Origin of the sequence: Mesorhizobium sp. M0051, from assembly GCF_040323235.1 — a bacterium.
GTDB lineage: Bacteria > Pseudomonadota > Alphaproteobacteria > Rhizobiales > Rhizobiaceae > Mesorhizobium.
The window spans coordinates 1-54,800 of record NZ_JAMYUT010000036.1 but is presented as its reverse complement, the minus strand read 5'-3'; the positions used below and the strand labels follow the sequence as shown (position 1 = coordinate 54,800).

Genomic DNA, 54,800 nt, shown 5'->3' with positions numbered 1-54,800 from the left:
GGCAAGCTACGCTGGCGCCGGCATGGCACCGATTGTCCATCACCCCGACGTGCAGCGCAATCTCTTGACCATGAAGGCGCTGACGCAGATCGCACGCGCGATCAGCTATTCATGTGCCTATGCCATCGACCTGGCACGCGTCTCGGACGGCGACGAGGCGGCGCATTGGCGCGACCGGGCCAACCTGCTGACGCCGCTGGCCAAGGCTTTCTCGACCGACGTCGGTGTCGAAGTTGCCTCGCTCGGCGTCCAGGTGCATGGCGGCATGGGCTTCATCGAGGAAACGGGCGCGGCTGCCCTCTACCGCGATGCTCGCATCGCACCGATCTATGAGGGCACCAACGGCATCCAGGCGATCGATCTGGTGATGCGCAAGCTGCCGCTCGGCGGTGGCGACCATGTGCATGGCTTCATCGCCGAACTGGCTGCGGTGGCAGGAGCGGTGCGAACCTCGAACCTGCAGGGTTTCGGCCGCACCGCCGATGCTCTCGACGCAGCACTTGCCGATCTGACGCAAGCGACGCGCTTTCTGCAAAAACTGTCGGCCGATGGCCGACCGGAAGAGGCGCTGGCAGGTGCTACGCCCTATCTCAGGCTGATCTCGCTTGCCGCCGGCGGCGCCTATCTGGCGCAGGGCGCTCTTGCCGATCAGGGCCGCATCGCACTTTGCCGCTTCTTCGCCGAAAACCTGATCGGCGAGGTCGGTGCCTTGAAGGATCGCGTTGTCGAAGGCGCCGAGAGCCTTGCCGCCGCCGGCAAGACGCTGGTTTCTGCCTGACGTTCACAAGGAAAAGACCGTGACAGACCACATCCTCGTCGAGCGCCAGGGCGCCATCCAGATCATCCGCATGAACCGGCCTGACAAGAAGAACGCGCTGACGCGCGCCATGTATGCGAAAATGTCAAAAACCCTGGCCGAAGGCGACGCCGATCCTGCGGTCCGCGTCCATGTGTTCCTGGGCGTGCCCGGCGCCTTCTCCTCCGGCAACGATCTCGCCGATTTCATGGTCGTCGCCACCGGCGGCGATGGCGGCACCGAGGTCTGGGACTTCCTGATGGCGCTGGCCAGGGTCGAGAAGCCCATCGTCTCCGGCGTCGACGGCATCGCGGTCGGCATCGGCACGACGCTCAACCTGCATTGCGATCTGACTTTCGCCACACCGCGCACCGTGTTCAGGACGCCTTTCGTTGACCTTGGTCTGGTGCCCGAGGCGGGATCCAGCCTTTTGGTGCCGCGAATCCTGGGACAGCAAGGCGCGTTTGCGCTACTCGGCCTCGGCGAGGGCCTTTCGGCCGAACGGGCGAAGGTCGCCGGCTTGATCTACGAGGTGGTCGAGGAAGCAGCACTTGAAGCCGCGGTGCTGGCGGCGGCCGGCCAGATCGCGGCCAAGCCACCGCAGGCGCTGAAGATCGCGCGCGACCTGATGCGCGGCTCGCGCGACGATCTCGTCGCCCGCATCGGCGAGGAAAGCGAGCATTTTCGCGAGCGGCTGAAATCGGATGAGGCGCGCGCCGCGCTGACGGCATTCATGACCAGGAAGAAGGCCTGAGCCGCTCTTTCAGGGGTAAAGCCTCGTCTTGCCCCAGCCGCCTTTCGCGTCACGGCTGAAGACAACACGGTCGTGTAGCCGGAATGGCCTGTCGTGCCAGAATTCGATCGTCTGAGGGACAATGCGAAAGCCCGACCAGTGCTTTGGCCTAGGGATCTCGCCGATTGCATGGCGCGCCGTGTATTCGGCCACCGCCTTCTCCAGGGCGAAACGGCTTTCCAGCGGTCGCGACTGTTTCGAGGCCCAGGCGCCGATGCGGCTGCCGCGCGGCCGCGTTGCGTAATAGGCGTCGGCCTCGGCGTCGCTGACGATCTCCACCGGTCCGCGAATACGCACCTGCCGGCGCAGCGATTTCCAATGGAAGCACATCGCCGCCTTCATGCTGCCAAGAATTTCCTGGCCCTTGGCGCTCTCGAAATTCGTATAGAAGACAAACCCGCTCTCATCGAACCCCTTGAGCAGAACCATGCGCACATTCGGCATGCCGTCGGCATCGACGGTCGCCAGCGCCACGCCGTTGGGATCGTTCATTTCGCTCTTCGTGGCGTCCTCAAGCCATGCGGCAAAGAGGCGAAAGGGCTCCGCAGCCTCGGTAAAGTCACCGCTTGTTAACTCTGTGTCACTCATAGTTTTTCTCAATTTGTCACGTAGCCCAAATTATCACGAAGCCAGGGGGAGGTTGCCGATTGTCGCGTATTGCGCGAGCTTTTGACAGCAGGCAATGGGGCGTTATCGCTTCGGCCAGCGCGAAAGTCGCGATCGTGGCAGTCGCGTTGCCGCTTGCCGCCTGTGGCGCCGGTGGCTTCAGCCTGGAAAAGGCCGAAGTCGACCGCTCCATCCTGACCAACAGCACATCTGTCTCGGCCGTGCCTGCCAATTTGGATCGCGATTCCGACCAGACGACGATCGGCAACGCGGTGTCCTCGGCCGACATCGAACAGCTCGGCGGACAGGCAGTGCCGTGGGCCAATGCCGGCACCGGGTCACGCGGTTCCATCACCGGACTGGCGGAGTTGAAGGACAAGGGCCAGACATGCCGCCGTTTCAAGGTCTCACGCGAAAGCTTTGACGGCGTCGCCATGTTCGAAGGCGAACTGTGCCTGGCCAGCGCCGGCGGCTGGCGCATGCAGGACTTCAGGGCGCTCTGAGCGTGTTCTGAAAGTCGATTGGATCGGGCTCGGCGAATCTTTTTCGTCGCCCGGCGCGTTGCCAATCTTGCCGATATCCCGATATCGGCTGCGATCGGTTCCTTCCGGATCGACAAAAAACCCTCGCCAATCCTCAACCGCCGACTTTTGGAACAAGCTATGATCTTCCGCTTTTGATATGCTGCTCGAGCACTGGAATTTCTTCCTATGCGAGCGCATATAGGGAGCAACCAGAGACTCAACTCTTCTCCAGGGCAGTAAGCATGCGCGACCCCTATGAGGTGCTGGGCGTTGCCAAGAACGCATCGGCCAAGGACATAAAATCGGCGTATCGGAAACTCGCCAAGAAGTATCATCCGGATCAGAATCCGAATGATCCCAAGGCGAAGGACCGATTTGCCGCGGCCAACCAGGCCTACGAGATCGTCGGCGACGAGAAGAATCGTGTCGCTTTCGATCGCGGCGAGATCGACGCCGACGGCAAGCCGCGATTCCAGGGCTTCGAGGGCGCTGCCGGTGGTGGCGATCCCTTCGGCGGATTTCGCCGGCAGCAAGGGCCTGGCGGTTCGCGATTCGAATTCCGCTCCGGCCGCCCGGGCGGCGATCCGTTCGACGGCAACAGCGACATCTTCAGCCAGATTTTCGGCGATGCTTTTTCTGGCGTACGTGGCGCCGGGATGGGAGATCGCCGCCAGCCCGCGACCGCTGCCGATCTGAACGTGACGCTCGACGTTACCATCGAGGAGGCGGCGACCGCCGAAAAAGTGACGGCGATATTCCCCGACGGCCGCAAGGTGGCCGTCAAATTGCCGGCCTATGTCGAGGATGGCCAGACCATCCGGCTGAAGGGGCAGGGCGAGCAAGGGCCAGGCCTGCCGGGCGACGCGCTGGTCAAGATCCATCTTCGCCGGCATCCGCGCTACCGCATCGAGGGCCGCGACCTGCACGCCGATCTGCCGGTGACGCTGGCGGATGCCGTGCTCGGCGCCAAGGTTCCCGTCGATACACCGACCGGCCGGCTCGCGGTCAACATCCCCGCCTGGTCGAGCTCCGACAAGGTCCTGCGGCTGAAGGGCAGGGGCCTGCCGGAAAAGGCCGGCGGCCACGGCGATCTCTACGCCCATGTCCGGATCATGCTGCCGGAGGGCGGCGATAGCGCACTCGAAGCGCTGTTGCGCAGTCAAAAAGGCTGATCGGCGGCTCTTGTCCCCCGAACTGTCCAGTTTGAGCGCTTGAAGGGGCTCTGTGCCTGTGCGATAGGGCACTCCACAAAGCAGAAATCTTGCGGAGAGCGCTCACATGGCGGGTGGACAGGGCCTAATGGCCGGCAAGCGCGGCCTTATTCTTGGCGTCGCCAACAACAGGTCGATCGCCTATGGCATCGCCAAGGCCTGTGTCGACCACGGCGCCGAGATCGCGCTGACCTATCAGGGCGAGGCATTCAAAAAGCGTGTCGAGCCGCTGGCGGCGGAACTGGGCGCCTTTGTCGCCGGCCATTGCGACGTGACCGATCCGGCGAGCCTGGACGAGGTTTTCGCCAATGTCGCCAGGCACTGGGGCAAGCTTGATTTCCTCGTCCACGCCATTGCCTTCTCCGACAAGGACGAACTGACCGGCCGTTATGTCGAAACGACGCGCGACAATTTCCTGCGCACCATGGACATTTCGGTCTATTCCTTCACCACCATTGCCAAGCGCGCCGAGGCGCTGATGGCCAATGGCGGCTCGCTGCTGACCCTGACCTACTACGGCGCCGAAAAGGTGATGCCGCATTACAACGTCATGGGTGTCGCCAAGGCGGCGCTCGAGGCCAGCGTGCGCTACCTGGCCGTCGACCTCGGCGCAAAGAAGATCCGCGTCAACGCCATCTCGGCTGGCCCGATCAAGACGCTTGCCGCTTCCGGCATCGGCGATTTCCGCTACATTCTGAAGTGGAACGAGTATAATTCGCCGCTGAAGCAAACGGTGACGCAGGAGGAAGTCGGCGATTCCGGCGTTTATTTCCTGTCCGATCTGTCGCGCGGCGTCACCGGTGAAGTGCATCACGTCGATTCGGGCTACCACGTCGTCGGCATGAAGGCGGTCGATGCGCCTGATATCTCGACGGTCAAGGACTAACCCACCAACCGTCATCCGTCCCGATCCCGCACCGGAAGACTTGATGTACCCGCTGGTTTATATCGTGCGCCACGGCCAAACCGCGTGGAACGCCGAATTCCGGCTTCAGGGGCAGGCCGACACCGATCTCAATGCTCTTGGCCGCGAGCAGGCGACCCGAAACGGTCGTCGGCTAGCCGAACTGGTCCAAAATCCCGAAGATTTCGATTTCGTCGCCAGCCCCATGAAACGGACGCGCGAAACGATGCAGCGCATCCGCGTCGCGATGGAGCTTGATCCAGGCGCCTATCGAACGGATCCACGCCTCGTCGAAGTCAATTTCGGTGATTGGCAGGGATTTACCTTCCCCGAGCTCGAGGCGCGATATCCCGGAGCGGGCAGGACGCGCGCTCTGGACAAATGGAACTTTCGGCCACCCGGCGACGGCGCGGAGAGTTACCAGATGCTGCTCGAACGCGTGAGGCCATATTTCGACGCGATCGAACGCCAGACGATCTGCGTTACCCATGGCGGCGTCATGCGCGCCTTGTTTCGCTTCGTGCTCGATGTGGCAGAGGACGAGGCGGCGAACCTGGAAATACGGCACGATCGTTTGCTCAAGCTCGAAGGCAAGAGCCTGGAGTGGCTTTAGGGCACCAATTCCCTAGTTCGTGTCGCTGTCCGGTAACTGCATATCGGTGACGACATTCTCGCCATTGTTCACGTCATAAGCGATGACGATGTCCATGCCCGGCTTCAGCGCGTCGAGATCCGTCTCGGCATTAAGCTTGTAGGACTTGCCGTCATCCAACGTCAGCGTCAGCGCGTCCTTGTCGACCTTCTTGATCAAACCTTCGGTCTGGCCAGCGAAAGCAGCGGTTGAAAGCAGCAGTGTGGCGGCAATGGCGCCAATCAGGGTACGCATAGTCGTTCCTCTTTGTCATTGCACCGGCATGGCGGCGGGCGTTCAACGGCGGATGGAGCAGAGCAGAAACCAACCGAATGTGTCAAAACTAAATCCGCCAGATCACAGTTTGACCCCTGTGAAAAACGCCAATAGAAGCAGACTACAGCGCCGCGCGGCCTCATGGACGCGCAAAGGACGCTGTAGCACTTTTGATTGCGCATGATCCTTTCCGAACATCGCTTCGATTTCGGGGTCATGCGTCAAGCCGGCTCCGCTGCCGGGCAGGGTCATTCTATGTCTCACAACACGTTCGGTCACCTTTTCCGCGTCACCACCTGGGGTGAAAGCCATGGCCCGTCGCTCGGCTGCGTCGTCGATGGTTGTCCGCCCGGCATCCGCTTCACCCAAGCCGAGATTCAGGCTGAACTCGACAAGCGTCGGCCGGGACAGTCACGTTTCGTGACGCAACGTCGCGAACCAGATGAGGTGAAGGTGCTGTCCGGCTTCATCCTCGACGAGGACGGCGAGACCATGATCACCACCGGCACGCCGGTGTCGATGCTGATCGAGAATGTCGACCAGCGCTCGAAGGATTATGGCGAGATAGCCCGCCAATATCGGCCCGGCCATGCCGATTACACTTATGACGTCAAATACGGCGTGCGCGATTATCGTGGCGGCGGCCGCTCCTCGGCCCGCGAGACGGCCGCGCGGGTGGCAGCCGGTGCCTTGGCGCGCAAGGTTGTGCCCGGCGTGGTGGTGCGCGGCGCGCTGGTGTCGATGGGCGAAAAATCCATCGACCGCGCCAACTGGAACTGGAATTTCATCGGCGACGCGGAAAATCCGTTCTTCACCCCTGATCCGGCTTCCGTTTCGGTCTTCACTAGATATCTCGACGGCATCCGCAAGGCGGGGTCCTCGGTCGGCGCGGTGATCGAGATCGTCGCCGACGGCGTTCCGGCAGGCCTCGGCGCGCCGATCTACGCCAAGCTCGACCAGGACATCGCGTCTGGCCTGATGTCGATCAACGCCGTCAAGGGCGTCGAGATTGGCAACGGCTTTGAGGCCGCCCGCATCACCGGCGAGCAGAATGCCGACGAGATGCGCATGGGCAATGACGGCAAGCCGGTGTTCCTGTCCAACAATGCCGGCGGTATCCTCGGCGGCATCTCGACCGGCCAGGCGATCGTCGCCCGTTTCGCCGTCAAGCCGACCTCCTCGATCCTGACGCCGCGAAGATCGATCGACAAGGACGGCCACGACGTCGAGATCATGACCAAGGGCCGCCACGATCCATGCGTCGGCATCCGTGCCGTGCCGATCGGCGAGGCGATGGTTGCCTGCGCCCTTGCCGATCATTATCTGCGTCATCGAGGACAGACGGGAAGGGGAATAGGGGAATAGGGGACTATGTTGCGCTCTTAGCCCGGCCAGCCAAATCTTTTTGCATTTCCCTACTCCCGTACTGCCCTACTCCCTTATTCCCTGCGAGCGAAGCGAGCATTTATGCCTTACGACCAGAAGAAAATCGTCGAAGCCCTGCGCGCTTTCGAACGGGGCGAGATCGTCGTCGTCATGGACGATGACGGGCGCGAGAACGAGGGCGACCTGATCGTCGCCGCCGTCCACTGCACGCCTGAAAAGATGGCGTTCATCGTTCGCCACACCTCGGGCATCGTCTGCACGCCGATGCCGCGCGAGGAAGCCAAGCGGCTGAACCTTGCGCCGATGGTCGCCGACAATGATTCGGCCCACACCACCGCTTTCACGGTCAGCGTCGATTTCAAGCATGGCACCACCACGGGCATTTCGGCCGACGACCGCACGCTGACCGTGCGCAACCTCGCCAACGGCAATGTCGGCGCCTCCGATTTCGTCCGCCCAGGCCACATCTTTCCGCTGATCGCGCGCGAGGGCGGCGTGCTGATGCGTTCGGGTCATACCGAAGCGGCGGTCGATTTGTGCAAGCTCGCCGGCCTGCCGCCGATCGGTGTCATTTCCGAACTGGTCAATGACGACGGCACCGTCAAGCGCGGCCCGCAGGTCGCGGCCTTTGCCGAGGAGCATGGCCTGAAGCAGGTTTCGGTCGCCGACCTCATAGGATATCGGCAGCGCAAGGAAACGCTGGTCGAGCGCGTCGCCTGCTCGGAAATCGACACGCTCGGCGGCAAGGCGCAGGTCTTTACCTACACGCTGCCCTGGGACTCCATGCATCACGTTGCCATCGTCTTCGGCGACATCCGTGACGGCGAGGACGTGCCGGTGCGTCTGCATTCCGAGGATGTGGTGACGGATGTCTTCGGCACCAGCCATCGGCTCGACGCCATCATGAAGGCGATGGGCGAGCGCAGGCGCGGCGTTATCGTCTATCTGCGCGAAGGCTCTGTCGGCGTCGCCCATCAGGAGCGCAAGCGGCCGGCGAGCGGCGACCGCGAGGATCACGAAGAGGCCCGCCGCCGCGAAAACGAGTGGCGCGAGATCGGGCTCGGCGCGCAGATCCTTAAGGATCTCGGCATTTCCTCGATCAACCTGATCGCCTCGCGCGAACGCCACTATGTCGGCCTCGAAGGTTTTGGCATCCATATCGCCAAGACCGAGATTCTCTGAGCGCTGGCCGGTAGCTCCCGGCCTTAACCCAGGCCCGTCGATCATTCCGCAGGAATGGCGGCGGTTTCGCACCCGTCCATGTCACATTCTCGCGTAGCAAGGCTGCGCTGGCCAAGCAGCACCGTGGCCAGCGCGATTGTGCCTGAAGCAACCGAGACCCAGAACCCGTTCTGAGCGCCGAATGCGTCCACCACCGCACCGGCGGCGAAGGAACCAAGAGCCATGCCGATGCCGATCCCGGTCATCACCCAGGTGATGCCTTCGGTCAGCATTGCTTCCGGCACGTGTCGTTCAATCAGGCCGAAGGCGGTTATGAAGGTCGGCGAGATCGCCACGCCGCTGATGAACACGGTCAATGCCAGCAGAGGCACCGTGTCGGCGGTGAGCGGCAGCAGCGTGCCGAGCGCGACGAGGGCGACTGCGATGGCCAGCTGGCGTTGCAGCGGTGCTTGCAGGTTGAGTGCGCCGACGATGATGCCCAGCACGAACGACCCGAGCGCATAGACGCCGATGACCAAGCTCGCGGCCGCCAGTTGCCCAAGCTCTTTGGTGATCGCGACGGTGCTCACTTCCGTCGTCGCGAAGGTTGCGCCGACGAAGATCAGGGCGAAGGTGATGATCTGAACCGGTCGCAGGCGGATTGCGGAGCCGCCAGAGCCCTGTTCCACCGGTCGCACTTGCGGCTCGGTCGAGCGTTGCAGGATGAAGGCTATTGATCCGAATGCGAGAAATAACGTGCTCGCCACCATGCCCGCTTCCGGGAACAGCGCGGCACTCAGGCCCACCGACAGCGATGCACCCGCTATGTAGACCAGTTCGTCGGCCGCCGACTCGAAGGCGAACGCGGTGTTCATCTGAGGCCGCCCGCGAAAAATCTCGGTCCAGCGCGCGCGCACCATTGCCGGTATGCTGGGCATCGCCGCCGCCAGCAGTGCCGACACGAACAGCATCCACACCGGCCAGTCTTGATTGGCGGCCGCAACCAATACGACGAAAGCCAGCACCGAAATGATGGTGGTGGGCACTACGATCCGCGTCTGGCCAAGGCGATCCACCAGTCTCGATATCTGCGGCGCCAGGAAAGCGTTGGCGAGCGCGAATGTCGCGGCGACGGCGCCGGCCAGCCAATATTCTCCGCGCGTCTGCGACAGCATTGCCACGATGCCGATTGGCGCCATGGCGATCGGCAGGCGCGCTATGAAGCCCGCGGCGGCAAAGCCCTTGGTTCCGGGGGCACGAAAGATCTCCACATAGGGATTTTGCATGGGTTGGTTCCTCGACAAAGCACGATTCGACATTTACATACGGTGCGTATGAATATCAAATAGCGCATACGCGACGTATGTCAATTGGCATACGATGCGTATGTGAATAGGGCCGGTAGCCATGCACAAGCCTCGCAAGGAGATGATCGCCGAGACACGCGCCAAATTGATCGCGGCCGCCCGCCATGCCTTCGGCACGATCGGCTATTCGGAGGCCTCGATGGATGACTTCACCGCCTCAGCCGGACTGACGCGCGGCGCGCTTTATCATCACTTCGGCGACAAGAAGGGCCTGCTGCAGGCGGTTATCGCCGAAATCGATGGGGAGATGGCGGCGCGCATCAATGAGGTCGCGTCGAGAGCGCCGACCCGTTGGCAGCAGTTCGTCGACGAATGTTCGACCTATATCGAGATGGCGCTGGAGCCGGAAATCCAGCGCATCATGTTCCGGGATGGCCCGGCCGTTCTGGGCGATCCGGCACAATGGCCGAACGCCAATGCGTGCATCGCTTCAATGACCGGCCATCTGACGGCGCTTCAGGAGGAGGGGGTCGTCGTCTCCAGCCTCGACCCCGAAACTGCCTCGCGGCTGATCAACGGCGCGAGCAGTCAGGCGGCGCAGCGGATCGCCAATTCGAACGACCCCGAAGCGACCTCGAAGAAGGTGGTCACGGCGTTCAAGCAACTGCTCGAAGGCCTGCTCAAAAGGCCGGGTCAACCGAGTTGAAATCCCATTGGTGGCTTGGCGCCACGGTAGGGCTCCGAACTCAGGTTAGCAAAAGACCTGACGACAGCCAGTTCGGCAGTGTCGGCAGCTTTTGTGCCGGCAGCTTTTCACGATAGGAATTTTTTCTTGACTCCGTGACCTCAGCTATGGTACATATTCGCTCATGGTGCTGATTTGCGCCAGTGACCCGCCGCGCAGGCGGGTTTTTCGTTTCCGCCAGCCTACGCGCCGGCGAAGGCTCCCAAGGAACCTGTTAACCCGAGTTCGTTGCCCTGTGGGCGCCACGGCCGGCAATTGACAATCGCCGGGTTGGGTTCATCCTTTCTCACCATCTCTGAGGGGAGATTCGGGACATGTGGGATTTCGATATCGGCAGGTCGGTGTCCATCATGATGCGGACCTGGCCGTTCATTGTCTTTCGCATGATCGTCTATTTTGGCATCACGCTGGCCTACATCATGGCGACCGGCACGGGCGCCTCTGTCGGCTATGGCGTCGGTCATATCTCCACCGATCCCGACGGGCCGCTGTCGTTTGCCCTGTGGGGCGGCGTGGTCGGCTTCGGCATCGTCTCGATCGCCGTCTACTAGATTCGCGAATACATCCTCTATGTCGTCAAGGCCGGTCACATCGCCGTCATGGTCCATCTGATCGACGGTCGCGACATTCCGGGTGGCCAAGGCCAGGTCGCCTACGCCAAGGATATCGTTACCCAGCGTTTCGCGGAGGCCAACATCCTTTTCGTCGTCGACCAGCTGGTCAAGGGCGCCATCCGCGCCATCACCGGCCTGCTTGGCGGCATCGCCGCTTTCCTGCCGATCCCGGGCCTGAGCGGCCTCGTCTCCTTCATCAACACGGTGATCCGCCTGTCGCTGACCTATGTCGATGAGATCATCCTCGGCTACAACATTCGCATTAATTCATCCTCGCCGTTCGAGACGGCGCGCCAGGGCGTCGTGCTCTATGCCCAGAATGGCAAGGTCATGGTCAAGAATGCCGTCTGGCTGGCGGTCATCATGTGGGGCGTATCATTCCTCATTTTCTTGCTCATGCTGGCCCCGGCCGCCGCCATTCTTTTCCTGATGCCCGGCCAGCTCGCCGACTGGGCCTTCGTGCTCGCCATCGTCTTCGCCTGGGCCTTCAAGGCGGCGTTCATCGAGCCCTTCGCCATCGCTTGCCTGATGCAGGTCTATTTCAAGACCATCGCGGGCCAGGTGCCAGATCCGGCCTGGGACACCCGGCTGGCGGAGGCGTCGTCGAAGTTCAGGGAACTCAAGGACAAGGCGCTGGCCTCCTTTGGCGGCTCGCCCTGGGGACCGGCCGGCGCGACACCCTGATCAGCGAGGGCTCGACGGCGCGGCAGAAACGGTGTTGAGGCGCGCCACGGTCGATTTGAGCAGCACTTCACCTTGCCCGGAAAACGTCTCGCTCATGATCAGTTCCGGCAGCGGCAGCCGCCGTCCCCAGCCATGCGTTTCAAGGTCAGGTTTTGGCGCGAACTCCGAGACGCGGCCGACGCAGAGATAGGCGACCGGGGTCACATGCTCCGGAATAGAAAGCAGGCCTTTCAGCGCTTGCGCCTCGATGATGCTGACCCAGCCGACACCGACGCCTTCGGCGCGCGCCGCCAGCCAGAAATTCTGCACCGCGCAGACCGTGCTATAGAGGTCCATCTCCGGATTGTGCGAGCGTCCCAGTGGCGAACCCTTCGAACGCTCGCGATCGCAGGTGATGCAGATGTTGAGCGCGCTTTCGCAAATGCCTTCCAGCTTGAGTTTGCGGTAGAGCGCCTGCCGCTCTTCCGCAATGGCCGGCAGTTCCTGCTGGCGCGCCGCCAGGAACAGGTCGCGCACCTTTTCCCGTCGCTCGGCATCGCGAATGACGATGAAGTTCCAAGGCTGCATGAAGCCGACCGACGGCGCGTGATGGGCGGCAAGCAGCAGCCGCGCCAGCACCTCATCGTCGAGCCCGGTGGGCAGGAAATGGCTGCGGACGTCGCGCCGCGTGAACATGGCGCGATACACCGCATCGCGCGCATTCTGCTCAAATCCATCGCCAACAGCAGCGGTCATGTGTTCCGGCATCGCTTGTCCCCTTGCGATTGCAATCGATGCCAACCGCCTGACCATGCGGATGACGATGCCTGCCAGGCCGGTCTTCTGGCTCGGGATCAACCCGCGTCCGGTGCCTTCCCGTCATCGACAGTGGCATATACCGGCGCGGTCCCCCTTACAGCGTTGGGCACGCCACGGAATTCAACCGTGTTCCCGATTCTCCCGCTTGCGGCGGGCACCAGGCAGTGTCACGGACCTTACGCCGAAGCGCGGACGACGCCAATGCCTGCAGCGACGCGAATGGACGCAGGCGCGATTTTCCCCAGTCATCGGCCGCCGGTGCATGGCCTTTGCCGATCCGGGTCACTAGATTAGGACGATGGCTACCCGTCTCTATACCCATCCGATCTTCCTTGAGCACCTCACGCCGCCCGGCCATCCCGAGCGGCCGGACCGCTTGCGCGCCATCGAGCGCGTGCTGGACGACGAGGCTTTTGCCGCGCTCGATCGTATCCAGGCGCCGGAAGGCGACGAGGCCACCATCCTCTATGCTCATCCCGCCGATTTCGTCGCCCGCGTGCGCGCCGCCATTCCCGACGAGGGAATCGCCCGCATCGACGCTGACACCACCGCCAGCCCGAAGAGCTGGCAGGCGGCGATCACCGCAATCGGTGCGGCCAACGCCGCCGTCGACGACGTCTTTGCAGGCCGCGCCGACAATGTCTTCGTCGCGGCGCGGCCGCCCGGCCACCATGCCGAAAAAACCACGGCGATGGGTTTTTGTCTGTTCAATACGGCGGCGATCGCGGCGCGTTATGCGCAGAAGAAGCATGGTATCGAGCGTGTTGCCGTCGTCGACTGGGACGTGCATCACGGCAACGGCACGCAGGATATTTTCTGGGACGATCCGTCGGTGCTCTATTGTTCGACGCACCAGATGCCGCTCTACCCCGGCACCGGCGCGAGGAACGAAACCGGTGCCGGCAACATCGTCAACGTACCGCTGGCGCCGCAGACCGGCAGCGAGGTGTTTCGCGATGCCTTCCTGTCGCGCGTGCTGCCGGCGCTCGACAATTTCGCGCCCGACCTGATCATCATTTCGGCCGGGTTCGACGCACATCACCGCGATCCGCTGGCCGAGATCAACCTGACCGAGGACGATTTCGACTGGGCGACCGGCCAGCTGATGCAGCGCGCCGCGCGTCACAGCGGCGACCGGCTCGTCAGCCTGCTCGAGGGTGGCTACGATCTGCAGGGATTGGCATTTTCGGTCGCCGCCCATGTCGGGCGACTGATGAAAGGATGAATGATGGCTGGTGAGATCAACGAAGATGTCAAGGAGATGAGCTTCGAACAGGCCCTCGACGCGCTGGAAAAGATCGTCGATGATCTTGAGCGTGGCGACGTGCCGCTCGATCAGTCGATCAAGATCTATGAGCGCGGCGAAGCGCTGAAGGCGCATTGCGACCGGCTGCTAAAGGCAGCCGAGGACAAGGTCGAGAAGATCAGGCTGTCGCGTGACGGCAAGCCGGTTGGAACGGAGCCGCTCGACGCGGACTGAGGCACGCAGCCGTCTCACCGACTTTTGGACACGATCATGATTGAGCATAGAGTTCGTCTTGATTGAAACGGCTCAGGACAAGAGGAGATACGGAAACGATGTGCAGAAACATCAAGACCCTGTTCAATTTTGATCCGCCCGCGACCAACGACGAAGTCCGCGACGCGGCACTTCAGTTTGTCCGCAAGCTGAGCGGAACGACGCGGCCTTCGAAGCAGAATCAGCATGCCTTCGACCACGCGGTCGAAGCCATCGCGGCATCGGCGCGCGAACTGCTCGATTCACTCGAAACTCATCAGCATCCTCGCAATCGCGAGGAAGTGGCGGCCAAACTAAGGGCGAAATCGGCGATCCGGTTTGCCTGAAGCGTCCAGGCTGCCTCTGGCGCTGACAAGGAGAGTGCATGAGCTTCTTCCCGGGGAAAGACCCAGAGGCCGGCGACGCCTTCGCCAGCGACCAGATCGAACTGATGGTCATCCCCAACGCCAAGGATATTGGCGGTTTCCAGGTGCGCCGCGCCCTGCCGACCGCCAAGAGGCGGTTGGTCGGCCCGTTCATCTTCTTCGACCGCATGGGCCCGGCTATCCTGCGCGCCGGCCAGGCGCTCGACGTACGCCCGCATCCGCATATCGGTCTGTCGACGGTCACCTATCTGTTCGACGGCAATATAAGGCATCGCGATTCACTCGGCACCGAAATGGTCATCCAGCCCGGTGACGTAAACCTGATGACCGCCGGCCGCGGCATCGTCCATTCTGAGCGCACCCCTGAAGAAATGCGCGGCGCGCCGATGTCGATTTCGGGCTTGCAGACCTGGTTGGCGCTGCCGGACGGCAAGGAAGACGTAGCCCCAGTTTTCGAGAACACCACAGCACTCCGGTTGCCCGAGATCGACGCCGAGGGCGTTAGCGGCCGCATTGCCATTGGTGATTTCCAAGGGCTGCGATCCCCGGTCAGGGCCGACACAGAGACACTCTATGCCGATCTGCGCCTGGCGCCAGGCGCCAGCGTGAAGATCCCCGCCGATGCGGAAGAACGAGCCATCTACACACTGGAAGGCGAGGTCTCGATCTCGGGCGACGCTTTCCCGGCCGAACGGCTGCTGGTGTTTCGGCCCGGTGACGAGATCGTCGTATCGTCGCAGACCGGCGCGCATTTCATGCTGTTCGGCGGCGCTTCGCTCGGCTCGCAGCGCTACATCTGGTGGAATTTCGTCTCATCGTCGAAGGAACGCATCGAGCAGGCCAAGCACGAATGGAAGACGGGACGTTTCGATATTGTTCCCGGAGACGAGGAAGAGTTCATTCCGCTGCCGGAAAGCTGATGCATTCGCCCGAAAGTGACCCGGTTCTGGGAGAACGGCATGCATCAAACCAAGGACCGCAGCCCGATCCGCGTCACTGACGTGCATTTACATTCTCCGGCCGGCGGCCTATTTCGCCAATGAACAGAAAGCCTGAGCACCCGTGAACGCAACGCCGCATACGCCGCTTCTCGACAAAGTCCGCATCCCAGCCGACCTGCGCACGCTTGCCGAAAGCGAGCTGCCGCAATTGGCAGCCGAGCTTCGCGCCGAGCTGATCGATGCCGTCTCCCACACCGGCGGCCATCTTGGCGCCGGCCTTGGCGTGGTCGAGTTGACGGTGGCGCTGCACTATGTCTTCAACACCCCCGATGACCGGCTTATCTGGGACGTCGGCCATCAGGCCTATCCGCACAAGATCCTGACCGGCCGCCGTGACCGCATCCGCACATTGCGCCAGGAAGGGGGCCTGTCGGGCTTCACCCGCCGCGCCGAGAGCGAGTACGATCCCTTCGGCGCCGCCCACTCCTCGACATCGATTTCGGCCGGCCTCGGCATGGCTGCCGCTCGCGATCTCTCCGGCGGCCGCAACAATGTCATCGCTGTCATCGGCGACGGTGCGATGTCTGCCGGCATGGCCTACGAGGCGATGAACAATGCCGGCGCGCTCGATGCGCGGCTGATCGTCATCCTCAACGACAACGACATGTCGATCGCGCCGCCGACCGGCGCGATGAGTGCCTATCTGGCGCGTCTGGCTTCGGGCAAGGCCTATATCGGCCTGCGCGATTTCGGCAAGAAACTGACGTCCTATCTCGGCAAACGCGCCGACCGCGCGATCACAAGGGCGGTCGAGCACGCACGCGGCTACGTTACCGGCGGCACGCTGTTCGAGGAGCTCGGTTTCTATCACATCGGCCCGATCGACGGTCACAATCTGGAGCATCTGATCCCGGTCCTGAAAAATGTCCGCGACAATGGCGAAGGCCCCGTGCTGATCCATGTCGTCACTCAGAAGGGCAAGGGCTACGCGCCGGCGGAAGCCGCCGCCGACAAATATCACGGCGTCAACAAATTCGATGTCATCACCGGCGCGCAGGCCAAGGCGCCCGCCAACGCGCCTGCCTACACCAAGGTGTTCGCCGAAAGCCTGGTAAGGGAAGGCCGCGAGGATGACCGTATCGTTGCCGTCACCGCTGCCATGCCGAGCGGCACCGGCCTCGACCTGTTCGGCGAGGCATTCCCGTCGCGGACCTTCGATGTCGGCATCGCCGAACAGCACGCGGTGACCTTCGCAGCCGGCCTTGCCACCGAAGGCTATAAGCCGTTCGCGGCGATCTATTCGACCTTCCTGCAGCGTGCCTACGACCAGGTCGTCCACGACGTCGCCATCCAGAAATTGCCGGTGCGGTTTCCCATCGACCGGGCTGGTTTCGTCGGAGCCGACGGCGCCACCCATTGCGGCGCTTTCGACACCACCTTCCTGGCAACCTTGCCGGGGTTTGTCGTCATGGCCGCTGCCGACGAGGCGGAGCTGCGCCATATGGTGCGCACCGCGGCGAGCTATGATGACGGCCCGATCGCCTTCCGCTATCCGCGCGGCAACGGCGTCGGCGTGGACCTGCCGGAGCGCGGCTCGGTTCTCGAAATCGGCAAGGGCCGCATCCTCAAGGAGGGCACCAAGGTAGCACTGCTGTCCTTCGGCACGCGACTGCAGGATTGTCTGATCGCCGCCGAGGAGCTGGGTGCGGCGGGGCTTTCCACCACGGTCGCCGATGCCCGTTTCGCCAAGCCGCTCGACGAGGATCTGATCCGCCGGCTGGCCCGCTCCCATGAGGTGCTGGTGACGGTGGAGGAGGGCGCCGTCGGCGGCTTTGCCAGCCACGTGCTGCAGTTCCTCGCCCACGAAGGCCTCCTGGAAAGCGGCTTGAAGGTGCGTCCGCTGGTGCTGCCCGACGTGTTCACTGACCACGCCAAGCCGGAAAAGATGTACGCCGATGCCGGGCTCGACGCGGCCGGCATCGTGCGCACCGTGTTCGTCGCGCTCGGGCATATGGTTCGCGCTCAACGCGCCTGAATTAAAGTCTCAACGACTTGAATCAGTTGGCCGGCCCACGACCTTAACGCGTTGTTTACGCTGCCGTTTGGCCTTTCGCTTACCGTCTCTCTTGGTCGTTTTTCAACGGCGCCCTGCTAAACCGTTGACCAGGCAGGGAGACAACAACAATGAAAACGCTTCTGTGCGGCGTAGCGCTTTGCATCGTCATCGTCGCGCCGGCCGCCGCCGAAACGCGCTACGATCGCAGCCTCGAAAAGGCGGCCATGAGCATCATCGCCGGCAAGATGGGCGATATCCGCGGCGGCTTTTCCTACAAGCAGGTGCCGCAGCTGGTGGTCGTGCCGGGCGTAGTGCCGGCCATGAGCGAACGCCCACGCGAGGAAGCCACGGGCAAGCCGGACGACGATCTGTCGCCCGCCGTGGAACGGCAGGTCTCGCGAACCATTTTCTAAATTGGAGGCCGGTGGGCCTGGAGTTGCTTAAGAAGGCACGATGGGTGTCGGTCCATCGGCAGATGCCTTTCCATGACGCTTGCCGTTATGCAGCCGATCTGAAAAGACTATTCTTCGGCCAGCTCCGCTTGCTTCGACGGCTTCTCGGAGCGCCATGATTTCGCGGCGTTGCGGGCGCGGTCGGCCAAGATGGCGAGGCGTCCGCGCAGGCTTCGCCCACCCATCACTGATGACAAGATCACCGAATGCGTCGAAAAGCGGCGCTTGAAATCCTCGCCGCCGCAGAGAAAGTCGACCGTGGTCAAGCCCTGGTCAAGCGACCACTGGATATAGTCCATCATCAAGACCATGCCCGGCGAGGCCCGCTCGAAGGACGGGTCATAGGTCGTGACGAAAGCCATCATCGTCCCGCGCTGCTCGAAATTGATCGAGACGGCGATGATCGCGTCGTCACGTTCGAGCACGAAGATGCGCAGCAATCGGAGCTCGGCCAGGACGGAGACGAGTGCCGCCAGAGCGGTGGAGCCTTCGTCGAAGAGATCCGAAGCGCGGCCGTGCTTTGCCAGCCACAGCCGCTTCAGCGCCGCGACGCGCTCGAGCACCTGCTCGCGGTCTTCGTGCGCATCCATCAGGCGGAAGCGCAGCTTGCCGCCTTCCTCCATGAATTTGCGGCCACGGCGGTAGTTTTGCCGGGTTTTTTTCGATTGGCTTTCGAACCATTGCGCGCCGCCTTGCCAGGTGCCAGCGACACGATGGCTGATCTCGCTGCGGTGGTTTGGCTGCAAGATCGTGCCGCGGCCTGGGACGGCGGAACCGAGCAGGGCGTGGAATCGGGCATCCGGCAACAAACGATTCAGATAAACGAGGTCGAAGCCACCATCGTCGAGAATGCGTTGCCAGAGTTGCGATAGAATCAACGGGTCGCAGTCGGGGGCGAGCAACACGTCGCCGTAATCGCTGTGATCCTTCGCCGCCCATTCCAGGATACGGACACCGGAGCGCTTGAAGGTCGCAAGTGCAATGACGGCCTCAAGCCGCTTGCCGCTCCAGACCAACCCGATCCTGAGGCCGCGCCGGTCCTGATGCGGCGTCGTGCGCCACCAGGCCGAGATCCAGTCCGGATGCTGGAAAACAAGGCCGCCGGCGCGTTGCCAGAGCGCCGTCCAGGCCGGCGCTATTTCTGCCAGGCGCGCGGCCGAAGTCGCGACTTCGATATGGTGCGTTTGCGGCAGCCGGCACACGACGGGCCCGTTCAAGGCTCCCCCCTTTGCGGCGATTGCCGTGACTCGGGCTTTTCAGTGCGGAGGTATCTTGCGATCAGCCGCCAAATCCGCTTCAGCGGCAGGATATAGAGGCCTGAGAGCGACTGGTAGTCGCGCACGTTGCGTTCGATCAAACCGAACTTGAAGTCCTCGTCCGGTCTGGGAACGCATAGCGTTCCGAACAGCCGGTCCCAGAACGAGAAGAGCAGCCCGAAGTTCTTGTCGTAGTGGCGCGGGTCCGTGCTGTGGTGCAACTGATGCCAGTGCGGGCATAAGATCAGGTTGTTCAGCGGCCCAAAGGAAATCTTGAAATGCGTGTGCCTGACGAAATCCATCATCAGGATGTTGCGTATGATGTAGACGTTGACGCCGAAGATCGTCAGTTCGACGAGGTTCAACGCGACCAGCGACCAGATGCCGAAGCAGATGCCGGGAATGACGCCGTCCCAAGCCCGGTTCATCAATTCGTCGAGCGGGTGGACGCGGTCCTTGGTTATGCCGACCATCACCTCGGCCGAATGGTGCACCTTGTGCAGTTCCCAGAGCACCGGATAGCGATGCTGGGCGACGTGATAGAGATAGTAAGAGATGTCGTAGGCGAGCAGCATTGTGATGGTGAATATCGTTACCGTCACCGGTCCTGCCGGACCGTCGATCAGAGGCGATTGGATCGGAAGGAAGGTCGTGAGTAGCCAGTTCGTCGCATAACCGACGGCGCTGACGAAGACGATGCCGGCAGGCAGCATGAGGAACGGCATCAGGGCCTTCCTCGTCACCCAGAACAGAAGGTCGGCTCTCGCCGAGGGATGAGTGACGACCTCGTGCGGGATCGCGAACTCGAAGAATTCTTTCCAGCTCTTTTTCTCGACCGTGCGCCAATAGGCGACGAGGGCGCTGACCAAAGCGGTCAGCAACAGAAGTCCGGTCGCCAGCAGACCGGCGCCGGAAATCCGGTCAAGCACCTTGTAGACGATTTCGCTGGCCATTTCCAAGATTGCCGCCTCTTCATCCCGTTTTGCGGGCTGTCGCAGTCATAACATTTTAGTCCTCAAGCAAGTGCGACGAGAACTGGTTAACGATCCATGAAATTTCCGGTGGCTTAAGACGAGAGAATTTCTGTCATGCCCATCTTCCTTGAAGTTGAGGCGCGTGATTGCCCAAGCACGAAGCGCCGTTTGCAGATCATTGTCGGAGGCGACATGCTTTCCTTCAATGCCGGGCAGTGCCCTTGCCATCGTCGTCGGCTTTCGCCATGAAGGCCGATGAATTCGCCTCTGCCAGCCAGCGCCCGCCAGCGGCTTGACGACCTGCTCGTCCAACGCGGGCTGTTTGCCAGCCGCTCGCGTGCCCGCGACGCGGTCGAACGCGGCACGGTGACTGTCGACGGCGTCCTTGCCCGCAAGCCTGGTCAGAGCGTTTCGCCGCAATGTCTCATCGCCATCGACGACCCGGCGCAAGGCTATGTGTCGCGCGCGGCGCTCAAGCTGATCGGCGGGCTCGACCATTTCGGCCTCGATCCCGCCGGCTGTGAGGCACTCGACATCGGCGCCTCGACAGGCGGCTTTACCCAGGTCCTGCTGGAGCGCGGCGCTGCTCATGTCACCGCCATCGATGTCGGGCATGGTCAGGTGCACCCTGATGTCGGGGGAGACCCGCGTGTGACGGTGATCGAAGGCCTGAACGCCCGCGATCTCACCGCCGCCGATCTTGGCGGTCGTATACCGGATTTCATTGTCTCCGATGTCAGCTTCATCTCGCTGAAACTGGCGATGCCGCCGGCGCTTGGCCTTGCGAAGGCTGGCGCCAAGGCCATGTTTCTGGTCAAGCCCCAATTCGAGGCTGGTCGCGAAGCGATCGGCAAGGGTGGTCTGTTGAAAGATCCCTACGACGCCTCCCGTGTCGCCGGCCTGTTGCAGGATTGGCTCGATGCCGTCCCCGGCTGGCGGGCGCTGGGGCTGCATTTGTCACCGATCGAGGGCGGCGACGGCAATCGCGAATTCTTGCTCGGTGGGATCAAGGATCGATGAGCGCGCGCTTCACCATCAGTAAACTTGGCGCTCAGGGGGACGGCATCGCCGAGACCGAGACAGGCGATCTGTTCATCCCTTTCACATTGCCCGGCGAAACGGTCACCGCTTCGCGCGAAAGGGATCGCGCCATGCTGGTGGCGGTGCTGGAAGCCTCGCCGTTGCGCATCGATCCCGCCTGCCGCCATTTCACCGAATGCGGCGGCTGCGCCCTCCAGCATTTCGAAGCCGAAGCCTATCGCCAGTGGAAACGCGAAAAGGTGGTGCACGCCTTGAAGGGTAAAGCAATCGATTGCGAGATCGGTGAACTGGTCGCCTGCGCGCCGCACACGCGCCGCCGTGTGGTGCTTGCCGCCCGGCGCACGGACACAAGCATGCTGCTCGGCTTCCATCGCCATCTGTCGCCGGAGATCATCTCCATCGAGGAATGCCCGATCTCGCTGCCGGAGATCGTCGCCGCGCTCGATCGCTTGAAGGCACTCGCCGAATTGGTCTGTGCCACCACCAAATCGTTTCGCATGACCGTCACCGTGACCGGTTCAGGCCTCGATGTCGCCGTCTATGAATCAGGCAAACTGGGCGAGAACCAGCGTCGGGTCGCTTCCAATTTCGTCATGGCCCAGGGATTTGCGCGGCTTTCGATCGACGACGAGATCATCATAGAGCCAAAAAAGCCGACGGTCATGTTCGGCGGCGTTGCCGTCGCCATTCCGCCTGGCGCCTTCCTGCAGGCCACCGAGGCCGCAGAACAGGCGATGGCCGGTATCGTCGGTGGACATCTGAAGCGTGCCAAGAAGGTGGCGGACCTCTTCGCCGGTTGCGGCAGCTTTGCCTTGCGGCTGGCGACCAAATCCGAAGTCCACGCGGTGGAGGGTGATGCGGCAGCCCTTTCGGCGCTCGACCGGGGGTCACGCTTCGCCACCGGCCTGAAGCGGGTGACGGCTGAACGCCGCGATCTGTTCCGCCGGCCGCTGACGTTCAAGGAATTGAATGGCTTCGACGGCCTGGTGTTCGATCCCCCACGGGCGGGTGCCGAGGATCAGTCGAAGCAGATCGCCCGCTCGGATGTTCCGTACGTCGCCGCGGTATCCTGCAATCCGGTGACGCTCGCGCGGGATTTGCGTATCCTCATCGACGGCGGTTACACCTTGAAAAGCGTGACGCCGATCGACCAGTTCCTGTGGTCGCCGCACGTCGAGGCGGTGGCGCTGCTGGAGAAGCCGAAACGGCGACGGTAGCGTTATGCTTCTTGCACGTTTTCAAGCCCAGTTGCTTTCGCGGCCTTGACGAGCTTGCGGTCGAAGGTCGCGAAGCCCGTGCAGTGCGCAGATTTGCCCAGATGCAAGGCATCCGCGAAATCCATTCCCGTCTGGGCTAGGTCGAGGGCGAAAGAGACAGTCGCGGCTTCCTCTACCTCAACGGTTGCGAGCCCGCCGAAACCCCGTAGCGCTCGGATGATTTCGGTCTGATCGTAGCCATAGGCACTACGCAGTACCCATTCGGCTTCCAGGATCACCGTAACGGCAACAAAGACCGGTCGAGTATCGATCAGCTGTCGAGCGCGTAGGGACTGCTCAGGGTGGTCGCCCGTCAGGTAACGAACGACGACATTGGTATCAATCGCGAGCATGGTGTCGCCGCGCCTCTGCGAGCACGCCCGCGTCCATTTCTTCCAGAGTCTTTGGTTCGCCCCTGTGTGGAAGAGAGCCAAACACATCTTCTGGCCGCGTCTCGGCAAAAGCTCGCGCCGGCGTTAAAAGGACGCCTTCCGGCGTGTCTTCGACCTGTAGGCGTGTTCCGGCACCCCACTCTCTCCGTTTCCGGATTGCGCTGGGCAGGATGACTTGTCCCTTGGTCGAGACGATAGTCGTGAGCTTTTCCGGAGCACCCACAGAAGCCTATTCCTAATGTAAGACAATCGTAAGATAGCGCGAGATGACATCGATTTCAAGGCTATGAAGCTTGCAAAGCCGGAGTCGTCCCACTCTGCGAGCACGACGGTTGCGAAGCTTGTGGGGATCAGCGCCGTCATTGTTGAGCTTGCCGCTAAAAGCGGGCAGATTGCACCGCGGAATTAGGGGGGACTGAAAAATGATTTCACCAGGATTCGTTGCCGAGATTTTGGGCGCAGCTCTCATGATGGCGCTCACGGGTGCGCTCGTCGCCTGGATCTTGCGAAAGATCACTCGAATCGGGTTATTGCCATCTTATGCACTTGGCATCGCGGCCATGACGTTTGTCGCAGCTGCGCTGTATGTCTCCGGCCACGACGGAACAGTCGACTACCTGAGTGCTTGGATCAAATATGCGATCGGTGGCGTCATTGGCTTCTTGATTCTCTACGCGACTTCGCGCCGTTCTATCAGCAAGGCATAACGGCTCGGCCAGAGGGGCCGATCGATCAAACCCGCGTGCCGCCGACGGTCATCTGGTTCATGCGCAAATGCGGCTGGCCGACGCCGACAGGCACGCCCTGTCCGGCCTTGCCGCACATGCCGATGCCGGTGTCGAGCTTCATGTCGTTGCCGATCATCGCAACGCGATGCATGGCGTCCGGCCCGTTGCCGATCAGCATGGCGCCCTTGATCGGCTGCGTCACCTTGCCGTTCTCGATCATGTAAGCCTCGGTGCAGCCGAAGACGAATTTGCCTGAGGTGATGTCGACCTGGCCGCCGCCGAAGGAGACTGCATAGATACCGTTCTTCACCGAAGCGATGATTTCGTCCGGCTCCATGTCGCCTGCCGTCATGTAGGTGTTGGTCATGCGCGGCATCGGCTGGTGGGCATAGCCTTCACGCCGGCCGTTGCCGGTCGCCTTCATACCCATCAGCCGGGCGTTCTGGCGATCCTGCATGTAGCCGACCAATTTGCCGTCGTCGATCAGCACATTGCGGGCCGAAGGCGTGCCTTCGTCATCGACAGTGAGCGAGCCGCGCCGCTCGGGCATGGTGCCGTCGTCAACGACGGTCACTCCCTTGGCGGCGACCTGCTGGCCCAGCAGGCCGGCGAAGGCCGAGGTCTTCTTGCGGTTGAAGTCGCCTTCCAGCCCATGGCCGACAGCCTCGTGCAGCATGACGCCCGGCCAACCGCTCGACAGCACGATGTCGAAGGTGCCGGCCGGCGCCGGTATCGCCTCGAGGTTGACGAGGGCTTGCCGGAGCGCCTCCTTGGCGGCGTGCTTCCAGCTGTCCTCGACCAGGAATTCGCCAAAGGCCTTGCGGCCACCCATGCCGTAGGAGCCGCTCTCCTGGCGGTCGCCATTGCCGACCACGACAGAGACGTTGATGCGGACCAGCGGGCGGATATCGCGCACCACCTGGCCGTCGGCGCGCACGATCTCGACATGTTGCCAGGAGGCGGCAAGCGAGGCCGAAACCTGGCGCACGCGCGGATCCTCGGCGCGCAGCCACGCGTCGATCTCCTGCAGCAGCTTTGCCTTGGTCTCGAAGGAAGGCGAGGGGATAGGGTTCTCCTCGCCATAGAGATGGCGGTTGGTGCGGGCGGGTGCGGCGGCAAGCGTGCCGGAATAGCCGCCCTTGACGGTTGAAACGGCGTCGGCCGCGCGCAGCAGCGAGGCCTCGGAAAGATCGCTGGAATGCGCGTAACCGCTGGCTTCGCCGGCGACGGCACGCAGACCAAACCCCTGGTCGGTGTTGAAATTGGCGGTCTTCAGCCGGCCATTGTCGAACATCAGCGCTTCGCTTTCGCTGTATTCGAGAAACAGCTCGCCGTCGTCGGCGCCGTTGATGGTCTCAGCGACGATTTGCTTGATGCGATCGTCTGAAATGTCGAATTGGCCGATCAGGCTGTTCATGGCGCGTCCGTTCACAGGAGGAATGGGTCTTTGCCCCGATGTAGGCGCGAAGGCGCGTCGAGACAATCGTCCCGTCGCATTGCGAAGACAAATGCGCTCGCCGACAGGTCGGTCGACGTCACTTTTGGTGGATGAAGTCCTTGAGGTCGCTGGCCATCGAATTCCAGTTAGAAAGGTTTCCAGCAAGCACCAGCCTGTCAGGGCAGGGCGGCAAAACCGTCGGCGAACCCCTTGAGATCGACCGGGATGCCGATGCCTTCTTCCGGAGTCTGGAAAACGATGAAGGTGGCCGACGTGCCGGTCTTCAGCGTGTCGAGCAGCGGCTTTTCGAGAATGACCTCGGCATAGCAGCCGTCCTGGAAGCAGCGTACGAAATAGGCGCGGCCGATATCCTTGCCGTCGACATTGAGGCCGAGCCCGTTGGGCAAGAGTACGCCGAGCGGCGCCAGCACGCGCAGGATCTCCGCCTTGTTATCGGCGGTGCGCAGCACGACGACCGACAGCCCCATCTCCGGACGATCCTCGGCGACGACGTTCTGCATCATCACGCATTGTTCCGAGGTCGCGCCGGCCGGGGTGTCGCAGATGATCGACCACGCGCCATGCGTCGAGCGCACCGTGCCGCTCGGTTGCGCGGCGTTGGCCGTGCCGGACAAGCCGATACCAGACAGGGCGGCGAGAAAGATGACCTTCGCCCAGTTTCTCGAAAACCGAGAGTTTCTCGAAAGCCAAGGGATCATGACGGCTCCATTGCGAATCACGGCACTTTAAGCCGCGCCAAAGCCAAGTAAAGGATGAGACCGCAACCGGTCTGCCCCCAAAAAGCCAATGCGGCGCTTTTCCCTGCCAATTTCGCCCGAATTGCGACGTCCGGCACGAGCGGCCCGCAGGAATGCGAGGCGCATCCGGTCTTGCGCGCAAAAATGCCGCACGGTTTCGCCCGCTCCTTTCTTGCAGAGGGAAAAAGAGTATGGTTTGAACCAGCTTGAGACTGTCGGGATTCCCGTCCCGGCATTGTTCGTTATTCTCGTGGATACCGCCGCGAGGAACTGGGAGACGATGAGGGCGATGAGAAATTTCCTGGCAAGCGCCAAGTTTCTAGCAAGTGCCAAGCTTCTAAGTGCTTGTGCCGCTATCACGTTTTTCGCCGGCAGATCCGCCCATGCCGACCAGCCAAAGAACTGGGAGACAACCTTCCAGGCGCCGGCGACCGACATGATGCGGCAGATCGAGTGGTTCGGAAACTACACGATGTGGTTCATCGTCCCGATCACCATCCTGGTGCTTCTTCTCCTCGCATATTGCATCGTGAGATTCCGTGCGAGCGCGAACCCGGTTCCGTCCAAGACCAGCCACAACACGCTGATCGAGGTGATCTGGACTGTCGGCCCGGTTGTCATCCTGCTTTGCCTCGCCATTCCCTCGTTCCAGCTGCTGACCGCGCAATATACGCCGCCGGAAGAAGCAAAGCTGACCGTCAAGGCGACCGGCAACCAGTGGAACTGGGATTACGAGTACCAGACCGAGAACACGCTCTCCTTCAACTCCGCCATCCTGCAGGACGGTGATCGCGCTGCCGCCGGCAAGGAGGACCGCAAGGAATATCCGCGCCTACTGGCCGTTGACAACGAGATGGTGGTGCCGGTCAACACCATGACCCGCGTGCTTGTCACCGCGACCGACGTCATCCACTCCTTCGCCATGCCGTCGTTCGGCATCAAGATCGACGCCATTCCGGGCCGCACCAACGAGACCTGGTTCAAGGCGGAGAAGGAAGGCCTCTACTACGGTCAGTGCTCGCAGCTCTGCGGCAAGGACCATGCGTTCATGCCGATTGCCATCCGCGTCGTCTCGGATGCGCAGTTCAAGACCTGGTTGGCGGCAGCCAAGACCGATCTGCCCGGCGCCAACAAGACGCTGATGGCCGAGGTCGACGGCCGAAACAAGGTAGCAGCCGCCGGCAACTGATGCCGCGGCCAGAAAAGATCAGGGAACGGAGCGGAACATGGCAGACGCTGCAGCTCACGACGGGCACGATCACAAGCCTTATCACGGCTGGGTGCGCTGGGTTTATTCGACCAACCACAAGGACATCGGTACGCTCTACCTGATCTTCGCGATCATGGCCGGCATCATCGGCGGTGCCTTGTCTGTCGCCATCCGCATGGAGTTGCAGGAGCCGGGCATCCAGATCTTCAGCGGCCTGGCGCAGATGGTCTACGGCATGAACGGTGACGCCGCGATCGACGGCGGCAAGAGCATGTACAATGCCTTCGCCACCGCGCACGCACTGATCATGATCTTCTTCATGGTCATGCCGGCGCTGATCGGCGGTTTTGCCAACTGGATGGTGCCGATCATGATCGGCGCGCCAGACATGGCGTTCCCGCGCATGAACAATATCTCCTTCTGGCTGCTGCCGCCGGCTTTCATCCTGCTGCTCACCTCGATGTTCGTGCCGAGTGCGCCGGGTGCCTTCGGCGTCGGTGGCGGCTGGACGCTCTATCCGCCGCTGTCGACCTCGGGTCAGCCCGGACCCGCCATGGATCTGGCGATCCTGTCGATCCACATCGCCGGTGCGTCGTCGATCCTTGGCGCAATCAATTTCATCACCACCATCTTCAACATGCGCGCGCCTGGCATGACGCTGCACAAGATGCCGCTGTTTGCCTGGTCGGTGCTGATCACCGCCTTCCTGCTGCTGCTCTCGTTGCCGGTTCTGGCCGGCGGCATCACCATGCTGCTCACCGACCGCAATTTCGGCACGACCTTCTTTGCTCCCGATGGCGGCGGCGACCCAATTCTGTTCCAGCACCTTTTCTGGTTCTTCGGTCACCCGGAAGTCTACATCCTGATCCTGCCGGGCTTCGGCATCATAAGCCACGTCATCTCGACCTTTTCGAAGAAGCCGGTGTTCGGTTATCTCGGCATGGCCTACGCCATGGTGGCGATCGGCGCCGTCGGCTTCATCGTCTGGGCGCACCACATGTACACGACCGGCCTGTCGCTCGACACGCAGCGTTATTTCGTCTTCGCCACCATGGTCATCGCGGTGCCGACGGGCGTGAAGATCTTCTCCTGGATCGCGACGATGTGGGGTGGGTCGATCTCGTTCAAGACGCCGATGCTGTGGGCGCTGGGCTTCATCTTCCTGTTCACCATCGGTGGCGTTACCGGCGTCCAACTGGCCAATGCCGGCCTCGACCGCTCGCTGCATGACACCTATTTCGTCATTGCCCACTTCCACTATGTGCTGTCGCTCGGCGCGGTGTTCGCCATCTTCGCCGGTTGGTACTACTGGTTCCCGAAGATGACCGGCTACATGTACTCGCCGGTGATCGCCAACACCCACTTCTGGGTCACCTTCGTCGGCGTCAACCTGATCTTCTTCCCGCAGCATTTCCTCGGCCTCGCCGGCATGCCGCGCCGCACCATCGACTATCCGGACGCGTTTGCCGGCTGGAACTACGTATCGTCCATCGGCTCCTATATATCGGCCGTCGGCGTCCTGATCTTCCTCTATTGCGTGTTCGAAGCTTTCCAGAAGAAGCGGATCGCCGGCGCCAATCCGTGGGGCGAGGGTGCAACGACTCTCGAATGGCAGCTGCCTTCGCCGCCGCCTTTTCACCAGTGGGAACAGCTGCCGAAGATCAAGTAAGGCGGCTGCCCCGCTCGAATACAAAACCGCCGGTCCGCCGGCGGTTTTGCCCAACGGAATAATGGACTTAAAGTACGCATGGCCCTTGTCGACGACCCATTGATTGACGAAGCGGGCTTTCGCATGTCGGAAGCAACAGCGGGCGATTTCTTCGCCCTGCTGAAGCCGCGCGTCATGTCGCTGGTGGTGTTCACCGCCTTTGTCGGCATGGTCGCGGCGCCCGTGACCGTCAATCCGCTGCTGGCTGTGATCGCCATCCTGTCGATTGCCATTGGTGCTGGCGCCTCCGGGGCGCTGAATATGTGGTATGACGCCGACATCGATGCGGTGATGACCAGAACCGCCAGCCGTCCAGTTCCGTCCGGTCGCATCCAGGCGCATGAAGCGCTGAGCTTCGGTCTGGTGCTTTCGGTGCTGTCGGTGATGACACTCGGCGTGCTGGTTAACTGGCTTGCAGCGACGCTGCTGGCCTTCACCATTTTCTTCTACGCCGTCGTCTACACGATGTGGCTGAAGCGCTGGACGCCGCAGAACATCGTCATTGGCGGGGCTGCTGGCGCCATCCCGCCGGTGATCGGCTGGGCCGCGGTGACCGGGACGGTCAGCCTGGAAAGCCTGATCCTGTTTCTGATCATCTTCCTGTGGACGCCGCCGCATTTCTGGGCGCTGGCGCTGTTCAAGTCAGAGGACTACGCCAAGGCCGGTATCCCGATGATGCCCAACGTCGCCGGACACGCTTCGACCCGCCGCCAGATCTTCGCTTACGCGCTGGTTCTGGCCCCCGTCGGTGTGCTGCCCTGGCTGCTTGGCTACACCACGCCGTTCTACGGTGTCGCCGCCACGTTGCTCGGGTTGGGATTTGTCTGGTACGCGTGGAAAGTGCTTGGCATGCCCGACAGCGACCGCATCATGAAACCGGCCAAGGCCCTGTTCGCATATTCGCTGCTTTATCTCTTTGCCATCTTCGCTGCCTATCTGGCCGACAGCGTTGTCGAACGCGCGCTTGCCATGGGCGGAGCATGACCATGATCGAAGAAAAGCTCGAGCTGGTCACGTTGACCGAGCGGCAGAGGAAAGCCAGACGCAACCGTTCGGTAGCAATCGGTGTGGCGCTGGCCGTCCTGGTCGTCATTTTCTACATCGCGACGATCGTGAAGTTCGGCCACAATCTGTCGGGCACGATGTGATGAGCGTCGAGACGTCCAAAAGACCGGCTGGGAAGAACGGCAACCTCGTTGTCGCGGCCGTCTGCCTTGCCTTCTTCACCGGCATGATCGGCATGGCCTATGCCGCGGTGCCGCTCTACAAGATGTTCTGCCAAGCGACGGGCTATGGCGGCACGACGCAGCGCGCAGAAAAGCAGTATGCCGGCCGCGTGCTCGACCGGGAGATCACCGTCCGTTTCGATGCCAACATCGCCGGCGTGCCGTGGGACTTCCAGCCGGTCCAGCGCGCGATGACGATGAAGATCGGCGAGACGGTGCAGGCGCACTACAAGGCAACCAACAAGTTCGATCGCTCCGTGACTGGCCGCGCCACCTTCAATGTGCAGCCGGAACTGGCAGGCCCCTACTTCAACAAGGTCGAGTGCTTCTGCTTCACCGACACGACGTTGAAGCCCGGCGAGACCCTGGACATGCCGGTCCTGTTCTACGTGGATCCTGACATCGTCAACGTGCCGGAACTGAAGGACGTAAAGACGATCACTCTGTCCTATACGATGTTTCCGGTCGAGAAGAACAAGCCGGTTGCGTCGTCGGAGCCGGTTCAAGGCAAGAGCAAAACAATTTCGAATACCGAAGCAAATCTCGGGGGTTGATATGGCAGACGCGCACGCAAAACCACAGCATGACTATCATCTCGTCGACCCGAGCCCGTGGCCCTTCCTGGGATCGGTAGGAGCGCTCGTCACCGCCTTTGGCGGCGTCTGCCTGATGCAATATCTGAAGGGCGGCAGCTTCCCGATTTTCGGCCTCAACATCGCCAATCCGTGGCTGTTCTTCATCGGCATCGTGATCGTCCTCTACACCATGTTCGCCTGGTGGTCGGACACGATCAAGGAAGCGCACGAGGGCCATCACACGCGTGTCGTGTCGCTCCATCTGCGCTACGGCATGATCATGTTCATCGCCTCGGAGGTGATGTTCTTCGTTGCCTGGTTCTGGGCCTATTTCGACGCCAGCCTTTTCGCCGGCGAGGTGCAGAATTACGCGCGCCATACTTTCACCGGTGGCGTCTGGCCGCCGAAGGGAATGGAGGTTCTCGATCCCTTCCATTTGCCGCTCTACAACACCGTCATCCTGCTCCTGTCAGGCACTACGGTTACCTGGGCGCACCACTCGCTCATTCACGGCGATCGCAAGGGACTGATCAACGGTCTGGTGCTGACTGTCGGGCTCGGCATGCTGTTCACCATGGTGCAGGCGTATGAGTACATGCACGCTCCATTCGCCTTCAAGGATTCCATCTACGGCGCCACCTTCTTCATGGCGACCGGCTTCCACGGCTTCCATGTCATCATCGGCACCATCTTCTTGGCGGTCTGCCTGATCCGGGCGATAAAGGGTGATTTCACGCCCAAGCAGCATTTCGGCTTCGAGGCCGCAGCCTGGTATTGGCATTTCGTCGACGTGGTCTGGCTGTTCCTGTTCGCATCGATCTACGTCTGGGGATCGGTCGGCGCGGTGGTCGAAGCCCACTGATTCCCGATTGAGGGTTCGATTTCAATAAGGCGGCCGCGGCGACGTGGCCGCCTCTTCTTTTCGGCGCAATGATCGCCGATCGATGGACCATGCGGCCGACAATTCCCTGTGCCATTTGCGCATTCGTGATCATGATGTTGCCGAGCTGCTTCAATTGGTCGACTGGACCGACGGCTGCATTGCGGTTACGGATTCCGACATGAATGAAATCTGGGCAATGGTGGCCGATAGGACACCGATCGAGATCGAGCGGTAAGCAATGAGCGACGACGCTTCCATGGGCGAAGATAGGGCGATCTGGCCCCCGATCGACCCGATTTCGGCCGGCCTGCATGGCCGCTGTCCACGCTGCGGCGAAGGGCGGCTCTTCTCCGGTTTCCTCACCGTCGGCAAGCGCTGCGTCAATTGCGGCCTCGACTATTCCTACGCCGATGCCGGCGATGGGCCGGCGGTCTTCGTCATCCTGATCATCGGTTTCATCATTGTCGGGCTGGCGCTCTGGGTTGAAGTCACGCTGAGCCCGCCGCTCTGGCTGCATCTGCTGGTCTGGATTCCGCTGGCGGTCGTGCTGTGCCTGACGGCGCTGCGGCTGATCAAAGGCGTGCTGCTCACGCTGCAATACCGCAACAAGGCGGCCGAGGGCCGGCTGGATCGCGGCGAATGAGCGAGGCGTTCGTCAAAGCCAGCGGCCGCTCGCGGCCGGGATCGGCATTGCTGCTTGGCCTTGGCCTGGTGCTGTTGCTGATCTTGCTGGCGCTCGGCACCTGGCAGGTCCAGCGCCTGCACTGGAAGGAAGATCTTCTCCAGACCATCGACCAACGCACCCATTCAGAACCGCGGCCGCTGGCCGAAATCGAGAAAGAATTCGCCGCCACCGGCGACGTCGACTACACGCCGATCACCGTCACCGGCACGTTCCTGCATCAAGGCGAACGGCATTTCTACGCAACCTGGGACGGCGAAGCCGGCTTCAACGTCTATACGCCGCTTGCCCTGGACGATGGCCGCTTTGTCCTGATCAATCGCGGTTTCGTGCCCTACGATCTGAAGGATGCCGCCAAGCGCGCCAAGGGACAGGTGACGGGCAGGGTGACGATCACGGGACTTGCCCGCAACCCGCTGCCGGCAAAGCCGTCGATGATGCTTCCCGACAATGATGCGGCGAAGAACATCTTCTACTGGAAGGATCGTGACGCGATGGCGGCGAGCGCCGGGCTGCCGGCGGGCGCCGCGCTGGTGCCGATCTTCATCGACGCCGACAAGACGCCTAATCCAGGCGGCTTGCCGGTGGGCGGCGTCACCATCATCGACCTGCCGAACAGCCATCTGCAATATGCGATGACCTGGTATGGCCTTGCCGCGGCGCTCGCTGCCGTGCTCATCCTGCGGCTTCGCCGTCCCGCGAAAGAGGAATGAACGCCACCGACGCCCGCCTCTCTACCGATGCCCTTGACAGGGCAGGGGTAGGCACCTCATTTCGGCTCTGATCAACCGGCCCGGATTCATGCTTCAGACAACGACCAAACCACCCCTGACGATCCGGCTCTGCCAGCCGCGCGGCTTTTGCGCCGGCGTCGACCGTGCCATCCAGATCGTCGTACTGGCGCTGAAGAAGTATGGCGCGCCGGTCTATGTCCGCCATGAGATCGTGCACAACCGTTACGTCGTCGAGGGTCTGCAAAGCCTTGGCGCGGTCTTCATCGAGGAACTCTCCGAAATCCCGGCCGAACACCGGCAATCGCCGGTCGTGTTCTCGGCGCATGGCGTGCCGAAGTCGGTGCCGGCCGATGCCCAGGCGCGCAATCTGTTCTATCTGGATGCCACCTGTCCGCTGGTGTCGAAGGTTCACAAGCAGGCGATGCGCCATCAGCGGCTCGGCCGCCATGTGCTCCTGATCGGCCATGCCGGACATCCCGAGGTGATCGGCACCATGGGCCAGTTGCCCGACGGGGCGGTGACGCTGATCGAGACCGAAGCCGACGCCGCAAAGCTCGCGCCCGCCGACCCGCAGGCGCTCGGTTTCGTCACCCAGACCACGCTGTCGGTCGAGGACACCGCCGGCATCATCCGGGCCTTGCAGGATCGCTTTCCAGCCCTGCAGGCTCCGGCGGCGGAATCGATCTGCTATGCCACCACCAACCGCCAGGAAGCGGTCAAGGAGACCGCTGCCGGCGCCGATCTCTATTTGATCGTCGGCGCACCCAATTCCTCCAATTCGCGGCGCCTTGTCGAAGTGGCGGAACGTGCCGGCGCCTCGATGTCGCTTCTCGTGCAGCGCGCCGCCGAGATTCCGTGGAATGACATCGCCAACATTTCGACGCTCGGCCTGTCGGCTGGCGCGTCGGCGCCCGAAATCATCGTCGACGAGATCATCGACGCGTTCCGGCAACGCTTCGATGTCACGATCGACCTGGCCATCACGGCCACGGAGACAGAGGATTTTCCGGTCATGCGGGTGCTGCGCGATGTCGAACTGACGCGGGCCGACATGGCCTTCGTCAATGGAGCCGCGTAAGGCAGATGGCGGTCTACACCGACGTTGCGGAAGGCGAACTCGGCGCGTTCCTGAAGCACTATCCGGTCGGCGATCTCCTGTCCTACAAAGGTATCGCCGAAGGTACCGAAAACTCCAACTTCCTCCTGCACACCTCCAGCGGCTCCTACATCCTGACGCTTTACGAAAAGCGGGTCGAGAAGGCGGACCTGCCGTTTTTCCTCGGCCTGATGGGCCATCTCGCAAAAAAAGGCGTGTCTTGCCCGCTGCCGGTGACCGCGGATGACGGCAGCGTCATCGGCACGCTCGCAGGCCGGCCGGCGGTTATCATCACCTTCCTCGAAGGGCTTTCGCTGCGGCGGCCGACATCGGCGCATTGCGCCGAGGTCGGCAAGGCGTTGGCGCAGTTGCATCTGGCCGGCGCCGATTTTTCGATGACGCGTCCGAATGCGCTGGCCATCGACGGCTGGCGCAAGCTCTGGAACGCGGCGCGCGATCGCGCCGACGAGGTCGAGCCGGGCCTTGCGGCCGTGGTCGATGCCGACTTCGCCGATTTCGAGCGCAACTGGCCGAAAGACCTGCCGCAAGGCATCATCCATGCCGATCTTTTCCCGGACAACGTCTTCTTCCTCGGCGAAAAGCTCTCCGGTCTGATCGATTTCTATTTCGCTTGCGACGACCTCTACGCCTACGATGTCGCTACCTGCCTCAATGCCTGGTGCTTCGAGAAGGATTTTTCCTTCAACCTTACCAAGGGCAAGGCGTTGCTTGCCGGCTATCAGAGCGTGCGTCCCCTAAGCGACCAGGAGAAGGCGGCGCTGCCGATGCTGGCGCGGGGTTCGGCGCTGCGCTTCATGCTGACCCGGCTGTACGACTGGCTAACCGTGCCCGATGGTGGGCTGGTGATGAAACGCGACCCGACCGAGTATATCCGCAGGATGCGGTTCCATCGGGCGATCAGATCTCCTTCGGAATATGGATTGGCCTAATATGGGGTATCATGAGCAAGCAGGTTGAGATCTTCACCGACGGCGCCTGTTCGGGCAATCCCGGTCCCGGCGGCTGGGGCGCGATCCTGCGCTTCAACGGCACCACCAAGGAGCTGTCCGGCGGCGAAGCCGAGACGACCAACAACCGCATGGAACTTCTCGCCGCCATCTCGGCGCTGAACGCGCTGAAGGAACCTTGCGCGGTCGAGCTTCACACCGACAGCAAATATGTCATGGACGGCATCTCCAAGTGGATCCACGGCTGGAAAAAGAACGGCTGGAAGACCGCCGACAAGAAGCCTGTGAAGAACGGTGAACTCTGGCAGGCGCTCGATGAAGCCAACCGGCGCCATAAAGTCACCTGGAACTGGGTCAAGGGCCATGCCGGCCATACCGAGAACGAGCGCGCCGACGAACTCGCGCGCGAAGGCATGGCGCCGTTCAAGAAGGGTCCATTCAAGCCTGCTGTGGCCTCAAAGCCAGCTGTGCAGACAAAACAGCCGGCAGTCGCAAGGGTGCGGCGCTCAACCCAGAGCTATTGAATTCCGGGAGCCGGACGGATCTCAGGCAGGGAATTTCTATCGTGCCGATCCTCTACTACGTCACGCATCCCCAGGTTCAGGTCGATGCCAATGTTCCAGTGCCGGAATGGGGGCTATCCGACATAGGACGGGCGAGAGCGTTTGCAATGCTCGATCAGCCCTGGGTCGGGTCGATCCGGCGTATCGTGTCGTCGGCTGAACGCAAGGCGATGGAAACCGCCGAGATCCTCGCAGCGCATCTGCGTCTTGCCATCGAGGTGAGGGAACGGATGCACGAGAACGATCGCTCGGCAACGGGCTTTCTGCCGCCGCCGGAGTTCGAAGCGGTCGCGGACCAGTTCTTTGCCAATCCACACAAAAGCATTCGCGGATGGGAAAGAGCCATCGATGCCCAGCAGCGTATAGTGAGCGAGGTTGACACCGTGCTCCGCACCAACGACGCCGACGACATTGCCTTCGTCGGGCATGGAGGCGTGGGAACACTGCTGTTGCTGTCCCTCAGTGGTCGCGAGATCAGCCGCGAAGCGGATCAGCCAGCCGGTGGCGGCAACTGTTTTGCTTACGATATCGGCGTTCGCGATGTTATCCATGGATGGCGGCCGATCGACAGGCTGGCGCAGCTGTAGACGTTCAGCGGATCAGCAGCGCCGTGCCGTACAGCCCGAGCGCGAACACCGTGTGCGACACCAGGTTGAGCGCCCGGATCAGCATCGGATTGGGTCGCTTCGATGCGGCCCAGCCGGCGCCCATGCCGGGCGCCAGCAGGAACCAGCCGGCGCCGACGGTGACGATGCCGAGGATGAAGGCCGGCAGGAAGGTCGGCGCGGCAAGCCAGCCTGCTCCGGCCAGCACCACCAGGATGACGCCGTAGACGATGCCGACAAAATAATGAAAGGCCCAGCCCAGCGCTTTTTCATGCGCGTAGGGCGCTGCACCGCCGATATCGTCGTGAAAGATCTTGTCGCGCAGATGCCAGACCCAGCGACCGACCGGCCCCCAGTTCGGTCGTGGTTGGCCGAACGCCTTGTGCAGGAACATGGCCCACAGGTCCATCGCCACGGTGGCGCCGATGCCGATCGCGATAGCGCGCCAGAAGATGTCAAACATCGCTAAGGTCCCCCCAAAGGCAAGCCCTGGACTACAGGCTCGATCGTGATTGCGGCCCCACGCCCGACGCCTCGCTGAAGTTCAGAGCTGCCCCAGAATATGAGCCGCGCCGGACTCGTCGACACCGGGCTTGGTCTCGACATTGAGTGCGGTGACCTTGCCGTCGTCGATGATCATTGAGAAGCGCCTCGAGCGCAGCCCCATATCGTTGCTGATGTAGTCGAGGCCGACTGCCTTGGCGAAATCGCCACTGCCGTCGGCGAGGAACAGGATTTTGCCCTCACCGCCAGTGAAGTGCGCCCAGGCACCCATGACGTGGACGTCGTTGACCGAAACGACGGCGATTGTGTCGACGCCGCGCACCAGGATGGCGTCATGGTTCTCGAGATAGCCGGGCAAATGGTTGTTGCTGCAGGTCGGCGTGAAGGCGCCGGGAACCCCAAACAGCACGACCTTCTTGCCGGAGAAGATCTCGGCCCCGGTGATCGACTTCGCGCCATCGGCGGTCATCGTCTTGAAGGTCACGTCGGGCAGCTTGTCGCCAACGGAAATGGTCATGAATTCCTCGCTTGGGAAAATCGGGAAGGACGGGTCTTTGCGTAGCGAACTCAACGGCGTCCCGCAACCGTTTGGAGACGCTGGATCAAGGGAAAGGCAGAAGCCCTTCGACCGCACCCACCGAACTCGTCAGCGTGTAGTGAAGCCCACCATCCGTGGGCGTCGCCGACGGGCGATCGAGGATCGGCACTGTGAAAATCAGCTTGCCGTCCTTTTCGCTTCGGGCAGGGGCGCCGAACATGTAATCACGTTCGCCGGCAACGAAGAAATCCGCCGCATCCGGATCGCCGGGAAGACTCGCCTCGACAATCAGCGTTTCGTGGTCGCCCGGCAGGACCTTGATGCCGAAATCGGACCTTGCGGGCGCCGGCAATCCCGAAAAACTTGCCTTCACCAGCGCCGCGTCCTCGGCATTGTCCGGGTCGGAGGCAGGATCAACGATCAGCCGCGTCTGCACCGGTATGCAGATCGTTTCGCAAATACCGAGAAAGATGTCGGCATCGATCACCGCCGGCTGGTTCGGCGTGGCCAGTGTGAATGTCACCGGCAGGGAAACCGGACGGTTGTAGCCTGCCCATTTGCCATAGCCGTCGTCGTGGCGTTGGGGAGCAGGAAACGACAGAGCGGCGTCGGTGATGTTGGTGCTGGCTGAGATGTCGAGCTGCGGCGGCACGCCCGCGTCTCCCGGATCGCGCCAGTAGGTTTTCCAGCCGGGCTTGAGCGCTATGTCGAGAACGCCCTGGATGCGGCCGGCGTCGTCGGGTTGGCCTGATGTCACCAGCCTGACCTTGCCGCCTTCGCTGTTGTACCAGGCCGATGAAGAGGCGACGGCGGGAAGTGCGGTTGCCAATCCGATGGCGGCGCCGAGCAGCAGGGTTTTCAAGCTTCGCATGGCGGTGATTTGATCGTCCGTTCGTGGCCGCGCAATGATTTCATGGTGTTGCCAGTATCATATTTGCGTGACCTCGAGGGGAGAATGCTCGGCCCCGCCGCATGGGCTTTGGTCGAATCCCGCACAGTGCATCTTTTCGGCGCTTTGGAAACGCGTTACGCTGCCTTTCATGGACTTGTTGCGCCACAAGAAGACGGTCGCGAGCCGCGGCTTTCTCGACGATCAGTTCCTGATTGCCATGCCCGGCATGAAGGACGACCGTTTCACGCGCTCGGTCGTCTATATCTGCGCGCACTCAGATGAAGGCGCCATGGGGCTGATCATCAACCAGACGCAGCAAATGTTATTTCCGGATCTGCTCGTGCAACTGGGCATCATGAACGAACACGAGGCGATCCGCCTGCCGGCGCAAGCCCGTGACTTCGTCGTTCGCAATGGCGGGCCCGTGGATCGCAGTCGGGGCTTTGTCCTGCATTCGGGCGACTACCGGGTGGAATCCTCGCTGACCGTTTCGGACGACATCTGCCTGACTGCGACCGTTGACATATTGCGCGCCATATCGTCCGGGCGCGGTCCTCGTCACGCACTGATGGCGCTCGGCTATTCCGGCTGGGGCGCCGGCCAGCTGGAGACCGAGATCGCCGAGAATGGCTGGCTGACTTGCCCGGCCAATGCCGAGCTTCTGTTCGACACCGACATCGAGCGCAAATACGACCGGATTCTCGCTGCGATCGGCATCGATCTCGCCCATCTCAGCCTCGCCGCCGGACACGCCTGAGCTTCTCACGCTTGCGTCAGCGGATACTGCTCCTTCAGCGTCTTCAGCACCTGGTCGCCTGGCATTGGCGCGCCGAACATGAAGCTCTGCACGTATTCGCAGCCCATCTGGCGCAATTCCAGCGCATCGCTGTCGTCCGAAATGCCCTCGGCGACGACAGACAGGCCGAGTTCATGCGCCATGTTGACCATCGATTTGAGCAGCACCGCGCGCTTGGGTGTCTTGTCGTCGACGAAGCTCTTGTCGATCTTGATGGTGTCGAAAGGGAAACGCGTCAGATAGGCCAATGAGGAATAGCCGGTACCGAAATCGTCCAGCGACAGGCCGATGCCGAGCTGCTTCAGCTTGGTCAGCACATGGGCGGTCTGCTCGGGATTGTCCATCACCAGCGATTCGGTGAGCTCGAGCCGGAAGCAGCGCGGCTTCAGGTTTGCGCGGGCGATCACCGAGCGGACGTCGCTGACCAGGTCGCGGCGGATCAACTGGCGGCTGGACAGGTTGACCGAGACCGACAGCGGCGCGTCGCCGATCTGCTTTTGCCAGCTGGCGAGGTCTTCCGCCGCCTGCTGCATGGCGAACAGGCCGAGTTGCACGATCAACCCGCAGCTCTCGGCGACCGGGATGAAATCCGCCGGTGGGATCATGCCGCGGCGCGGATGGTCCCAGCGCAGCAGGGCTTCGAAGCCGGCGACGCTGCCATCCTCCAGCCGCACGATCGGCTGGTAGGCGAGCGTGAACTCGCGCCGCTCGATGGCGCGGCGCAGGTCGGATTCGAATTGCAGCCGATCGGTGCCGACGGTGCGGAAGGCTGGCCGGAACGGCTCGATCCTGTCGCCGCCGAAGCGCTTGGCCTGATGCATGGCCAACTCGGCATCCTTGACCATGTCCTCGGCCGACATTTGCGGCGAGTTCCAGGTGATCAGTCCGATCGAGGCCGTCAGCACGATCTCGCGTTTGGCGAAGGTGATCGGATTGTTGATGGCATGCTTGATGGCGTCCGCGACTGCGGCGATGCGGGCGGGATCCTGTTCGGAAAGCAGCATCAGCGCGAACTGGTCGCCGGCAAAGCGCGACAGCGAATCCTTCGGCTTCAAGAGCCGGTGGAGGCGGCGCGCTATGGTCAAAAGGATGGTGTCGCCGGCAGAAATGCCGAGCCCGTCATTGACCTGCTTGAAACGGTCGATGTCGATGACGAACACGGTCGGGCGCACCTTCTCTTCAGTGCGGGCGATCGAGATGATGGCTTCCAGCCGGTTCATCAGCAATTCGCGGTTCGGCAGGCCGGTCAGATTGTCGTGCACCGCATCGTGGAGCAGCCTTTCCTCGGATTTCTTCTGCTCGGTGACGTCGACCATGGTGCCGACGCAGCGGATGACTTCGCCGTCCGACCCGATCACCGGACGCGCGCGGAGCGAGAACCAATGATAATGGCCGTCGGCGCCGCGCAGTCGGAAGTTCTGTGACACCCGGCCACGCCGGTGTTCGAGCACCACGTCGAGCGTCGTGCGGAACGTGTCGCGGTCGTCGGCATGCAGCACCGGCAGCCAGTTGCGTGCGGCACCACCGAGGCTGTTGGGCGCCAGGCCGAGTTGGATGCTGACATCGGGCTTGGTGACGACGCGGTCGCGCAGCACGTCCCAGTCCCAAACCGTGTCACCCGATCCGGCCACCGCCAGCGCCTGCCGTTCGAGGTCGGAGAACAGGCCCTGATGCAGCGCGCCGCCGGCAAAGGCATGCTGCATGACGGTGAAGCCGATCAACAGGATGATCAGGATCAGCCCGCCGCCCAAGGCCGGCTGGGCGATATCGTTGTCGAGCATGCCGGTGATCGCCATCCACGATCCGCACAGCCACAACAGCACCATGACCCAACTGGGCACCAGCATGATGGCGCGGTCGTAGCCGCGTATGCCGAGGAAGATGATCAGGCCGAGCCCGGTCAGCGCGGTGGCGGCGAAGGACAGCCTGGCGATGCCGGCGGCGACCGCCGGGTCGACGATGGCGACGCCGGCGATCAGCACAAGTCCGAGGATCCAGACCAATGCACCGTAGCTGAAATGGCCGTGCCATCGGTTGAGGTTGAGGTAGGCGAACAGGAACACCACGAAAGTTCCCGCCAGCGCCACTTCCGTTCCGGCGCGCCACATCTGCTCGTTGCCGGGCGATATCTCGATGATCTTGTTGAGGAAGCCGAAATCGACGCAGATATAGGCCAGCACGGCCCAGGCAAGTGCCGCGGTCGCTGGGAACATCGAGGTTCCCTTGACCACGAACAGGATGGTCAGGAACAGCGCCAGCAGGCCTGCAATGCCGATGACGATGCCGCGAAACAGCGTGTAGGAATTGACCGAGTCCTTGTAGGATTCCGGATCCCAGAGATAGACCTGAGGCAGCTTCGGCGAGGCCAGTTCGGCGATGAAGGTAATGACCGTGCCGGGGTTCAGCGTCACCCGGAACACGTCGGCGTCGGGGCTGGTCTGGCGGTCGAGCGCGAAGCCTTCGCTGGGCGTGATGGCGGCGATGCGGGTCGAGCCGAGATCCGGCCAGAAGATGCCTGAATTCACCAGTCGGAAATGCGGTGCGACGATCAGCCTGTCGAGCTGCTGGTCGGTGGTGTTGGCCAGCGCGAACACCGCCCAGTCGCCGGTCGAACGCGCGTCATTGGCCTCGACCTCGATGCGCCTCACGATGCCGTCCGGACCCGGAGCGGTCGACACCTGGAAATTCTCGCCCTGGTTCCGATAGATCTCGACGGCACCGGAAAGGTCGAGCGCGACGTCGTCGCGGGCAATCTTGATCGGCTCGACTGCGAAGGCAGAGTTCGCCGCGCACAGCGTCAGCATTGTCGCGATGACAAAGGCGAACAGCAGCCCGTTTCGCAGGAAATTCGTCAAAAAAATCAGTCCTTCGTTCCAACGCACGGCGGATCGTCTGCGATCCGGGCATAGAGGTAGTGGTCCTGCCAGATGCCGTTGATCCTGAGATAGGATCGCAGAAGTCCTTCGCGCCGGAATCCGGCTTTTTCAAGCACGCGGATCGACCTGATATTGTCGGGAATACAGGCCGCTTCGATCCGGTGCAACCTCAGCGTATCGAAGGCGAAGCGGGTCACCACCTTGACTGCGTCGGTCATCAGACCGCGGCCGCCAAAGCGTTCGCCGATCCAGTAGCCGACATGGCCGCTTTGCGAGACGCCATGGCGTATGTTGCCGAGCGTGATGCCGCCCGCCAGTTTGCCGCTGCTGCCTTCGAAGATGAAGAAGGCGATGGCCGTCCCCTGCGCATAGTCTTCGCGGTAGCGGCTGATGCGAAGCCGCCACGCATTGCGGTCGAGTTCGTCGGGAGTCCAGCGCGGCTCCCAAGGTTCCAGGAAGGCGCGGCTTTCACCGCGCACCGCCGCCCACTCGCGGTAATCATTGGTGAATGGCACGCGCAGTGTGACGCGGTCGCCTTTCAGCGCCGGTAGGTCACGGCGGAAGAAAGGGAGCGCGAACATGGCGCTTTGAGGGGCTTAGACGGCGAGCTTGCGGGCCGTGGTCTGCGTGCCTGCGAGCGATTCGAGGATCGCCTCGTATGGCGCCAGTGTGCCCACGGGCCCGACAGCGGTAAGCGTCGGCTTGGTCGAGAACAATCGCGACGACAGATCGGTCAGCCGCTCGATCGTCAGCGCCGCCAGCCGTTCCATCAATTCCTCCTTGGCGATCGGCCGGCCGAACAGAAGCAGTTGCCGTGCGATCTGCGAAGCCCGGCTGGCCGGGCTTTCGGCGGACATGATCAGCCCGGCGCGATATTGCGCACGCGCACGGTCGAGTTCTTCCTGCAGGATGTTCTCGCCGGCCTTCTGCAGTTCGTCGATGATGACAGGGACCAGTTCGGCGATATCGCTCTGGCCGGTGGCGGCATGGACGCCGAAGACGCCTGTGTCGGAAAAGCCCCAATGGAAGGCATAGACCGAATAGCACAGGCCGCGTTTTTCGCGGACCTCCTGGAACAGGCGCGACGACATGCCGCCGCCGAGGATCATCGACAGCACCTGCGAGGCATAGAAGTCGCGCACATGATAGGCGCGGCCTTCGAACCCAAGCACGATCTGCGCGTCCATCAGGTCGCGGTCCTCGCGGAAATCGCCGCCGATATATTGCGCATATTGCGGGATGGTGCTGTCGGCCTTGCTGCGGAAGCCGCCGAGCTGCTTTTCGACCTCGCGCACGAAATTGTCGTGCTTGATGTCGCCGGCAGCGACAATCACCATGCGCTCGGCGCCATATTGCCTTTCGATGAAATCGTGCAACTGCCTTGAGGTGAAGGATTTGACGGTTTCCGGCGTGCCCAGGATCGAGCGTCCGATCGTCTGGTGGCGAAACGCCGTCTCCGTGAAACGGTCGAAGACGATGTCGTCGGGCGTGTCGTGCGCGGCCCCGATCTCCTGCAGGATCACATGCTGCTCGCGTTCGAGTTCCTGTGGGTCGAACTCGGACTCCTGCAGGATGTCGGCAAGAATGTCGACGGCCAGCGGCACATCGTCGGAGAGCACCCTGGCATAGTAGGAGGTGGTTTCGACGCTGGTGGCGGCGTTGATCTCACCGCCGACGTCCTCGATCTCCGAGGCTATTTCGAAGGCGCTTCGCCTATTGGTACCCTTGAACGCCATGTGCTCGAGCAGATGGGCCATGCCATGCTCGTTGTCACGTTCATTGCGAGCACCCGACTTGACCCAGGCTCCAAGGGCAACCGATTCGATACTTTGAAGGGTTTCGGTGGCGACTGTCAGGCCGTTCGACAGACGGCTTACCTCAACACCCATATGGCTACTACTCCCTAACGCGCCGCCCGCGCGCGGCGGCCGACGTAATCTTCCACCATTTTCAGGTCGGATGGAAGTACCGTGTATTTTTCCTCGGATGTCATCAACCCCCCTAGCCATGCGGGCAGTGCGGGCGACACGCCGCTGGCGGCTTCGACGGCGGCCGGAAACTTTGCCGGGTGGGCGGTGCCCAGTACCACCATCGGCACGGCGCCTGACGCCTTGCCCGCCGCGACATGCACGGCTGCCGCGGTGTGCGGATCGAGCAGGTAGTTGCTGGCCGCGAGCGTCGAGCGGATGGTGGCGGCGACCTCATCCATATCGGCCCGGTCTGCATCGAATTCGGAGCGCATCCCGACGATTTGCTGGGGCTCGATGGTGAAAGCGCCGGACTGCTTCAGACTGTCCATGTAGCGCCGCACCGTCGCGGCGTTGCGACCAGAGGCCTCGAACAGCAAGCGTTCGAAATTGGACGACACCTGGATGTCCATCGACGGAGACGTGGTCGCAAAGACGCCTTTGGTGCGGTATTCGCCGGTCGCGAAGGTCCGCGCCAGGATGTCGTTGTCGTTGGTGGCGATGACCAGCCGTTCGATCGGCAAGCCCATCTTCTTGGCTGCGTAGCCGGCGAAGATATCGCCGAAATTGCCGGTCGGCACCGTGAAGGAGACCGGCCTGTCCGGGGCGCCGAGCGACAGCGCCGAGGAAAAATAATAGACGATCTGGGCCATGATACGGGCCCAGTTGATCGAATTGACGCCGGAAAGCGCAACCCGGTCGCGAAAGCTATGATCGTTGAACATATCCTTGAGCAGGCCCTGGCAATCGTCGAAATTACCTTCGATCGCCAGCGCGTGGACGTTCTCAGCCGTCGATGTCGTCATCTGCCGCTGCTGCACCGGCGAGACGCGGCCGTGCGGGAAAAGGATGAAGATGTCGGTGCGGCTGCGCCCGGCAAACGCATCGATTGCCGCCCCACCGGTATCGCCCGAGGTGGCACCGACGATGGTGGCGTGCTGATCGCGTTCGGTAAGCACGTGGTCCATCAGCCGGGCCAGAAGCTGCATCGCCACGTCCTTGAAGGCAAGCGTCGGCCCGTGGAAGAGCTCCAGGATGAAGGTGTTGGGGCCGGTTTGCACCAGCGGGCAGACGGCCTCGTGGCGGAAGGTGGCGTAGGCTTCGCGCACCAGCCGTTCGAAGACCGATGCCGGGATCTCGTCGCCGAGAAACGGCGACAGCACGCGGATGGCAAGATCGGGATAGGCAAGGCCGCGCATGGCTCGGATCTCGGCCGCGGAAAACCGCGGCCACTCGCGCGGCACATAGAGCCCGCCGTCGCGCGCCAGGCCAGCCAGCACGGCGTCGGAAAATCCAAGAACGGGGGCTTCGCCTCGGGTACTCACATATTGCATATCACAAATCCGTTACTGCTTGGCTTTTCCGTCCACTGCAAGGTGGTTAATTTCTGCGCTGGCTCAGTCGCATTTTTGCCGCGCGGTTGATATACGTCACCAGCTTTGCGAGAGGGAAGTGCAGTTTCATGGTGTTTCGTACATTTAGTGGTCGCTTTTTGGCGGGTCTTGCGCTCACCGGCTTTATGCTTGCCGCCGCCGGCTGCCAATCGGGCGACAATGGCATTCTGAACCTCGGCTTTGGCAAGAAGGACCCGACGGCGCCACCGCCGCCGCAGGATCCCAAAATACTGGCCAGCCAGTTGCAAGCCTATTGTCCCAGAGTGACGGTGCGTGACGGCACGGCCTTCTTCAACACCTATTCCAAGGACGTCCAGAAGCCCAGGCCCAAGCTCAAGAAGACGGGCGACGCCGCGCAGGATGCCGCCGCCCAGGCCGCGGCCGACGCCGCCGCTGCTGCTCCGCCCGACGAGTCTGCGAACATCGTCTACCAGGCATCGGTCAGCGACGTGACGCGCGACTGCAGCCGTGCCAACGGCCAGCTGACGATGAAGATCGCGGTCGCGGGCAAGATTGTGCCGGGGCCGAAGTTCTCGCCCGGCAACATCACCATGCCAATTCGCATCGCCGTGATGCACGGTGCCGAGGTCCTCTACTCGCAAATCCACCAATATCAGGTCCAGGTCACCGATCCCTCGGTCGCCACCCAGTTCGTCTTCACCGATTCCAATGTTGTCGTGCCCGAGCCGACGGCGCAGGACTATCAAGTCTTTGCCGGCTATGATGAAAACGCGCCGAAGGCGACGACGGACAAGCCTAAGAAGACCCGCAGGAAGAAAGCTGCCGCGACGAACTAAGTCTCGGCATTTGGATGAAGCGTGCGTCGCGGCGCACGCTTTTCAGGCATCCGCCGACCACTCCGACAGCGCTGCGATCACGCTTTTCAGCTCTGCCCAGCGCCGTATCACCGTCTCGGCGCCGGCTTCGGTCAGCGCGTCGGCATGGCCGGGATAGCTGTGGGCGGCGCCGGTGAAGCCGATCACCCGCATGCCGGCCGTCCTGGCGCCATGGACGCCGTGCACGGAATCCTCGATGACGAACGTGTTCGCCGGGTTTGCGTTGAGTTTCTCCGCCGCAAACAGGAACACGTCTGGGGCAGGCTTGGTTTTTCCGGTCGGTGTTTCCATCGCGGAAAAAATGCGGTCCTTGAAGAAGGGCATCAGGTGAACCTTCTCCAGCATGAATTCGATGCGCTCGGAGCGCGAATTCGAGCAGACGCAGTGCGGCGCGGTGACCGCGGCGACTGCCTCGCGCGCGCCATCGATGGCACGTACGTTGCTGCGCAATTTGCGGTCGACCAATTCTTCGGCGCGGTCGATCAACGATACCTGGAACGGGATGCTGGACTTCTCCTCGACCCGTATCATGATGTCCTTGAACGTCAGACCAGCGTAGGTCTCGGCGAGTTCTTCCGCAGAGATTTCGTACCCGGCTAAGGTCAGCAGCTCCGCCTCGACGCGGGCGGCAATGATTTCGGAATCGACGAGCACGCCGTCGCAATCGAAGATGACAAGGTCTGGCTGGGGCATGGTGATCCGGACAATGGGAGGATGAAGGGCCTCGGGAGGTGAGGCGGCGCGGCATACACCAACAGGGCCACCTTCGCAAACTCGGCAGTCTTCACCGAATATTTACGCTGATCGGTAACCATAACAGAGAGTAAAACAGTAACGCGTGCCCCTGGGTGTCAGAATGTCTGCCGTGCGTCTTCTCGACGAGCTATCCCACGCTCCCCTGCAATCCGAATGGCTGGACACGATCCTCAAGGGCGACTGCGTCGCCGCGCTCGACCGGCTGCCCGAAAAGTCGATCGACGTCATCTTCGCCGATCCGCCATACAATCTGCAGCTCGACGGCGATCTGCACCGGCCTGATCAGTCGAAGGTCGATGCGGTCGATGACGACTGGGACCAGTTCGAAAGCTTCGAGGCCTATGACGCTTTCACCCGTGCCTGGCTCCTGGCGGCGCGGCGGGTGCTGAAGCCCAACGGCACCATCTGGGTCATCGGCTCCTATCACAACATCTTCCGGGTCGGAGCCAAGATGCAGGATCTCGGCTTCTGGATCCTCAACGACGTGGTCTGGCGCAAGACCAACCCGATGCCGAATTTCCGCGGCCGCCGCTTCCAGAACGCCCATGAGACGATGATCTGGGCCTCGCGCGACCAGAAGGGCAAGGGCTATACCTTCAACTACGAAGCGATGAAGGCGTCCAACGACGACATCCAGATGCGCTCCGACTGGCTGTTTCCGATCTGCACCGGCGGCGAGCGGCTGAAGAACGACAATGGCGACAAGCTGCACCCGACGCAGAAGCCGGAAGCGCTGCTCGCCCGCATCATGATGGCGTCGACCAAACCGGGCGACATAGTTCTCGATCCTTTCTTCGGTTCCGGCACCACCGGCGCGGTCGCCAAGCGCCTCGGTCGCCATTTCGTCGGCATCGAGCGCGAACAGGCCTATATCGACGCCGCCAACGAGCGCATCGACGCGGTGCGGCCGCTGGATGGCGCGGATCTCACGGTGCTTACCGGCAAGCGCGCCGAGCCGCGCGTCGCCTTCGTCAGCCTCATCGACACCGGGCTGATGATGCCGGGCGCGACGCTCTACGACGCCAAGAAGCGCTGGGCGGCCAAGGTGCGCGCCGACGGCACGGTGGCGATCGGCGACAGCGCCGGCTCGATCCACAAGATCGGCGCCGAGGTGCAAGGGCTGGATGCCTGCAACGGCTGGACCTTCTGGCACTATGAGCGCAGCGGCGGCCTGACCCCCATCGACGAGCTTCGCCGCATCGCACGGCTTGGCATGGAGCGGGCAGGGGCCTGATCTCCTGCCAATTGCTACGAAAGTAGCAACGCAACGGATCGCTGCGGTTCAAATCACGCCTTGATTCCAAGGCGTTGAAGGTCTGCTTGAAGCGTCTTCGCATCGGTGAACAGCACCGACTGCCAGCCTGCCGCCTTGGCGCCGTCGACATTCTTCTGGCTGTCGTCGATGAACAGCGTGGCCGATGGCTCCAGCCCGAATGCGGCGACGTGATGGTCGTAAATGCCGCGATCCGGCTTGATCATGCCGATCTCGCCCGAGATGGTGACGCCGCGCGGCCGCTCGAGAAAATCGAAGCGCTCGCGGGCCTCGGCCAGCGTGTCGCTGGCGAAGTTGGTCAGCATGGTCACGTCGTGGCCGCTCTCGATCAGGCCGACCATGATGGCGACGCTGTCTTCGTAGGCATGCGGCACCATTTCGTGCCAGTGGCGGCGGAAACCGCGGATGTTTTCCGCTTGATCGGGATGGTCCGCTATCAGCAGCGCCTCGGCCTCTTCCCAGGTCCGGCCGCGATCCTGCTCGATGTTCCAGTCATGCGTGCAGACATTGTCGAAAAACCACTTTCTCTCCTCGGCATCCGGAATGAGGCGGCTGAACGGAATGTTGGGATCGTAGTGGATCAGCACTCTGCCGATGTCGAAAACGATGTGGCGTATTTCAGTCATGGGGCCTCTTTGCACTGTGTGGCGACGGCTTTTTCGTCGCGCCGGGTATCGCAGCCTCGATTGCCTTTTTCATGACAGTCGGCAACGCCTCGCCGGAAATCTCGTGGGCGAGCGACCAGAAATGCCCTTCCGGCGCATCACCTTTGATGTGGGCGTGAAAGACTTCGAGTTCGAGAGCGAAATGGGTGAAGACATGGGCAATCTGGCCGGCACGCCGCCAGTCGGCAGGGAAAGGCGCGGCCGCTTCCGTGGTGCCTCCATCGATCCGCGCGGTCCAGCCTGTCGTCGGCACCTCGGTCATGCCGCCAAGCAAACCCTTCTCCGCCCGTTTGCGCAGCATAATGGCGCCGTCGCCCCGTACGGCGACGAAGGCGGCGCCGCGTCGCAGCGGCTTGTCGGCCTTTGGCAGGCGCACCGGGAAGTGCTCGGGATCGCCTGAAACGACCGCGCTGCAGTCTTCGCGCAGCGGGCACAGCATGCAGCGCGGCCGGCGCGGGGTGCAGATGGTGGCGCCGAGATCCATCATCGCCTGGGCGAAGTCGCCCGGCCTTGTCCCTGGCATCATGCGTTGGACATGGGCGCGGATCTCAGGCTTCGCCTCGCCCAGCGGCGTCGTGATCGAAAACAGCCGGGAGATGACGCGTTCGACATTGCCGTCGACGACGGCGGCGGGGCGGCCGAAGGCGATCGCCATGATGGCCGCCGACGTATAGGCGCCGATGCCGGGCAGTTCTCTCAATCCCGTTTCCGTGTCGGGAAACCGGCCGCCACGCAGGGCCACCAGATCGGCGCAGGCCTTGAGATTGCGGGCACGGGAGTAGTAGCCGAGCCCGGCCCAGGCTTTCATCACGTCCTCGGTCGGCGCCGAGGCCAGCGCCTCGACATCAGGCCATTTCTCGACGAAAACCCGGAAATAGGCCTTCACCGCCTCGACCGTGGTCTGCTGCAGCATGACTTCGGACAGCCAGACGCGGTAGGGATCAGGCCTTACGCCCCGCGCATGCTCGCGTGGCGTTATCCGCCACGGCAGTTCGCGGTGGTGCACATCGTACCAGCCGAGCAAGCGGGATGCGATATCGTCACGAACTCTAGATGTGGCTTTGCCACTATCTCCAGATGCAGCTTCTCCGGATGCAGCGTTGCTGCTATCTCGGGAGGCGGTCTTGCGGGTCTGGTCTGCTGGTGCCATTGATCGGGAATTGGCCTTGGCCGATACTGATGAACGTCGTGGCTGGAGAACGTACATGGCAGGGAGAACGCCCTACGGCAATCCCGTCCCGATCAGCGATCTCGCGACCAAGATCCTCGATCCGGTGCTGCGCAAGCGGGCCGGCATTTCGATCGGCCTCGTCCAGTCATGGGAAGAGATCGCCGGCCCACGTCTGGCCAGCCACTCGCGCCCTGAAAAAATCCAGTGGCCGCGCCGCATGCATGAGGACGATCCGTTCGAGCCGGCGGTGCTGGTCATCGCCTGCGAAGGCATGGCGGCACTTCACCTGCAGCACGAGACCGGCGAGATCATCAACCGGGTCAACGCCTTCCTCGGTTTCACTGCCATCAGCCGCATCAGAATTCTGCAGAAGCCGGTGACAGCCGACAAGGCAAGGCGCAGACCGGCCCTCAGGCCGCTGACGGCAGCCGAGAAGACGAAACTGTCGGGGACTGTCGGCCTTGTCGACAATGACGGACTGCGCGCATCGCTGGAAAAACTTGGCGCGACCATTATCGGGGAGAGGAAGTCATAAGCCTCTTGAAGAAAGTCATGGATTTGTCGTCAATATCTCGCTTTCGTGATCGCCTTTGTCAGGTTAGGCGATTGGATTGGGGATGGAGATGCCTTAATTCGCGCCAACTCTCGCCTTTTCGTGTCTTTGCATTGCAAAATCCAACCCTTGTCAGGTGATTCGTATGAACCGTCCCCCGTTTGGCCAAACTCTGTCTCGCAGAAACGTTCTGTCTTCGCTTGCGGCCATTCCGGCGGTTGCCCTGCTCGCCGCCTGCAGCGACTCCAGCGAGGAGGCCAAGGCCGCGGATGTGAAGCCAGCGGCCCCGGCCGCCCCCGCCAAGCCTGCGACGGCGGCCACGCCGGCCGCCGCTACCGCGCCGGAGGCCCAGGGCACCGTGGACATGGCGGAACTGATGAAGCCGGGTGCGCTGCCCGACAAGCAGCTTGGCAAGGACGACGCCAAGGTCACCATCGTCGAATACGCCTCGATGACCTGCCCGCACTGCGCGCATTTCGCCGAGACCACCTTTCCGGAACTGAAGACCAAGTACATCGACACCGGCAAGGCGCGCTACATCCTGCGCGAATTCCCGTTCGATCCGAGCGCCGAAGCCGGTTTCATGCTGGCGCGCTGCGCCAAGGATAACTATTTCCCGATGGTGGATGTCCTGTTCAGGCAGCAGGCGAACTGGGTCGGCGTCCAGAACACCAAGGATGCGCTGCTGCAAATCTCGAAGCTCGCCGGTTTTACACAGGAGTCCTTCGAGGCCTGCTTGACGGACCAGAAACTTCTGGACGATGTGAGATCGGTCCAGAAGCGCGGCGCTAATGAATTCAAGGTCGACTCGACACCGACCTTCTTCATCAACGGTAAGACCTACAAGGGGGCGATGTCGATTGAGGAAATGTCGGCCATTATCGACCCCTTGCTCTGACATACGGTCAGCGCTGAGGCGGCGCCGCTTCGGCGCGCGCCGCGTCTCGTTGTGCCGTGAATTCCCATCGCAAAACCGTGCAAACCCGCTTGATAGGCTGCGCGAATGAAGTTTTCGCGCCTTCGCCTTCTCGGTTTCAAGTCTTTCGTCGAGCCCGGTGAGTTCGTCATCGAACGCGGACTGACCGGCATTGTCGGGCCGAACGGCTGCGGCAAGTCGAACCTTGTCGAGGCTCTGCGCTGGGTGATGGGCGAAAGCTCCTACAAGAATATGCGCGCGTCCGGCATGGACGATGTCATCTTTTCCGGCTCGGGCACGCGCCCGGCACGCAACACCGCCGAAGTCACGCTTTTCCTCGACAACAGTGACCGTAGCGCGCCCGCGGCCTTCAACGATGCCGACGAACTGCAGGTGTCGCGCCGCATCGAGCGCGAGGCGGGCTCGCTTTATCGCATCAACGGCAAGGAAGCGCGCGCCAAGGACGTGCAGCTTCTGTTCGCCGACCAGTCGACCGGCGCGCGTTCGCCGTCGATGGTCGGTCAGGGCCGTATCGGCGAACTGATCCAGGCCAAGCCGCAGGCGCGCCGCGCACTGCTCGAAGAAGCGGCCGGCATTTCCGGCCTGCACACCCGCCGCCATGAGGCCGAACTGCGGCTGAAGGCGGCCGAGCAGAACCTCGAACGGCTGGACGACGTCGTCGGTGAACTGGAAAGCCAGATCGAAAGCCTGAAGCGCCAGGCGCGCCAGGCGTCCCGCTTCAAGAACCTGTCGGCCGACATCCGCAAGGCCGAAGCAACGCTCCTGCATCTGCGCTGGACACTGGCCAAGACGCAGGAGGGCGATGCGCGCTCGGCGCTTGCGGTTGCCACGGCGCTTGTCGGCGACCGCGCCGCCGCACAGATGGCCGCCGCCCGCGAGCAAGGCATCGGCGCTCACCGCCTGCCCGATCTGCGCGACGCGGAAGCCGCCGCTGCCGCTGCCTTCCAGCGCCTGTCGATCGCCAAGTCGCAGATCGAGGAGGAAGCCGGCCGTATTCGCGCCCGTCAGACCGAACTCGAGCGCCGGCTGCAGCAACTCGACGGCGACATCGCCCGTGAGGAGCGCATGGTCCGCGACAATGCGGACATCCTCGAACGCCTTCGCACCGAAGAAGCCACGCTGAATTCCGAAAACGCCGGTGCGGCCGAGCGCGAGGCCACCACCCGCGCCGCTTTCGAACAGGCGGCATCGACGCTTTCGCAAAGCGAATCCAAGCTCGCCTCGCTGACCGCCGAGCGGGCGGAGGCCGCCGCCGCACGCAACCAGATCGAGCGGACGCTGCGCGACACCGCCGAGCGCCGCGACCGCTTCGGCCGTCAGCTTGCCGATGTCGACCGCGAATTGTCGGAGATACTCTCCAAGGTCGCCGGCCTGCCGGATCCGGCCGAGAAGCGCGTGCTGGTCGAACAGGCCATGGCGCTGCTGGAGGAAGCCGAGGCTGCCGTATTGGAGACCGAACAGTCGGTCATCGATGCGCGCGCTACCGAGAGCTCTGCCCGCCCACCGCTTCAGGATGCCAGGGCCGAACTGGCACGGATCGAGACGGAAGCGCGCACGCTGGCCAAGATACTCAATGCCGCCAGCGGCGACCTTTTCCCGGCCGTGCTGGAGCAGATCAGTGTCGATCGCGGTTTCGAGACGGCGCTTGGTGCGGCCCTTGGTGAAGACCTCGACGTGCCGCTCGACCGCAGCGCACCGGTGCATTGGGGCGAAAGCGGAATCCAGCCCGGCGACGCGGCTCTGCCCGAAGGCGTCAGGAGCCTTGCCAGCGTGGTTCACGCGCCGGCACAACTGGCCCGACGCCTGGCGCAGATCGGTATCGTCGAGCCGGGCGATGGCCGCCGCCTGCAGGCGCTCCTTGCTCCCGGCCAGCGGCTGGTCAGCCGCGAGGGCGCGCTGTGGCGCTGGGATGGCTTTACCGCCAGCGCCGACGCACCGACCGCCGCCGCACAGCGGCTGGCGCAAAAGAACCGGCTGGCCGAACTCGATGCCGAGGCGATACAGGCGACGCTCGTCCTGCGCCAGGCCGAGGAGGCGCTTGCGCAGGCCGAACAGGCGCTCCGCCTGGCGAGCGAGGCCGAGCGCAATGCGCGCCAGGCCGGTCGTGACGCTCAGCATCGGCTGGACGCTGCCCGCAATGCGCTGGTTGAGGCTGAACGGGCCGGCGGCGAATTGCAGAGCCGCCGCGCGGCACTGGATGAGGCGCGTGCCCGCATCGTCGACAGCTATGAGGAGACCTCGGAAGCCTTCGCCGAGGCGGAAATGCTGCTGCAGGACGCGCCCGATCTCGGCGACCTGCAATTGCAGCTCGAACAGTCCTCGGCCAATGTCGCCCGCGACCGCGCCACGCTTGCCGATGCACGTGCGGTGCACGAGGGTCTGCGGCGCGAAGCCGAGGCACGCGCGCGCCGGCTCGATGCCATTGGCGCCGAGCGCAGCAACTGGCTGGAGCGGGCTGAAAACGCCTCGACGCAGATCGCATCGCTTGGCGAACGCAAAGCCGAAGCCGGGGCCGAACGCGAGCGGTTGGCGGATGCTCCCGATGAAATCGACGCCAAGCGGCGCGCGCTGCTGTCGCAACTCACCGAAGCCGAGACCTTGCGCAAGGCGGCGGCCGATCGTTTGCAGGAAGCAGAGAACCGGCAATCCGAACTGGACAAGGCCGCCACCGGCGCCATCCAGTTCCTGGCCGAAGCGCGCGAGACCCGTGTTCGTGCCGAAGAGCGGCTGACCGCGGCCGACGAACGCCGGCTGGAGGTCGAGGCGCGCATCCAGGAAACGCTGAACACGCCGCCGCATCTGGTCATTCGCCACACCGGTCTGGAGGCTGACAGCCCGATGCCCGACATGGCCGAGATCGAGCGTCAGCTCGATCGGCTGAAGATCGAGCGCGAACGGCTGGGCGCCGTCAACCTGCGCGCCGAGGAAGAGCAGAAGGAGCTTTCCGACCGGCTCGAGGCGATCGTGTCCGAGCGCGAGGACATCATCGAGGCGATCCGCAAGCTCAGGCAAGCAATCCAGAGCCTCAACCGCGAAGGCCGTGAGCGACTGCTCGCCGCCTTCGACGTCGTCAACAGCCATTTCCAGCGGCTGTTCTCGCATCTGTTCGGCGGCGGCACGGCGGAGTTGCAGCTGATCGAATCCGACGATCCGCTCGAGGCCGGGCTCGAAATCCTGGCCCGCCCGCCCGGCAAGAAGCCGCAGACCATGACACTGTTGTCCGGTGGCGAGCAGGCGCTGACGGCGATGTCGCTGATCTTCGCCGTGTTCCTGACAAATCCGGCGCCGATCTGCGTGCTCGACGAAGTCGACGCCCCACTCGACGATCACAATGTCGAGCGCTTCTGCAATCTCATGGACGAGATGGCCAACACCACCGAGACGCGCTTCGTCATCATCACCCACAATCCAATCACCATGGCGCGCATGAACCGGCTGTTCGGCGTGACGATGGCCGAGCAGGGCGTCAGCCAGCTTGTCTCGGTCGACCTGCAGGCCGCCGAAGCGATGCGCGAAGCGAGCTGACGCGGTCCGGCTGTCGACTATCCGCCGTTGCGGTGCATGGCCCAGTTCGCGCACGAGCATGAAGGCGCCGAAACGCAGTTGGACAAGTAGCCAAGGCTTGGCCTCGCTTCCGAGCTAGAGCGGAATGAATTGAGGCTGAATCGGCGTGGGATTCCCTTAGGCGTGCAAATCTGATTCAACCTTCATGCTGGGCAAGGAGGTCAGCATGGATGGGCAAGCCTTACTCGATGGATCTTCGCGAACGGGTTGTTGCGT

Annotated in this window: 58 protein-coding genes, 2 pseudogenes and 1 riboswitch (1 of these 61 running past the window's edge); of the genes and pseudogenes, 38 read left to right on the top strand and 22 right to left on the bottom strand. The window is 62.6% G+C overall.

The genetic code is table 11. From position 1 onward, the window contains the following. Positions 1 to 778: the 3' portion of an acyl-CoA dehydrogenase family protein gene (locus NKJ90_RS28405; protein WP_023759099.1), read on the top strand. 992 nt of this gene lie to the left of the window's left edge; the window shows 778 of its 1,770 coding nt (coding positions 993-1,770); the start codon falls outside the window, past its left edge; the stop codon is at positions 776 to 778. 19 nt (positions 779 to 797) lie between these two features. Continuing rightward, positions 798 to 1,550: a crotonase/enoyl-CoA hydratase family protein gene (locus NKJ90_RS28400; RefSeq protein WP_023759100.1), complete on the top strand. Its 753-nt coding sequence runs from the start codon at positions 798 to 800 to the stop codon at positions 1,548 to 1,550. 9 nt (positions 1,551 to 1,559) lie between these two features. Here NKJ90_RS28400 and pdxH read toward each other — a convergent pair whose 3' ends face one another. Next, positions 1,560 to 2,177 carry a pyridoxamine 5'-phosphate oxidase gene (pdxH, locus tag NKJ90_RS28395; protein ID WP_023759101.1) on the bottom strand — a complete coding sequence of 206 codons (618 nt, stop codon included), beginning with the start codon at positions 2,175 to 2,177 and terminating at the stop codon, positions 1,560 to 1,562. A 59-nt stretch (positions 2,178 to 2,236) separates the two neighbouring features. On the opposite strand from pdxH, the gene NKJ90_RS28390 reads away from it, so the two are divergent. The 4 genes from NKJ90_RS28390 to NKJ90_RS28375 all read left to right on the top strand — a co-directional run bounded on the left by NKJ90_RS28390 (position 2,237) and on the right by NKJ90_RS28375 (position 5,447). After that, positions 2,237 to 2,698: an RT0821/Lpp0805 family surface protein gene (locus NKJ90_RS28390; RefSeq protein WP_023759102.1), complete on the top strand. Its 462-nt coding sequence runs from the start codon at positions 2,237 to 2,239 to the stop codon at positions 2,696 to 2,698. Positions 2,699 to 2,961: 263 nt separating this feature from the next. Next, positions 2,962 to 3,891, top strand: a complete 930-nt coding sequence (locus NKJ90_RS28385) for a DnaJ C-terminal domain-containing protein (RefSeq protein ID WP_023759104.1) — start codon at positions 2,962 to 2,964, stop codon at positions 3,889 to 3,891. A gap of 106 nt (positions 3,892 to 3,997) precedes the next feature. Continuing rightward, positions 3,998 to 4,816, top strand: coding sequence for an enoyl-ACP reductase FabI (fabI, locus tag NKJ90_RS28380; RefSeq protein WP_023759105.1), 819 nt, complete (start codon positions 3,998 to 4,000; stop codon positions 4,814 to 4,816). 43 nt (positions 4,817 to 4,859) lie between these two features. Continuing rightward, on the top strand, positions 4,860 to 5,447 hold the full coding sequence (locus NKJ90_RS28375; protein WP_023759106.1) for a histidine phosphatase family protein: 588 nt from the start codon (positions 4,860 to 4,862) through the stop codon (positions 5,445 to 5,447). 12 nt (positions 5,448 to 5,459) lie between these two features. Here NKJ90_RS28375 and NKJ90_RS28370 read toward each other — a convergent pair whose 3' ends face one another. Together NKJ90_RS28370 and NKJ90_RS28365 are read right to left on the bottom strand one after the other, a co-directional pair. Beyond that, positions 5,460 to 5,720: a DUF1344 domain-containing protein gene (locus tag NKJ90_RS28370; protein WP_023759107.1), complete on the bottom strand. Its 261-nt coding sequence runs from the start codon at positions 5,718 to 5,720 to the stop codon at positions 5,460 to 5,462. Positions 5,721 to 5,822: 102 nt separating this feature from the next. Beyond that, on the bottom strand, positions 5,823 to 5,993 hold the full coding sequence (locus NKJ90_RS28365) for a hypothetical protein (RefSeq protein WP_156938534.1): 171 nt from the start codon (positions 5,991 to 5,993) through the stop codon (positions 5,823 to 5,825). 3 nt (positions 5,994 to 5,996) lie between these two features. On the opposite strand from NKJ90_RS28365, the gene aroC reads away from it, so the two are divergent. Together aroC and ribB are read left to right on the top strand one after the other, a co-directional pair. After that, a complete protein-coding gene (gene aroC / locus NKJ90_RS28360) occupies positions 5,997 to 7,106 on the top strand; it encodes a chorismate synthase (RefSeq protein ID WP_023759108.1) in 1,110 nt (369 codons plus the stop codon). A 102-nt stretch (positions 7,107 to 7,208) separates the two neighbouring features. Beyond that, positions 7,209 to 8,309, top strand: a complete 1,101-nt coding sequence (gene ribB, locus NKJ90_RS28355) for a 3,4-dihydroxy-2-butanone-4-phosphate synthase (protein ID WP_352487348.1) — start codon at positions 7,209 to 7,211, stop codon at positions 8,307 to 8,309. A gap of 41 nt (positions 8,310 to 8,350) precedes the next feature. On the opposite strand, the gene NKJ90_RS28350 is transcribed toward ribB, so the two are convergent. Next, a complete protein-coding gene (locus tag NKJ90_RS28350) occupies positions 8,351 to 9,574 on the bottom strand; it encodes an MFS transporter (protein ID WP_352487346.1) in 1,224 nt (407 codons plus the stop codon). Between the two features lie 121 nt (positions 9,575 to 9,695). Between NKJ90_RS28350 and NKJ90_RS28345 the strand changes: the two genes are divergently transcribed. Continuing rightward, positions 9,696 to 10,301, top strand: a complete 606-nt coding sequence (locus NKJ90_RS28345; protein WP_023759110.1) for a TetR/AcrR family transcriptional regulator — start codon at positions 9,696 to 9,698, stop codon at positions 10,299 to 10,301. 353 nt (positions 10,302 to 10,654) lie between these two features. Continuing rightward, positions 10,655 to 11,638: pseudogene (locus NKJ90_RS28340) on the top strand (hypothetical protein). Here the strand turns inward: NKJ90_RS28340 and bluB are convergent. Beyond that, positions 11,639 to 12,385 carry a 5,6-dimethylbenzimidazole synthase gene (gene bluB, locus NKJ90_RS28335; RefSeq protein ID WP_352487354.1) on the bottom strand — a complete coding sequence of 249 codons (747 nt, stop codon included), beginning with the start codon at positions 12,383 to 12,385 and terminating at the stop codon, positions 11,639 to 11,641. Positions 12,386 to 12,433: 48 nt separating this feature from the next. Further along, a riboswitch (cobalamin riboswitch) is annotated at positions 12,434 to 12,613 on the bottom strand. Positions 12,614 to 12,734: 121 nt separating this feature from the next. Here bluB and NKJ90_RS28330 point away from each other — a divergent pair. The 6 genes from NKJ90_RS28330 to NKJ90_RS28305 all read left to right on the top strand — a co-directional run bounded on the left by NKJ90_RS28330 (position 12,735) and on the right by NKJ90_RS28305 (position 17,730). Beyond that, complete coding sequence (locus tag NKJ90_RS28330; RefSeq protein WP_023759112.1) at positions 12,735 to 13,661, top strand: histone deacetylase family protein; 927 nt, start codon at positions 12,735 to 12,737, stop codon at positions 13,659 to 13,661. Positions 13,662 to 13,664: 3 nt separating this feature from the next. After that, complete coding sequence (locus tag NKJ90_RS28325) at positions 13,665 to 13,916, top strand: exodeoxyribonuclease VII small subunit (protein WP_023759113.1); 252 nt, start codon at positions 13,665 to 13,667, stop codon at positions 13,914 to 13,916. Between the two features lie 98 nt (positions 13,917 to 14,014). Continuing rightward, on the top strand, positions 14,015 to 14,281 hold the full coding sequence (locus tag NKJ90_RS28320) for a DUF2277 domain-containing protein (protein ID WP_023759114.1): 267 nt from the start codon (positions 14,015 to 14,017) through the stop codon (positions 14,279 to 14,281). Positions 14,282 to 14,319: 38 nt separating this feature from the next. Continuing rightward, positions 14,320 to 15,240: a pirin family protein gene (locus tag NKJ90_RS28315; protein WP_023759115.1), complete on the top strand. Its 921-nt coding sequence runs from the start codon at positions 14,320 to 14,322 to the stop codon at positions 15,238 to 15,240. A gap of 142 nt (positions 15,241 to 15,382) precedes the next feature. Next, positions 15,383 to 17,296 carry a 1-deoxy-D-xylulose-5-phosphate synthase gene (gene dxs / locus NKJ90_RS28310; RefSeq protein WP_023759116.1) on the top strand — a complete coding sequence of 638 codons (1,914 nt, stop codon included), beginning with the start codon at positions 15,383 to 15,385 and terminating at the stop codon, positions 17,294 to 17,296. A gap of 149 nt (positions 17,297 to 17,445) precedes the next feature. Next, positions 17,446 to 17,730 (top strand): hypothetical protein, encoded by a 285-nt coding sequence (locus NKJ90_RS28305; RefSeq protein ID WP_352487343.1) that lies wholly within the window; start codon positions 17,446 to 17,448, stop codon positions 17,728 to 17,730. Positions 17,731 to 17,837: 107 nt separating this feature from the next. Here NKJ90_RS28305 and NKJ90_RS28300 read toward each other — a convergent pair whose 3' ends face one another. Continuing rightward, positions 17,838 to 18,986, bottom strand: a complete 1,149-nt coding sequence (locus NKJ90_RS28300; RefSeq protein ID WP_023759118.1) for a GNAT family N-acetyltransferase — start codon at positions 18,984 to 18,986, stop codon at positions 17,838 to 17,840. Next, positions 18,983 to 19,978 (bottom strand): sterol desaturase family protein, encoded by a 996-nt coding sequence (locus NKJ90_RS28295; protein WP_023759119.1) that lies wholly within the window; start codon positions 19,976 to 19,978, stop codon positions 18,983 to 18,985. Before NKJ90_RS28295 ends, NKJ90_RS28300 begins: the two co-directional genes overlap by 4 nt. Before the next feature lie 276 nt (positions 19,979 to 20,254). Here NKJ90_RS28295 and NKJ90_RS28290 point away from each other — a divergent pair, with 276 nt between their 5' ends. Continuing rightward, entirely contained in the window at positions 20,255 to 21,019 is a 765-nt protein-coding gene (locus tag NKJ90_RS28290) for a TlyA family RNA methyltransferase (protein ID WP_023759120.1), read from the top strand. Continuing rightward, positions 21,016 to 22,257: a class I SAM-dependent RNA methyltransferase gene (locus NKJ90_RS28285; protein ID WP_023759121.1), complete on the top strand. Its 1,242-nt coding sequence runs from the start codon at positions 21,016 to 21,018 to the stop codon at positions 22,255 to 22,257. Before NKJ90_RS28290 ends, NKJ90_RS28285 begins: the two co-directional genes overlap by 4 nt. Positions 22,258 to 22,259: 2 nt before the next feature. Here the strand turns inward: NKJ90_RS28285 and NKJ90_RS28280 are convergent, their stop codons facing one another. Further along, positions 22,260 to 22,649, bottom strand: a complete 390-nt coding sequence (locus tag NKJ90_RS28280; RefSeq protein ID WP_023759122.1) for a type II toxin-antitoxin system VapC family toxin — start codon at positions 22,647 to 22,649, stop codon at positions 22,260 to 22,262. Next, a complete protein-coding gene (locus tag NKJ90_RS28275; RefSeq protein ID WP_084025384.1) occupies positions 22,636 to 22,911 on the bottom strand; it encodes an AbrB/MazE/SpoVT family DNA-binding domain-containing protein in 276 nt (91 codons plus the stop codon). Before NKJ90_RS28275 ends, NKJ90_RS28280 begins: the two co-directional genes overlap by 14 nt. A gap of 199 nt (positions 22,912 to 23,110) precedes the next feature. Between NKJ90_RS28275 and NKJ90_RS28270 the strand changes: the two genes are divergently transcribed. Beyond that, complete coding sequence (locus tag NKJ90_RS28270) at positions 23,111 to 23,395, top strand: hypothetical protein (RefSeq protein WP_023759124.1); 285 nt, start codon at positions 23,111 to 23,113, stop codon at positions 23,393 to 23,395. Positions 23,396 to 23,420: 25 nt separating this feature from the next. On the opposite strand, the gene tldD is transcribed toward NKJ90_RS28270, so the two are convergent. The 3 genes from tldD to NKJ90_RS28255 form a co-directional block, all read right to left on the bottom strand. Beyond that, positions 23,421 to 24,833, bottom strand: coding sequence for a metalloprotease TldD (gene tldD / locus NKJ90_RS28265; protein WP_023759125.1), 1,413 nt, complete (start codon positions 24,831 to 24,833; stop codon positions 23,421 to 23,423). A 197-nt stretch (positions 24,834 to 25,030) separates the two neighbouring features. Beyond that, a complete protein-coding gene (locus tag NKJ90_RS28260; RefSeq protein WP_023759126.1) occupies positions 25,031 to 25,573 on the bottom strand; it encodes an invasion associated locus B family protein in 543 nt (180 codons plus the stop codon). A 27-nt stretch (positions 25,574 to 25,600) separates the two neighbouring features. Then, the gene (locus NKJ90_RS28255) at positions 25,601 to 26,050 is read right to left on the bottom strand and encodes a hypothetical protein (protein ID WP_245266591.1); all 450 of its coding nucleotides are present in this window, start codon (positions 26,048 to 26,050) and stop codon (positions 25,601 to 25,603) included. Between NKJ90_RS28255 and coxB the strand changes: the two genes are divergently transcribed. From coxB to NKJ90_RS28190, 13 genes and pseudogenes are all read left to right on the top strand, one after another. Beyond that, the gene (coxB, locus tag NKJ90_RS28250; RefSeq protein ID WP_348626158.1) at positions 25,968 to 26,801 is read left to right on the top strand and encodes a cytochrome c oxidase subunit II; all 834 of its coding nucleotides are present in this window, start codon (positions 25,968 to 25,970) and stop codon (positions 26,799 to 26,801) included. The genes NKJ90_RS28255 and coxB overlap by 83 nt on opposite strands. Before the next feature lie 37 nt (positions 26,802 to 26,838). Continuing rightward, complete coding sequence (gene ctaD, locus NKJ90_RS28245; RefSeq protein ID WP_023759128.1) at positions 26,839 to 28,491, top strand: cytochrome c oxidase subunit I; 1,653 nt, start codon at positions 26,839 to 26,841, stop codon at positions 28,489 to 28,491. Positions 28,492 to 28,569: 78 nt separating this feature from the next. Further along, positions 28,570 to 29,514: a heme o synthase gene (locus tag NKJ90_RS28240; RefSeq protein WP_023759129.1), complete on the top strand. Its 945-nt coding sequence runs from the start codon at positions 28,570 to 28,572 to the stop codon at positions 29,512 to 29,514. Then, positions 29,511 to 29,678 carry a cytochrome c oxidase system small membrane protein gene (locus NKJ90_RS28235; RefSeq protein WP_023759130.1) on the top strand — a complete coding sequence of 56 codons (168 nt, stop codon included), beginning with the start codon at positions 29,511 to 29,513 and terminating at the stop codon, positions 29,676 to 29,678. The genes NKJ90_RS28240 and NKJ90_RS28235 overlap by 4 nt, the downstream gene beginning before the upstream one ends. Next, positions 29,678 to 30,310: a cytochrome c oxidase assembly protein gene (locus tag NKJ90_RS28230; protein ID WP_352487339.1), complete on the top strand. Its 633-nt coding sequence runs from the start codon at positions 29,678 to 29,680 to the stop codon at positions 30,308 to 30,310. The genes NKJ90_RS28235 and NKJ90_RS28230 overlap by 1 nt, the downstream gene beginning before the upstream one ends. Before the next feature lies 1 nt (position 30,311). After that, positions 30,312 to 31,193 carry a cytochrome c oxidase subunit 3 gene (locus NKJ90_RS28225; RefSeq protein ID WP_023759132.1) on the top strand — a complete coding sequence of 294 codons (882 nt, stop codon included), beginning with the start codon at positions 30,312 to 30,314 and terminating at the stop codon, positions 31,191 to 31,193. Between the two features lie 145 nt (positions 31,194 to 31,338). Continuing rightward, positions 31,339 to 31,449, top strand: a pseudogene (locus tag NKJ90_RS28220) (L,D-transpeptidase family protein); the annotation flags it as partial. A gap of 21 nt (positions 31,450 to 31,470) precedes the next feature. Beyond that, positions 31,471 to 31,857 (top strand): DUF983 domain-containing protein, encoded by a 387-nt coding sequence (locus tag NKJ90_RS28215; protein ID WP_023759134.1) that lies wholly within the window; start codon positions 31,471 to 31,473, stop codon positions 31,855 to 31,857. After that, complete coding sequence (locus NKJ90_RS28210) at positions 31,854 to 32,609, top strand: SURF1 family protein (protein ID WP_023759135.1); 756 nt, start codon at positions 31,854 to 31,856, stop codon at positions 32,607 to 32,609. The genes NKJ90_RS28215 and NKJ90_RS28210 overlap by 4 nt, the downstream gene beginning before the upstream one ends. A gap of 88 nt (positions 32,610 to 32,697) precedes the next feature. Beyond that, positions 32,698 to 33,708, top strand: coding sequence for a 4-hydroxy-3-methylbut-2-enyl diphosphate reductase (gene ispH / locus NKJ90_RS28205; protein ID WP_023759136.1), 1,011 nt, complete (start codon positions 32,698 to 32,700; stop codon positions 33,706 to 33,708). 5 nt (positions 33,709 to 33,713) lie between these two features. Then, complete coding sequence (locus NKJ90_RS28200; RefSeq protein ID WP_352487337.1) at positions 33,714 to 34,676, top strand: homoserine kinase; 963 nt, start codon at positions 33,714 to 33,716, stop codon at positions 34,674 to 34,676. A gap of 11 nt (positions 34,677 to 34,687) precedes the next feature. After that, the gene (gene rnhA / locus NKJ90_RS28195; RefSeq protein ID WP_023759138.1) at positions 34,688 to 35,218 is read left to right on the top strand and encodes a ribonuclease HI; all 531 of its coding nucleotides are present in this window, start codon (positions 34,688 to 34,690) and stop codon (positions 35,216 to 35,218) included. Between the two features lie 41 nt (positions 35,219 to 35,259). After that, a complete protein-coding gene (locus tag NKJ90_RS28190; RefSeq protein ID WP_023759139.1) occupies positions 35,260 to 35,844 on the top strand; it encodes a histidine phosphatase family protein in 585 nt (194 codons plus the stop codon). A 4-nt stretch (positions 35,845 to 35,848) separates the two neighbouring features. Here NKJ90_RS28190 and NKJ90_RS28185 read toward each other — a convergent pair whose 3' ends face one another. The 3 genes from NKJ90_RS28185 to NKJ90_RS28175 all read right to left on the bottom strand — a co-directional run bounded on the left by NKJ90_RS28185 (position 35,849) and on the right by NKJ90_RS28175 (position 37,775). Next, positions 35,849 to 36,325: a DUF2938 domain-containing protein gene (locus NKJ90_RS28185; RefSeq protein ID WP_023759140.1), complete on the bottom strand. Its 477-nt coding sequence runs from the start codon at positions 36,323 to 36,325 to the stop codon at positions 35,849 to 35,851. 81 nt (positions 36,326 to 36,406) lie between these two features. Continuing rightward, positions 36,407 to 36,883, bottom strand: coding sequence for a peroxiredoxin (locus NKJ90_RS28180; protein ID WP_023759141.1), 477 nt, complete (start codon positions 36,881 to 36,883; stop codon positions 36,407 to 36,409). Positions 36,884 to 36,968: 85 nt separating this feature from the next. After that, positions 36,969 to 37,775, bottom strand: a complete 807-nt coding sequence (locus tag NKJ90_RS28175) for a protein-disulfide reductase DsbD domain-containing protein (RefSeq protein WP_023759142.1) — start codon at positions 37,773 to 37,775, stop codon at positions 36,969 to 36,971. A 169-nt stretch (positions 37,776 to 37,944) separates the two neighbouring features. Here NKJ90_RS28175 and NKJ90_RS28170 point away from each other — a divergent pair, with 169 nt between their 5' ends. Then, positions 37,945 to 38,553, top strand: coding sequence for a YqgE/AlgH family protein (locus tag NKJ90_RS28170; protein WP_023759143.1), 609 nt, complete (start codon positions 37,945 to 37,947; stop codon positions 38,551 to 38,553). A 5-nt stretch (positions 38,554 to 38,558) separates the two neighbouring features. Here NKJ90_RS28170 and NKJ90_RS28165 read toward each other — a convergent pair whose 3' ends face one another. The 4 genes from NKJ90_RS28165 to thrC are packed head-to-tail and all read right to left on the bottom strand — an operon-like array spanning position 38,559 to position 44,769. After that, a complete protein-coding gene (locus NKJ90_RS28165; protein ID WP_245266595.1) occupies positions 38,559 to 41,396 on the bottom strand; it encodes an EAL domain-containing protein in 2,838 nt (945 codons plus the stop codon). A 56-nt stretch (positions 41,397 to 41,452) separates the two neighbouring features. Next, positions 41,453 to 42,049 carry a GNAT family N-acetyltransferase gene (locus NKJ90_RS28160; RefSeq protein ID WP_023759145.1) on the bottom strand — a complete coding sequence of 199 codons (597 nt, stop codon included), beginning with the start codon at positions 42,047 to 42,049 and terminating at the stop codon, positions 41,453 to 41,455. Between the two features lie 15 nt (positions 42,050 to 42,064). Then, complete coding sequence (locus NKJ90_RS28155) at positions 42,065 to 43,357, bottom strand: M16 family metallopeptidase (protein WP_023759146.1); 1,293 nt, start codon at positions 43,355 to 43,357, stop codon at positions 42,065 to 42,067. 14 nt (positions 43,358 to 43,371) lie between these two features. Then, positions 43,372 to 44,769 (bottom strand): threonine synthase, encoded by a 1,398-nt coding sequence (thrC, locus tag NKJ90_RS28150; RefSeq protein WP_023759147.1) that lies wholly within the window; start codon positions 44,767 to 44,769, stop codon positions 43,372 to 43,374. A 128-nt stretch (positions 44,770 to 44,897) separates the two neighbouring features. On the opposite strand from thrC, the gene NKJ90_RS28145 reads away from it, so the two are divergent. Continuing rightward, the gene (locus NKJ90_RS28145) at positions 44,898 to 45,626 is read left to right on the top strand and encodes a hypothetical protein (protein WP_023759148.1); all 729 of its coding nucleotides are present in this window, start codon (positions 44,898 to 44,900) and stop codon (positions 45,624 to 45,626) included. A 42-nt stretch (positions 45,627 to 45,668) separates the two neighbouring features. Here NKJ90_RS28145 and NKJ90_RS28140 read toward each other — a convergent pair whose 3' ends face one another. Then, a complete protein-coding gene (locus NKJ90_RS28140) occupies positions 45,669 to 46,358 on the bottom strand; it encodes an HAD family hydrolase (protein WP_023759149.1) in 690 nt (229 codons plus the stop codon). A 163-nt stretch (positions 46,359 to 46,521) separates the two neighbouring features. Here NKJ90_RS28140 and NKJ90_RS28135 point away from each other — a divergent pair, with 163 nt between their 5' ends. Further along, positions 46,522 to 47,655 (top strand): site-specific DNA-methyltransferase, encoded by a 1,134-nt coding sequence (locus NKJ90_RS28135; RefSeq protein WP_023759150.1) that lies wholly within the window; start codon positions 46,522 to 46,524, stop codon positions 47,653 to 47,655. 53 nt (positions 47,656 to 47,708) lie between these two features. On the opposite strand, the gene NKJ90_RS28130 is transcribed toward NKJ90_RS28135, so the two are convergent. Together NKJ90_RS28130 and mutY are read right to left on the bottom strand one after the other, a co-directional pair. After that, a complete protein-coding gene (locus NKJ90_RS28130; protein ID WP_023759151.1) occupies positions 47,709 to 48,320 on the bottom strand; it encodes an HAD family hydrolase in 612 nt (203 codons plus the stop codon). Further along, a complete protein-coding gene (gene mutY, locus NKJ90_RS28125; protein WP_023759152.1) occupies positions 48,313 to 49,509 on the bottom strand; it encodes an A/G-specific adenine glycosylase in 1,197 nt (398 codons plus the stop codon). The genes NKJ90_RS28130 and mutY overlap by 8 nt, the downstream gene beginning before the upstream one ends. A gap of 55 nt (positions 49,510 to 49,564) precedes the next feature. Between mutY and NKJ90_RS28120 the strand changes: the two genes are divergently transcribed. The 3 genes from NKJ90_RS28120 to smc all read left to right on the top strand — a co-directional run bounded on the left by NKJ90_RS28120 (position 49,565) and on the right by smc (position 54,545). Next, a complete protein-coding gene (locus tag NKJ90_RS28120; RefSeq protein WP_023759153.1) occupies positions 49,565 to 50,065 on the top strand; it encodes a DUF721 domain-containing protein in 501 nt (166 codons plus the stop codon). 163 nt (positions 50,066 to 50,228) lie between these two features. Next, positions 50,229 to 50,981, top strand: coding sequence for a DsbA family protein (locus NKJ90_RS28115; RefSeq protein ID WP_352487334.1), 753 nt, complete (start codon positions 50,229 to 50,231; stop codon positions 50,979 to 50,981). Positions 50,982 to 51,086: 105 nt separating this feature from the next. Beyond that, positions 51,087 to 54,545 (top strand): chromosome segregation protein SMC, encoded by a 3,459-nt coding sequence (smc, locus tag NKJ90_RS28110; protein WP_352487333.1) that lies wholly within the window; start codon positions 51,087 to 51,089, stop codon positions 54,543 to 54,545. Positions 54,546 to 54,800: the final 255 nt, after the last annotated feature.

Coding starts and splice junctions, on each gene's coding strand:
- pdxH (WP_023759101.1), bottom strand. CDS start 2,177: ATGAGTGACACAGAGTTAACAAGCGGTGACTTTACCGAGGCTGCGGAG.
- NKJ90_RS28385 (WP_023759104.1), top strand. CDS start 2,962: ATGCGCGACCCCTATGAGGTGCTGGGCGTTGCCAAGAACGCATCGGCC.
- fabI (WP_023759105.1), top strand. CDS start 3,998: ATGGCGGGTGGACAGGGCCTAATGGCCGGCAAGCGCGGCCTTATTCTT.
- NKJ90_RS28375 (WP_023759106.1), top strand. CDS start 4,860: ATGTACCCGCTGGTTTATATCGTGCGCCACGGCCAAACCGCGTGGAAC.
- NKJ90_RS28370 (WP_023759107.1), bottom strand. CDS start 5,720: ATGCGTACCCTGATTGGCGCCATTGCCGCCACACTGCTGCTTTCAACC.
- NKJ90_RS28365 (WP_156938534.1), bottom strand. CDS start 5,993: ATGACCCTGCCCGGCAGCGGAGCCGGCTTGACGCATGACCCCGAAATC.
- aroC (WP_023759108.1), top strand. CDS start 5,997: ATGTCTCACAACACGTTCGGTCACCTTTTCCGCGTCACCACCTGGGGT.
- ribB (WP_352487348.1), top strand. CDS start 7,209: ATGCCTTACGACCAGAAGAAAATCGTCGAAGCCCTGCGCGCTTTCGAA.
- NKJ90_RS28350 (WP_352487346.1), bottom strand. CDS start 9,574: ATGCAAAATCCCTATGTGGAGATCTTTCGTGCCCCCGGAACCAAGGGC.
- NKJ90_RS28345 (WP_023759110.1), top strand. CDS start 9,696: ATGCACAAGCCTCGCAAGGAGATGATCGCCGAGACACGCGCCAAATTG.
- bluB (WP_352487354.1), bottom strand. CDS start 12,385: ATGCCGGAACACATGACCGCTGCTGTTGGCGATGGATTTGAGCAGAAT.
- NKJ90_RS28330 (WP_023759112.1), top strand. CDS start 12,735: ATGGCTACCCGTCTCTATACCCATCCGATCTTCCTTGAGCACCTCACG.
- NKJ90_RS28325 (WP_023759113.1), top strand. CDS start 13,665: ATGGCTGGTGAGATCAACGAAGATGTCAAGGAGATGAGCTTCGAACAG.
- NKJ90_RS28320 (WP_023759114.1), top strand. CDS start 14,015: ATGTGCAGAAACATCAAGACCCTGTTCAATTTTGATCCGCCCGCGACC.
- NKJ90_RS28315 (WP_023759115.1), top strand. CDS start 14,320: ATGAGCTTCTTCCCGGGGAAAGACCCAGAGGCCGGCGACGCCTTCGCC.
- NKJ90_RS28305 (WP_352487343.1), top strand. CDS start 17,446: ATGAAAACGCTTCTGTGCGGCGTAGCGCTTTGCATCGTCATCGTCGCG.
- NKJ90_RS28295 (WP_023759119.1), bottom strand. CDS start 19,978: ATGGCCAGCGAAATCGTCTACAAGGTGCTTGACCGGATTTCCGGCGCC.
- NKJ90_RS28290 (WP_023759120.1), top strand. CDS start 20,255: ATGAATTCGCCTCTGCCAGCCAGCGCCCGCCAGCGGCTTGACGACCTG.
- NKJ90_RS28285 (WP_023759121.1), top strand. CDS start 21,016: ATGAGCGCGCGCTTCACCATCAGTAAACTTGGCGCTCAGGGGGACGGC.
- NKJ90_RS28280 (WP_023759122.1), bottom strand. CDS start 22,649: ATGCTCGCGATTGATACCAATGTCGTCGTTCGTTACCTGACGGGCGAC.
- NKJ90_RS28270 (WP_023759124.1), top strand. CDS start 23,111: ATGATTTCACCAGGATTCGTTGCCGAGATTTTGGGCGCAGCTCTCATG.
- tldD (WP_023759125.1), bottom strand. CDS start 24,833: ATGAACAGCCTGATCGGCCAATTCGACATTTCAGACGATCGCATCAAG.
- NKJ90_RS28260 (WP_023759126.1), bottom strand. CDS start 25,573: ATGATCCCTTGGCTTTCGAGAAACTCTCGGTTTTCGAGAAACTGGGCG.
- NKJ90_RS28255 (WP_245266591.1), bottom strand. CDS start 26,050: ATGTCGGTCGCCGGCGCCTGGAAGGTTGTCTCCCAGTTCTTTGGCTGG.
- ctaD (WP_023759128.1), top strand. CDS start 26,839: ATGGCAGACGCTGCAGCTCACGACGGGCACGATCACAAGCCTTATCAC.
- NKJ90_RS28240 (WP_023759129.1), top strand. CDS start 28,570: ATGGCCCTTGTCGACGACCCATTGATTGACGAAGCGGGCTTTCGCATG.
- NKJ90_RS28235 (WP_023759130.1), top strand. CDS start 29,511: ATGACCATGATCGAAGAAAAGCTCGAGCTGGTCACGTTGACCGAGCGG.
- NKJ90_RS28230 (WP_352487339.1), top strand. CDS start 29,678: ATGAGCGTCGAGACGTCCAAAAGACCGGCTGGGAAGAACGGCAACCTC.
- NKJ90_RS28225 (WP_023759132.1), top strand. CDS start 30,312: ATGGCAGACGCGCACGCAAAACCACAGCATGACTATCATCTCGTCGAC.
- NKJ90_RS28215 (WP_023759134.1), top strand. CDS start 31,471: ATGGGCGAAGATAGGGCGATCTGGCCCCCGATCGACCCGATTTCGGCC.
- NKJ90_RS28210 (WP_023759135.1), top strand. CDS start 31,854: ATGAGCGAGGCGTTCGTCAAAGCCAGCGGCCGCTCGCGGCCGGGATCG.
- ispH (WP_023759136.1), top strand. CDS start 32,698: ATGCTTCAGACAACGACCAAACCACCCCTGACGATCCGGCTCTGCCAG.
- NKJ90_RS28200 (WP_352487337.1), top strand. CDS start 33,714: ATGGCGGTCTACACCGACGTTGCGGAAGGCGAACTCGGCGCGTTCCTG.
- rnhA (WP_023759138.1), top strand. CDS start 34,688: ATGAGCAAGCAGGTTGAGATCTTCACCGACGGCGCCTGTTCGGGCAAT.
- NKJ90_RS28185 (WP_023759140.1), bottom strand. CDS start 36,325: ATGTTTGACATCTTCTGGCGCGCTATCGCGATCGGCATCGGCGCCACC.
- NKJ90_RS28180 (WP_023759141.1), bottom strand. CDS start 36,883: ATGACCATTTCCGTTGGCGACAAGCTGCCCGACGTGACCTTCAAGACG.
- NKJ90_RS28175 (WP_023759142.1), bottom strand. CDS start 37,775: ATGCGAAGCTTGAAAACCCTGCTGCTCGGCGCCGCCATCGGATTGGCA.
- NKJ90_RS28170 (WP_023759143.1), top strand. CDS start 37,945: ATGGACTTGTTGCGCCACAAGAAGACGGTCGCGAGCCGCGGCTTTCTC.
- NKJ90_RS28165 (WP_245266595.1), bottom strand. CDS start 41,396: ATGCTGACGCTGTGCGCGGCGAACTCTGCCTTCGCAGTCGAGCCGATC.
- NKJ90_RS28160 (WP_023759145.1), bottom strand. CDS start 42,049: ATGTTCGCGCTCCCTTTCTTCCGCCGTGACCTACCGGCGCTGAAAGGC.
- NKJ90_RS28155 (WP_023759146.1), bottom strand. CDS start 43,357: ATGGGTGTTGAGGTAAGCCGTCTGTCGAACGGCCTGACAGTCGCCACC.
- thrC (WP_023759147.1), bottom strand. CDS start 44,769: ATGCAATATGTGAGTACCCGAGGCGAAGCCCCCGTTCTTGGATTTTCC.
- NKJ90_RS28145 (WP_023759148.1), top strand. CDS start 44,898: ATGGTGTTTCGTACATTTAGTGGTCGCTTTTTGGCGGGTCTTGCGCTC.
- NKJ90_RS28140 (WP_023759149.1), bottom strand. CDS start 46,358: ATGCCCCAGCCAGACCTTGTCATCTTCGATTGCGACGGCGTGCTCGTC.
- NKJ90_RS28135 (WP_023759150.1), top strand. CDS start 46,522: ATGTCTGCCGTGCGTCTTCTCGACGAGCTATCCCACGCTCCCCTGCAA.
- NKJ90_RS28130 (WP_023759151.1), bottom strand. CDS start 48,320: ATGACTGAAATACGCCACATCGTTTTCGACATCGGCAGAGTGCTGATC.
- mutY (WP_023759152.1), bottom strand. CDS start 49,509: ATGGCACCAGCAGACCAGACCCGCAAGACCGCCTCCCGAGATAGCAGC.
- NKJ90_RS28120 (WP_023759153.1), top strand. CDS start 49,565: ATGGCAGGGAGAACGCCCTACGGCAATCCCGTCCCGATCAGCGATCTC.
- NKJ90_RS28115 (WP_352487334.1), top strand. CDS start 50,229: ATGAACCGTCCCCCGTTTGGCCAAACTCTGTCTCGCAGAAACGTTCTG.
- smc (WP_352487333.1), top strand. CDS start 51,087: ATGAAGTTTTCGCGCCTTCGCCTTCTCGGTTTCAAGTCTTTCGTCGAG.